General features: G+C 57.2%; 46 protein-coding genes and 1 pseudogene (1 of these 47 running past the window's edge). 30 read left to right on the top strand and 17 right to left on the bottom strand.

Annotation, left to right across the window (positions count from 1 at the left end):
* Positions 1 to 280: the beginning of an ABC transporter substrate-binding protein gene (locus EYC79_RS07975; protein WP_130977603.1), read on the bottom strand. The gene continues 1,268 nt to the left of window position 1, outside the view; only the first 280 of its 1,548 coding nucleotides appear in the window; it begins with the start codon at positions 278 to 280; its stop codon lies beyond the left edge, outside the window.
* Positions 281 to 528: 248 nt separating this feature from the next.
* On the opposite strand from EYC79_RS07975, the gene EYC79_RS07970 reads away from it, so the two are divergent.
* Entirely contained in the window at positions 529 to 1,476 is a 948-nt protein-coding gene (locus tag EYC79_RS07970; RefSeq protein ID WP_130977602.1) for a 2-hydroxyacid dehydrogenase, read from the top strand.
* A gap of 146 nt (positions 1,477 to 1,622) precedes the next feature.
* Here EYC79_RS07970 and EYC79_RS07965 read toward each other — a convergent pair whose 3' ends face one another.
* The 5 genes from EYC79_RS07965 to EYC79_RS07945 form a co-directional block, all read right to left on the bottom strand.
* A complete protein-coding gene (locus EYC79_RS07965; RefSeq protein WP_062424401.1) occupies positions 1,623 to 2,342 on the bottom strand; it encodes an SDR family NAD(P)-dependent oxidoreductase in 720 nt (239 codons plus the stop codon).
* A gap of 185 nt (positions 2,343 to 2,527) precedes the next feature.
* Positions 2,528 to 3,544, bottom strand: coding sequence for a GTP 3',8-cyclase MoaA (gene moaA, locus EYC79_RS07960; protein WP_418122269.1), 1,017 nt, complete (start codon positions 3,542 to 3,544; stop codon positions 2,528 to 2,530).
* Entirely contained in the window at positions 3,544 to 4,884 is a 1,341-nt protein-coding gene (locus tag EYC79_RS07955; protein ID WP_130977600.1) for an FAD-dependent oxidoreductase, read from the bottom strand. Before EYC79_RS07955 ends, moaA begins: the two co-directional genes overlap by 1 nt.
* Positions 4,881 to 5,186: a ferredoxin family protein gene (locus EYC79_RS07950; protein ID WP_062424398.1), complete on the bottom strand. Its 306-nt coding sequence runs from the start codon at positions 5,184 to 5,186 to the stop codon at positions 4,881 to 4,883. Before EYC79_RS07950 ends, EYC79_RS07955 begins: the two co-directional genes overlap by 4 nt.
* 51 nt (positions 5,187 to 5,237) lie before the next feature.
* Positions 5,238 to 7,364, bottom strand: a complete 2,127-nt coding sequence (locus EYC79_RS07945) for a molybdopterin-containing oxidoreductase family protein (protein ID WP_130977599.1) — start codon at positions 7,362 to 7,364, stop codon at positions 5,238 to 5,240.
* A 194-nt stretch (positions 7,365 to 7,558) separates the two neighbouring features.
* On the opposite strand from EYC79_RS07945, the gene EYC79_RS07940 reads away from it, so the two are divergent.
* From EYC79_RS07940 to EYC79_RS07895, 10 genes are all read left to right on the top strand, one after another.
* Positions 7,559 to 8,452: a helix-turn-helix domain-containing protein gene (locus tag EYC79_RS07940; protein WP_130977598.1), complete on the top strand. Its 894-nt coding sequence runs from the start codon at positions 7,559 to 7,561 to the stop codon at positions 8,450 to 8,452.
* A gap of 559 nt (positions 8,453 to 9,011) precedes the next feature.
* The gene (locus EYC79_RS07935; RefSeq protein WP_130977597.1) at positions 9,012 to 9,785 is read left to right on the top strand and encodes an aspartate/glutamate racemase family protein; all 774 of its coding nucleotides are present in this window, start codon (positions 9,012 to 9,014) and stop codon (positions 9,783 to 9,785) included.
* Between the two features lie 22 nt (positions 9,786 to 9,807).
* Positions 9,808 to 10,740: an ABC transporter permease gene (locus tag EYC79_RS07930; RefSeq protein ID WP_130977596.1), complete on the top strand. Its 933-nt coding sequence runs from the start codon at positions 9,808 to 9,810 to the stop codon at positions 10,738 to 10,740.
* Positions 10,740 to 11,543 carry an ABC transporter permease gene (locus EYC79_RS07925; RefSeq protein ID WP_062441270.1) on the top strand — a complete coding sequence of 268 codons (804 nt, stop codon included), beginning with the start codon at positions 10,740 to 10,742 and terminating at the stop codon, positions 11,541 to 11,543. The genes EYC79_RS07930 and EYC79_RS07925 overlap by 1 nt, the downstream gene beginning before the upstream one ends.
* Before the next feature lie 54 nt (positions 11,544 to 11,597).
* Positions 11,598 to 12,701, top strand: a complete 1,104-nt coding sequence (locus tag EYC79_RS07920) for an ABC transporter substrate-binding protein (protein WP_236769456.1) — start codon at positions 11,598 to 11,600, stop codon at positions 12,699 to 12,701.
* Positions 12,702 to 12,794: 93 nt separating this feature from the next.
* Entirely contained in the window at positions 12,795 to 13,853 is a 1,059-nt protein-coding gene (locus EYC79_RS07915) for an ABC transporter ATP-binding protein (RefSeq protein ID WP_112954170.1), read from the top strand.
* 99 nt (positions 13,854 to 13,952) lie between these two features.
* Complete coding sequence (locus tag EYC79_RS07910; RefSeq protein ID WP_112953747.1) at positions 13,953 to 15,494, top strand: hydantoinase/oxoprolinase family protein; 1,542 nt, start codon at positions 13,953 to 13,955, stop codon at positions 15,492 to 15,494.
* A 10-nt stretch (positions 15,495 to 15,504) separates the two neighbouring features.
* Positions 15,505 to 16,593 carry a DUF917 domain-containing protein gene (locus EYC79_RS07905; protein WP_112953749.1) on the top strand — a complete coding sequence of 363 codons (1,089 nt, stop codon included), beginning with the start codon at positions 15,505 to 15,507 and terminating at the stop codon, positions 16,591 to 16,593.
* A gap of 1 nt (position 16,594) precedes the next feature.
* Positions 16,595 to 17,683, top strand: a complete 1,089-nt coding sequence (locus EYC79_RS07900; protein ID WP_112953751.1) for a DUF917 domain-containing protein — start codon at positions 16,595 to 16,597, stop codon at positions 17,681 to 17,683.
* A gap of 90 nt (positions 17,684 to 17,773) precedes the next feature.
* Positions 17,774 to 20,518 carry a LuxR C-terminal-related transcriptional regulator gene (locus EYC79_RS07895; protein WP_280956452.1) on the top strand — a complete coding sequence of 915 codons (2,745 nt, stop codon included), beginning with the start codon at positions 17,774 to 17,776 and terminating at the stop codon, positions 20,516 to 20,518.
* 120 nt (positions 20,519 to 20,638) lie between these two features.
* Here EYC79_RS07895 and EYC79_RS07890 read toward each other — a convergent pair whose 3' ends face one another.
* From EYC79_RS07890 to EYC79_RS07865, 6 genes are all read right to left on the bottom strand, one after another.
* Complete coding sequence (locus EYC79_RS07890; protein ID WP_130977711.1) at positions 20,639 to 22,045, bottom strand: HD-GYP domain-containing protein; 1,407 nt, start codon at positions 22,043 to 22,045, stop codon at positions 20,639 to 20,641.
* 277 nt (positions 22,046 to 22,322) lie between these two features.
* The gene (locus EYC79_RS07885; protein ID WP_245495221.1) at positions 22,323 to 22,595 is read right to left on the bottom strand and encodes a transcriptional regulator; all 273 of its coding nucleotides are present in this window, start codon (positions 22,593 to 22,595) and stop codon (positions 22,323 to 22,325) included.
* Positions 22,596 to 22,657: 62 nt separating this feature from the next.
* Positions 22,658 to 23,557 carry a glycine betaine ABC transporter substrate-binding protein gene (locus tag EYC79_RS07880; RefSeq protein ID WP_236769460.1) on the bottom strand — a complete coding sequence of 300 codons (900 nt, stop codon included), beginning with the start codon at positions 23,555 to 23,557 and terminating at the stop codon, positions 22,658 to 22,660.
* Between the two features lie 66 nt (positions 23,558 to 23,623).
* Complete coding sequence (locus tag EYC79_RS07875) at positions 23,624 to 24,514, bottom strand: ABC transporter permease (RefSeq protein ID WP_062424388.1); 891 nt, start codon at positions 24,512 to 24,514, stop codon at positions 23,624 to 23,626.
* A gap of 36 nt (positions 24,515 to 24,550) precedes the next feature.
* Positions 24,551 to 25,783 (bottom strand): glycine betaine/L-proline ABC transporter ATP-binding protein ProV, encoded by a 1,233-nt coding sequence (gene proV / locus EYC79_RS07870; RefSeq protein ID WP_062424387.1) that lies wholly within the window; start codon positions 25,781 to 25,783, stop codon positions 24,551 to 24,553.
* Between the two features lie 583 nt (positions 25,784 to 26,366).
* Positions 26,367 to 27,179: an ATP-binding cassette domain-containing protein gene (locus EYC79_RS07865; protein ID WP_062441285.1), complete on the bottom strand. Its 813-nt coding sequence runs from the start codon at positions 27,177 to 27,179 to the stop codon at positions 26,367 to 26,369.
* Positions 27,180 to 27,359: 180 nt separating this feature from the next.
* Here EYC79_RS07865 and EYC79_RS07860 point away from each other — a divergent pair, with 180 nt between their 5' ends.
* From EYC79_RS07860 to EYC79_RS07830, 8 genes are all read left to right on the top strand, one after another.
* Positions 27,360 to 28,241, top strand: coding sequence for an AraC family transcriptional regulator (locus EYC79_RS07860; protein ID WP_111846627.1), 882 nt, complete (start codon positions 27,360 to 27,362; stop codon positions 28,239 to 28,241).
* Positions 28,242 to 28,453: 212 nt separating this feature from the next.
* Positions 28,454 to 30,625 (top strand): TonB-dependent siderophore receptor, encoded by a 2,172-nt coding sequence (locus tag EYC79_RS07855; protein WP_113326457.1) that lies wholly within the window; start codon positions 28,454 to 28,456, stop codon positions 30,623 to 30,625.
* 86 nt (positions 30,626 to 30,711) lie between these two features.
* The gene (locus tag EYC79_RS07850; protein WP_130977710.1) at positions 30,712 to 31,578 is read left to right on the top strand and encodes an ABC transporter substrate-binding protein; all 867 of its coding nucleotides are present in this window, start codon (positions 30,712 to 30,714) and stop codon (positions 31,576 to 31,578) included.
* On the top strand, positions 31,505 to 33,562 hold the full coding sequence (gene fhuB, locus EYC79_RS07845; protein WP_130977595.1) for a Fe(3+)-hydroxamate ABC transporter permease FhuB: 2,058 nt from the start codon (positions 31,505 to 31,507) through the stop codon (positions 33,560 to 33,562). The genes EYC79_RS07850 and fhuB overlap by 74 nt, the downstream gene beginning before the upstream one ends.
* 369 nt (positions 33,563 to 33,931) lie before the next feature.
* Complete coding sequence (locus EYC79_RS23905; RefSeq protein WP_280956451.1) at positions 33,932 to 34,063, top strand: hypothetical protein; 132 nt, start codon at positions 33,932 to 33,934, stop codon at positions 34,061 to 34,063.
* Between the two features lie 25 nt (positions 34,064 to 34,088).
* Positions 34,089 to 34,472 carry a hypothetical protein gene (locus EYC79_RS07840; protein ID WP_130977594.1) on the top strand — a complete coding sequence of 128 codons (384 nt, stop codon included), beginning with the start codon at positions 34,089 to 34,091 and terminating at the stop codon, positions 34,470 to 34,472.
* 296 nt (positions 34,473 to 34,768) lie between these two features.
* Entirely contained in the window at positions 34,769 to 35,263 is a 495-nt protein-coding gene (locus tag EYC79_RS07835; protein ID WP_130977593.1) for a putative pterin-binding protein, read from the top strand.
* 56 nt (positions 35,264 to 35,319) lie between these two features.
* Entirely contained in the window at positions 35,320 to 37,161 is a 1,842-nt protein-coding gene (locus EYC79_RS07830) for a putative bifunctional diguanylate cyclase/phosphodiesterase (protein WP_130977592.1), read from the top strand.
* 138 nt (positions 37,162 to 37,299) lie between these two features.
* On the opposite strand, the gene EYC79_RS07825 is transcribed toward EYC79_RS07830, so the two are convergent.
* Entirely contained in the window at positions 37,300 to 37,938 is a 639-nt protein-coding gene (locus EYC79_RS07825) for a TetR/AcrR family transcriptional regulator (protein ID WP_130977591.1), read from the bottom strand.
* Positions 37,939 to 38,080: 142 nt separating this feature from the next.
* Between EYC79_RS07825 and EYC79_RS07820 the strand changes: the two genes are divergently transcribed.
* Both EYC79_RS07820 and EYC79_RS07815 read left to right on the top strand, forming a co-directional pair.
* A complete protein-coding gene (locus EYC79_RS07820) occupies positions 38,081 to 40,117 on the top strand; it encodes an NADH:flavin oxidoreductase (RefSeq protein WP_130977590.1) in 2,037 nt (678 codons plus the stop codon).
* 468 nt (positions 40,118 to 40,585) lie between these two features.
* A complete protein-coding gene (locus EYC79_RS07815; protein WP_245495220.1) occupies positions 40,586 to 43,597 on the top strand; it encodes a DEAD/DEAH box helicase in 3,012 nt (1,003 codons plus the stop codon).
* 72 nt (positions 43,598 to 43,669) lie between these two features.
* On the opposite strand, the gene EYC79_RS07810 is transcribed toward EYC79_RS07815, so the two are convergent.
* Both EYC79_RS07810 and EYC79_RS07805 read right to left on the bottom strand, forming a co-directional pair.
* A complete protein-coding gene (locus EYC79_RS07810) occupies positions 43,670 to 44,695 on the bottom strand; it encodes a hydroxyacid dehydrogenase (RefSeq protein WP_116493367.1) in 1,026 nt (341 codons plus the stop codon).
* Between the two features lie 172 nt (positions 44,696 to 44,867).
* Positions 44,868 to 45,656, bottom strand: a complete 789-nt coding sequence (locus EYC79_RS07805) for a DUF4394 domain-containing protein (protein WP_165456980.1) — start codon at positions 45,654 to 45,656, stop codon at positions 44,868 to 44,870.
* 203 nt (positions 45,657 to 45,859) lie between these two features.
* Between EYC79_RS07805 and EYC79_RS07800 the strand changes: the two genes are divergently transcribed.
* The 6 genes and pseudogenes from EYC79_RS07800 (at position 45,860) to rsgA (ending at position 50,799) form a co-directional block, all read left to right on the top strand.
* Positions 45,860 to 46,405, top strand: coding sequence for a sigma-70 family RNA polymerase sigma factor (locus EYC79_RS07800; RefSeq protein ID WP_062424375.1), 546 nt, complete (start codon positions 45,860 to 45,862; stop codon positions 46,403 to 46,405).
* Positions 46,402 to 47,100, top strand: a complete 699-nt coding sequence (locus tag EYC79_RS07795; protein ID WP_111846638.1) for an anti-sigma factor — start codon at positions 46,402 to 46,404, stop codon at positions 47,098 to 47,100. Before EYC79_RS07800 ends, EYC79_RS07795 begins: the two co-directional genes overlap by 4 nt.
* Before the next feature lie 217 nt (positions 47,101 to 47,317).
* Complete coding sequence (locus EYC79_RS07790) at positions 47,318 to 47,617, top strand: hypothetical protein (RefSeq protein WP_130977588.1); 300 nt, start codon at positions 47,318 to 47,320, stop codon at positions 47,615 to 47,617.
* A 222-nt stretch (positions 47,618 to 47,839) separates the two neighbouring features.
* A pseudogene (locus EYC79_RS07785) lies at positions 47,840 to 49,423 on the top strand (ABC-F family ATP-binding cassette domain-containing protein); the annotation flags it as partial.
* Positions 49,424 to 49,599: 176 nt separating this feature from the next.
* Entirely contained in the window at positions 49,600 to 49,773 is a 174-nt protein-coding gene (locus tag EYC79_RS23415) for a hypothetical protein (protein ID WP_165456979.1), read from the top strand.
* A gap of 15 nt (positions 49,774 to 49,788) precedes the next feature.
* The gene (rsgA, locus tag EYC79_RS07780) at positions 49,789 to 50,799 is read left to right on the top strand and encodes a ribosome small subunit-dependent GTPase A (RefSeq protein WP_116493368.1); all 1,011 of its coding nucleotides are present in this window, start codon (positions 49,789 to 49,791) and stop codon (positions 50,797 to 50,799) included.
* A gap of 163 nt (positions 50,800 to 50,962) precedes the next feature.
* Here rsgA and EYC79_RS07775 read toward each other — a convergent pair whose 3' ends face one another.
* Positions 50,963 to 51,856 carry an NAD-dependent epimerase/dehydratase family protein gene (locus EYC79_RS07775; RefSeq protein ID WP_116493369.1) on the bottom strand — a complete coding sequence of 298 codons (894 nt, stop codon included), beginning with the start codon at positions 51,854 to 51,856 and terminating at the stop codon, positions 50,963 to 50,965.
* A 181-nt stretch (positions 51,857 to 52,037) separates the two neighbouring features.
* Positions 52,038 to 52,949 (bottom strand): LysR family transcriptional regulator, encoded by a 912-nt coding sequence (locus tag EYC79_RS07770; RefSeq protein WP_062424370.1) that lies wholly within the window; start codon positions 52,947 to 52,949, stop codon positions 52,038 to 52,040.
* Positions 52,950 to 53,088: 139 nt separating this feature from the next.
* Here EYC79_RS07770 and EYC79_RS07765 point away from each other — a divergent pair, with 139 nt between their 5' ends.
* The 3 genes from EYC79_RS07765 to EYC79_RS07755 all read left to right on the top strand — a co-directional run.
* Positions 53,089 to 53,886: an alpha/beta hydrolase fold domain-containing protein gene (locus tag EYC79_RS07765; RefSeq protein WP_116493370.1), complete on the top strand. Its 798-nt coding sequence runs from the start codon at positions 53,089 to 53,091 to the stop codon at positions 53,884 to 53,886.
* A 50-nt stretch (positions 53,887 to 53,936) separates the two neighbouring features.
* Positions 53,937 to 55,127 (top strand): efflux RND transporter periplasmic adaptor subunit, encoded by a 1,191-nt coding sequence (locus tag EYC79_RS07760; protein ID WP_062441324.1) that lies wholly within the window; start codon positions 53,937 to 53,939, stop codon positions 55,125 to 55,127.
* A gap of 123 nt (positions 55,128 to 55,250) precedes the next feature.
* Positions 55,251 to 57,671 (top strand): efflux RND transporter permease subunit (locus tag EYC79_RS07755; protein ID WP_130977587.1); only part of this gene is annotated, 2,421 nt, incomplete at its 3' end.

The raw sequence follows: 57,671 nt of genomic DNA, 5'->3' as shown, positions 1-57,671 counted from the left end.
CGCCATCCTGCAACGTAAACGTATAGGTCAGGCCATCATCGGAAATGGTCCAGGATTTGGCGAGCGATGGCTCGGGCTTGAGGTTTTCATCGTAGCGGAGCAAGCTTTCGTAGATATTGCCACCGACCAGTAGGGCCGGCCCATTTGTTGTGGTGCCGATCATAACGCTTGGCGGTTCGGGCTGAACGATCAGGTTCAGTTTACCCCCTGGAACAGCCTGCGCTGATGCAGCGGTTGTCATCATGAAAATGGCTAGGGATGCAGAAATCAGTCGTCGCATGAAGTTCCCCTTATGGATTTTCGTTTCTTGCAGACGTCACTTTGCGATCTCATCGCAGTAACAATATACCAATATATTGGTACATCATCTTGACTCCCTTGAGCGCGAGGTGTCAAGCAAGACCGCGCCATTTTTGCATAAAAGTTGAACTCACTAAAATGTGGATTAAAAATTAAGCGGATGGCACGCATTTGCGGCTGTGTGCAAAAACGCGCTACCCCGGAACGGGCTTGGACAGGATTGAGACGATGAATGAGGCACGAAATCACAAGCCGCACATAGCTCTAATCAGTAGCACTCTCGACCTCAGCTTTCTGAAAGACGCCTTCAAAGCGTCCGGGCTGGGCGCGAGACTCAGCATTTATCCAGAGGCCGGATTTGAGACCGCCGACGTTGCGGTCGCCTGGAATCCGCCGCACGGGCTTCTTTCCACTATGCCCAACCTTAGATTGGTCCATAGCATCGCTGCCGGCCTGGACAACATTTTCGCCGATCCAAGCCTCCCTTCTCTCCCCGTTTGCCGTGTCGTGGACGACCGGCATGCACTTGGCATGGCAGAATATGCCGTTTGGTCGGTCCTGTTGTTTCATCGCGAGATGGACCGACATTTGCAAAATGCCACACTGAAATGCTGGGAACGCCCTTCGCAGATCCCCGCACGCGATTACTCGGTTGGCATACTAGGATTTGGTGCGATCGGGCGGACTGTCGGACGCAGCCTTCTTGCCCTCAACTACGATGTCCGCGCATGGGCACGCTCACCCAAGGAAGAAGCGGGCATCATCACCTATTACGGCGACGAGCAACTGCCGGTGTTTCTCTCCGGTTGCAACGCGGTGATCTGCCTCCTTCCCCTCACCGGCGCCACGCGCGGAATTATGAATGCCAACCTGTTCGCCCATCTCCCGAAAGGTGCTGCAATCATCAACATGGGCCGCGGCGAGCACCTGGTCGAAGCTGATCTGATCGAAGCAATCGATAGCGGCCACCTTCGCGGAGCTGTACTAGACGTTTTCGCGAAAGAACCGCTGCCCGAGGAGAGCCCCCTGTGGGACCATCCAAAGATCTTCACAACGCCTCACATCGCGTCCATGCCAGATCCCAAAGATGTCGTCGCGCAGATCTTCGAGAATGCGACACGCGTGTTGGCGGGAATGCCGCCACTCAATGAAGGTAATCGAGACAGCGGATACTAAAAGGCACGCCTCAGCCGATGCATAGACTCTGAAAAGAGAGAGCGCTTATGCGTGTAGAATGACGCACGGCGCCTCAGTGCTGGCTGTTGCCGAAATTGCCGAGGAGGCGAACAGCGACACTCCCATGGCCAGAACGTTTCGTCACATCAGACATGCTGTCCGCCGTTGATGTGGATTTCTGCGCCATTGATGTAGGATGACTGTTCAGTGCAGAGAAAGTAGATGGTCCTGGCAACTTCGTCCGTCGTCCCGAGCCGCCCCAATGGCACCTCGGCCTCAACGAGCTCATCTGTGCCGGGAGACAGAATTGAGGTGGCAATCTCGCCCGGAGCAATCGCATTGGCTCGAACACCGCGGGGCCCGAATTCGTGCGCAAGTTCACGGGTAAGCGCGGCCAGTCCGGCCTTGGACGCGGCATAGGCAACCCCGGCGAAGGGATGGACGCGAGAGCCCGCAATCGATGTCACATTGACGATGGAACCCCGCGCGGCCTGGAGTTCAGGCAGTAGCGCGCGAGCGAGGAGAGCGGTGGAAACCAGGTTGACATTCAGAATTTTTGTCCAGGTCGCCGCATCGGTTTCGGCCACCCCAAGGCGGCTGCCTTCAGGCCCCTTCGGCGAGATACCTGCATTGTTTACCAGCGCCGCCAGCTTGCCATCAGGAAGACGGCTGCGCACCATTTGGACCAATTCGTCAATACCGGAAAGATCGGCGAGATCGGCCTGAATATGGCTTTCGCGAGCCGATGGCCAGCGGCACTCCTCCGAAAATGGCTGCCGCGACACCGTCAATACGCGCCAGCCGTGCTGCAAGAACAGCTTGACCGTAGCGTGCCCGATCCCACGACTAGCACCCGTCAAAAGCATATAGGGTAAGTCTACCAAGGGCGGAACTCCAATCATTTCGCCGCATATGGCACGCGCGATATATCGCTAGGTTAACGTCTACCAAGAGGTTTGCAAGCGATTTGGGGCCAAGCGACGTTAGCCAGTCGTGGAAGCCTGCGGCCGGCGACAGGCAAGCCGGGCCGTCGAGCCAATCTTGTCAGTCGTCAGCCGCCCGTGTTCGACATATGACGAGCGATTGTGGGCGCCGACATTCGGTCCAGAACGAAGTCATGGCCTCTTGGTTTGCTTTGGATCGCGGCGCGGATGCCATCCACCAACATTCTGTCGTCCTGTGAAGCGCGCATGACGTCTTTCAAGTCGGCGGCATCCTCTTGCCCAAGACAGGTATGCAGCAAGCCTGCGGCAGTGACCCGAACGCGGTTGCAACCTTCACAGAAATTGTGGGTGAGCGGCGTGATGAAGCCAACCAAACCACCGGTTTCTTCGATGCGAGCATAGCGTGCCGGGCCGCCTGTGCGTAGAGCAACGGGATTGAGCGTCCAACGCTCTTCTATCTGGCGGCGCAAGCTGTCTAGCGGTAGATACTGAGCCAGCCGATCCTCGCCGGTTTCCCCCAGAGGCATCGTTTCGATGAGCGTCAAGTCCATACCATCTCCGTGGGCGAAACGGATGAGTTGATCTACCTCTTTTTCCGTTACACCCTTCAACGCAACCGTGTTGATCTTGATGGCGAGTCCCACAAGCCGTGCGGCCTCGATCCCCTTAAGAACTGTTGTCAGTGAACCACCGCGTGTGAGTTCGGTGAAGCGCTGAGGATCGAGCGTGTCGAGGGACACGTTGACACGCCTCACGCCGGCCTCTGCCAGCCCCGCTGCATGATCTGCAAGACGTGTAGCGTTGGTGGTGAGCGTCAGTTCTTTCAAGGAGCCGTCCCGCAGAGACGGCGAGAGGTTGTTAAACAAGGTCATGACATTTTTGCGCACCAATGGTTCTCCGCCGGTGATGCGGATCTTGGTCACGCCAAGTTGGATAAAGGCGCGCGCGACCCGCTCCAGTTCTTCCAAGGACAGAAGGTGTTGCCTTTGCATGAAGATCATTCGCTCCGGCATGCAATAGACGCAGCGCAGATCGCAACGGTCGGTCACAGACAGACGCAAATAGCTGACGCTGCGGCCAAAGGTGTCCACGAGAGGACGAGCAGAGGCCTGAGAGGTTTCCATCAGCATGCGATCCCCCTTTCTCGCGCTGTAGCGACCATGTCGTCCACCGACACAAACTTCTCGCGTGGCTTGCCGTTAACACAGCCGCGCGCTACCTCTGCGCTATCAATAATCCGCCAGGCATCGAAATCGAGGGGCACTCCGTGCCGTCTGCCAATGGAAGAGACGAGCCTGTCAATGGCGCCTGGTTCCGGCGACGGCAGGCTATCGAGATCAACAAGAATCTTCTCCACGGTATCGAGCGCGCACGCGCGGTTGGTGCCAATAGTTCCCTGTGGGCCACGCTTGCTCCAACCACACGTATAGAGCCCGTGATCGATCCGATCGTGGACCATCAGCCGACCGCCTCGGTTAGCGTGAACGCCGCGCGATCCATCGTAGGCGATACCTTCGATCGGTGACGTTCGGCGGCCGACGCTGAGAAACACGAGCTTCGTGTCGATCCTAATGCATTCGTCCGCCGCTCCTTCCACACAGTTGCGCCTGAAGACGGCGCTTTGGACCCCTTCACCGCCTTCAAAGCAGACGGGTTCGAGGTGGAAGCGGAAGAGGCATCGTCGTTCCTTGGTCGCGACACGGCGGGAAAAGCGCTCAAGGAGGTCCAACGAGGCTTTTCGCTCTATGTCGAAGCCATCGCCATGCGAGAAGGCATCCGCCCGCAGATCGGCTGGATCAATTCCCGGATCACAGGCCGTCAAAGTATCGAACTCGCCCAGCTCCTTAGCCGAAAATCGAGTTTCGCTTGGGCCGCGCCGCCCGATGAGATGCACGTCGCGAACCCGGCTTTCGGCAAGTGCCTCCAGCGCATGCGCGGCGATATCCGTCCGGCGCAATTCATCCGGCGTCTTAAGGAGAATGCGCGCCACGTCCAGCGCGACATTGCCATGTCCGATGACCACAGCCCGTTCACCTGAGAAATCGAAAGCAAGGTCACGATGGTCGGGATGGCCGTTGTACCAGCCGACAAAGTCACTTGCCTGTCGGTTACCAGCCAGTTTCTCGCCCGGCAGGCCGATCTCCCGACCGAGCGACGCGCCTGTCGCAAGGACAACGGCATGATAGGCACGCCGCAGAGCCGCGATGCTAATATCCGTCCCCACATCGACACCGCCGACGAAGCGAAAGCCGGGCATGGCAGCGATCCGGTCGAAAACGGCTGTGACTTGCTTGAGCTTCGGATGATCGGGGGCAACGCCGAAGCGCACCAGGCCGTAGGGGACCGGCAGCCGCTCGAACAGATCGACGGCAACATCCTTCTGCGCGCGCAAAAGGGCTTCCGCAGCGTAGAAACCGCTCGGTCCGGCCCCAACAATGGCAACGCGATACTGCGGCGTCGTCATAGGCCGAGCGCCTTTTTTCGCTCGTCGGCACCGGGAAGCGGTGCGAGACGGCTGGTAATCACAGGCGTTTCCGCCGCCCGACGACGATTGATCTCGATCCACTTCTGCTGTTCGGGCGCAAGCAAATAGGACGCCTGGATCGCGCCGACTGGACAGGCTGGCACGCAGCCGCCGCAGTCGATGCAATTTTCGGGATCGATATAGGTCATTTCATCATCGAGATGAAAGCATTCGACGGGACACACGGTCACGCATTCCGTGTAGCGACATCCCGTGCATTGATCAGTCACGACATAGGTCATGTCTATTATGCCCTTTCAAAAATCCAATTGGTGCGAAACCGATAGGGGCTGTCACGTTGGAGCGACCTCGACCAACACATCCGAGAAGGTCGGGGCGCGTCCGAGATCGGCGAATGCCGGCGGCGTCAGCGCGTGGACGGTCGGCCCGCGGCGGTTCGAGCGCTGCCAGTAACCGGCAGGTGCGACCACCACACCGGGCATCACATCTTGCGAAACCGTCGCAAAAGCCTCGAAGACGCCGCGATCATTGAAGACGCGGATAGGCGTACCGGCGGTGATGCCGCGAAGATCGGCGTCGCTCGGATGGAGGATAACGGCTTGTTCTTCACCGGCCTGAGCTAGCTGTGCAGGCAGGTTGCCGTAGTTCGAGTTGAGAAAGGCATGGCTCTTTGGGGAAATGAGACTCAATGGATATTTACCAGCAAGTGCCGGGGCACTGGCAGGGCTCTCGTTCGGCGCGATATAGTGCGGCAGCGGATCGACAGGCTCTCCCGACTGGTCGCCATTATAACCCTGGCGGAAGAGCGGGGCGACGAAGTTGCCGGTCTCGGCAAGCGTCGATTTGAACTCGCATTTTCCTGTCGGCGTCGGAAAGTTGCCGTCTCGGTGTGGCGCCCATTCACCTGCAGCGGGCATGTTCAGCCGGAGGTAGCCCTTGTCTTTCAGCGTCTCCAGGTCGATGCCTTCCATCACAGGGCTCGTCCAGTCCATGGACTGCGCGATCATTTCGTCATCCGAGCGATGGAAGAATGGGTCGTCGATCCCGAGCGCTCCGGCAACACGCCGGAATAGCTCGGTGTTCGGCACGGCTTCACCCAGCGGCTCAATCGCCGGATTGTTGTAAGACAGATAGAGATGGCCCCAGGAAAACATAATGTCCTTCTGCTCGAGTTGGGTCGTAGCCGGCAGAAGAATATCCGCGTAGCGGGCGGTATCGGTCATGAAGTGCTCGCTGACGACAGTGAAGAGATCGTCACGCGCGAGACCAGCTTCGAGCTTGCCCTGCTGGCTCACCATCGACATAGGGTTGGCATTGTATACGAAGAGCGAGCGGATAGGTGGATCGAGCGGGAGCTCGCCAATCAACGCCGGGCCAAGCTGCCAGGAATTGATCACGCGCATTTTTTCCGGCTGAAGGTCTGGGCGCATCAATCCACCCCAGTTGACGGGGAATGCCCAGATCGGCAATTGCAGAAGCCCACCCCCGACATGTTTCCAGGCACCGACCAGAGCTGGCAGACAGGCAATGGAGCGTACCGTTTGGCCGCCGCCGGCATGGCGCTCCACCGCAACGCCAATGCGGATGACGGCAGGCGGGGTCGAGGCATATTCCCGCGTCAGCTGATAAATATCTTCCAGCGGGATGCCGGTTTCGGCAGAGGCGAATTCCGGCGTATATTGCTCCACACGCTCGGCGAGTTCGGCAAAGCCCACCGTGTGCGCATCGATATAGTCGCGGTCGATCAGTCCTTCCTTGATGATGATATGCATCATTGCCATCGCCAGCGCGCCATCCGTTCCCGGCCGGATTGGAATATGCCAATCAGCCAAGCGTGCTGTCCGGGTGCGCACGGGGTCGATCACCACCAGCTTCGCGCCGTTCTTCTTTGCCTGCTCGATGAAGGGCCAGTGATGCGAGTTTGTGCTGAGCGTATTGCAAGCCCAGAGGATGATGTATTTCGAATGGATAAAGGCCTCCGGATCAACCCCGGGCGTGTGGCCGATGGTCATCATATAGGCCGTGCAGGAGCCGGAATCGCAGAAGGTGCGCTCGCTGACCGTTGCGCCGAGCTTGTTGAACAGGGGATCTCCGACATTCAGACCGTTGATGATGCCCTGCGTTCCGAGATAGCTATAAGGAAGTATTGCCTGGGCGCCATCGGTCGCGATGATGTCCTTGAACTTCGCAGCGATCTCCGCCAGCGCCTCATCCCAGGTGATCCGGGTGAACTGGCCGCTGCCTTTCGGGCCGGAGCGCCGCATGGGGTAGAGCACGCGCTTGTCGCTGTAAACGCGATCCTGATAGTTATTGACCTTTACGCAGAGACGCCCGCGCGTGAAGGGATGGTCTGGATTACCGCGAACTGCGATCGCCTTGCCGTCCTCGACAGTGGTCAGGATGGAGCAGGTATCTGGACAGTCATGCGGGCAGGCTCCGACGACAGTGGTGCGTGACATGTTCAACTCCCAGTCATTGCGCCTTCGATAGGCAGCGCTTCAATTCTGGGCAGTCTGGCAGCGTTTCGTCGGCTTGCCTTTATCCGCTTCTGCGATTGGCTATTCAGTTTCTGCGAAAATCACCGTCGTGCTGCAAGTGGCCTCAATCTTGCTTCTATTGATATTGGCAAAACCACAAGGCGCGGAGAAGACACTTGCTGGGTCATTCCGTCGATAAATACGTCACCGGAACCATGGTTCAGACATCGAACGCCAATGGTTGGGAAAACCTGCTTGCGGAACGATGGCGTCATGATGCCGGAGAGCTTCCCTCCCTCGTCCCGCGCGACACCGAGATCGCGGTGCTTCTACGCGGGAGATCCGTGGTGGACCGGCGCGGAGGCGGCATGCGTCAGCACACAGTGGCTAAACGGGGTACAATCTGGCTCTGTCCCGCCGGCGTTGAGGAAGAGTTCATCTCCGTATCCGAGCAAATGGACGACTGTCTTCACATCTTCCTGCCGGGACAGCCTTTCTCCGAGACTATGCTGAGGGAATACGACCTCGATCCGGCGCGCATCGAACTTCGGTACGAAGCGATCGACGAGGATCCGTTCATCGATTTTGCGGCTGTCCAGATTTTACAGGAAATGTCCTGCGAAAGCGCCGGCGGGCGGCTTTTTATCGAAACCCTCGCAATGTCTCTTTCGGCCCATCTCATTAGGTCCTACTCCGGTCGCTCGATAAGCCGCGCGCTGACTGTGAGGGCGGAAAAGCCACTCGATGCGAAGAGGCTTATGCGCGTGGAAGAATATGTCGATTTTCATTTAGACGATGATCTGACGGTCACCGATCTTGCTTCGGTCGCGTGCATGAGTGTCGGGCATTTTACCAGGGCATTCAAGCTGGCAACCGGAAAGAGCCCGCATGCCTTCGTCAACGACAGGCGAATGGCGCTCGCCAAGCAAAGGCTCTCCGACGAGAACTGGACCATTGAAGCCGTCGCGTTGGCCGCTGGATTTTCGTCCCACGCCAACTTTACGCGCGCCTTCAAGAAAACCACTGGGATAACGCCAAATGCGTTTCGCGGCATAGCGCACCTAGAGTGACACAGCTCCCGGAGAATGCGCTGAGGTCGCAAAAGGCGACAATCTGTGTGGTCTCGGCCCCCGTCGAAAACACTTCAAGTATAAAGTGGTCACGCTAGGATTTAACGCCCGCCCAACCTCTTCAAAGCTCCTCCTCTAATCTATCGTGCGCCGCTTTAGCGACTGAAACAAGCGCGCGGCTGTAGCAAAAAGACGACGCCTGTAGACAGCAACCCCCACCTCCCCTGTCCACACGTAACAAGCAACTTTCACACGTTCAGAAAAGTATCAGAGCCCGAACTATTCGCATATTTTTTAAGCAAAAATATAAAATGCATTAATTACACGCAAACTCACCTGTCCAAAAGGATAGGTTTTGTAGATCGTAACCACCCCTCCTACCCATCCGAAAAATCGAGCCTCCTATTCGCCACAGCCCTTTCGTCCAGAGCAAAGCCGATGCACCGTAAGCGTGGAAGCGAGCAAAACGGTTCCCCCGACAGCGGAGGAGACCACAACTGTTGCGACTCAGGGCTTCGACCCAGCTAGCACGTCTTAGTGATCGGATAAGGTATCGAGAATGCGTGACAATGTAGTCCATGTTCGGATCGTATCGCCGCTCGTCACACGCGGCTTTCGCAAGCTTGAAGACCTAAAAGCGATAGAATATCCGGGGATTAGCATTTCTCATGCAGAAATCGCGACAGGGCCGGGTTCGATCGAAAGCGAGTTCGAAGCGGCAATGTCTGTTCCAGGCACTCTCGTCGAAATCTTGCGCGCCGAGCGCGAAGGTGTAGATGCCGTGATCATCGACTGCATGGGTGACCCCGGTCTACGTGCAGCGCGTGAGTTATCGGGCATGCTGGTCGCCGGCCCCTGTCAGACCGGCATGCATGTTGCCTCGATGCTGGGACACAAGTTCTCCGTAATTACCGTCATGCGCCGGCTTATCCCGTCCTTTGAAAACACCGCTGCCCTTTGCGGGCTTTCCAGCAAGCTTGCCTCCGTCCGCAGCGTCGATATTCCGGTCCTCGAGCTAGAGGCAGATCTTGCCGCCACCGCCAAGCGGTTGGTGGAGGAAGGCAGAAGAGCCGTCGAGGAAGACGGTGCAGAAGCCCTGATTTTCGGCTGCACCGGGCTGATGGGCTGTGCGGCAGGCCTGCGCGAAGGATTGCTGGCAGAAGGTATCGACGTGTCCGTCATCGACCCGATCCCGACGGCCATCTCCGTGGCCGCAGGTATCGTTCGGGCCGGATTGACCCAAAGTCGGATGACCTATCCCGCACCGCCTGAAAAACAGTTGCTGGGTTACGACGCACTGCGCGCAGCGATGCTGCCGCAGGCGGCGCAATGAGACATAAGTGGGACCCGGGCAAATGGCATCAACGGCACTCACAGCGGTATCCAGAAAAGACGGCGATGCGTCCGCGCCCCGCATCCGCAAAGGCGGCTTCATCCACGGTCATGGCCTGTGGCTGCTGATCCTGCCCGCCTTACTCTTCTTTATTGTCTTCTTCGTCGTACCGACGGCTTCGCTCTTCGGTCTCGCCTTCAACAAGTCGGTCGCGGGCGTCATCACGCTTTCCAGCGATATCACCTTCGACAACTTTGTGCGTATCTTCACCCGGCCTATCTATTATGAGTCGATCTTGCGCTCCGCCGGCATTTCAGCGGTCGTCGCGCTCGTTTGCCTCGTCTTCGGTTATCCGCTGGCCTATGTGATTGCCAAGACGGTCAACCCCGGCCGCAACACGATGTTGATGATCCTCGTCCTGTCGTCGATGCAGCTCGACATGGTCATACGACTTTACGGCCTCATGGTGCTGCTCGGCGACAATGGTCTCATAAACGGTGCTTTGCTTCGCCTCGGCATCATTTCGGCACCGCTGCCGCTGATGTACAATATCTTCGGCGTCGTCGTTGGATTGGTGCAGATCACCCTGCCCTTCATGGTGCTTTCGCTAATCGGCATCATCAAATCCATCCATCCATCACTGGAGGAAGCAGCCAGGTCACTGGGCGCTTCCCGCAGCAAAGCGTTTTTCTCCGTCGTGCTGCCACTGTCCATGCCCGGCATTCTGGCCGGAACACTGCTCGTCTTTGCGCTCGCCATATCGTCCTATGTCGTCCCAGCATTGATGGGTGGCTGGAAGGTCATGGTCATGCCCATCCACATCTACCAGCAGGTAGCAGAGACCGGCCGCTGGCAATTCGGCGCGGCCATTGCCGTTGTCCTCTTCGTGACAAGCCTGATGGCGATCGCCGTCTACCACCGCGCCGCCATGCGCACCACGGGAGGACGCAGCTGATGCGCGAAGAGACATCCATTCCGCTGGTCTTCAAGTTGCTCTCGGCACTGACGCTGACGATCCTGCTAACACCCGTTGTCATCGTCATCCTTTCCGGCCTCAATTCCGGCGACTATCTGACTTTCCCCCCACAGGGACTGTCGCTGCGGTGGGTCTACGCGTTCCTGACCTCGCCGACCTTCCTCTCTGCCTACGGCGTGTCCTTCATGGTCGCCGGCATTTCGACGGTTATTTCCACCGTGCTCGGCACCATGGCGGCTCTCTTTCTCACCCGCTCGTCAAGCCGTGTGGTCGGCCCGATGCGCGCCTTCTTCATGATGCCGATCGTGCTGCCCGGCGTCGTACTCGGCCTTGCGCTCTACGTCTTCTATGTCACCACCGATATCGGCCTTGCCCGGACCATGGCAGGCCTCGTCATCGGACACGTCATCGTCACCTGCCCGTTCGTCATCGCCACGGTGACAGCGGCCCTCGTCGGCTTCGACCGCAGCTTGGAAGAGGCCGCCCGCTCGCTTGGTGCCTCGCCGTTCACCGCCTTTCGGCTAGTGACGCTAAAAATCATCTCGCCCGCCATTTCGGCAGGCACGATCTTCGCCTTCATCATTTCCTTCGGCCAGTTCGAGGTCACGCTATTTCTCTCGACGCCGAACCTGCAAACGCTGCCGATGGCCATGTACGTGGCACTACGCTACGCCTTCGAGCCCACAGCAGCCGCCGCCGGCATCTTCGCCATCATCCTCGTCGTCGTCTCGATGGTGGCGACCTCGAAACTCGTCAATCTGAAGCGTATTTTCGGCGGCTGAACCGCCGGGGATAGACCCGTATCCATAAGTTCGAACAACAAGGGGAACATGGACATGACCGTAAAGACCTTCGATCCCAACCGCCGCAAGCTTCTGAAACTCGGCGCTGCCGCGGCAACGCTGCCACTTTTCAACATCAACCACGCCTTCTCGCAGGACGTGACGTATGACGGTTCCGTCTTCGATGCTGGCGGCGCAGTGTTACGCGTCGGCGAATGGGGCGGGCCGTGGGGCGAACTCGTCCACAAATATCTGCTGGACGACTTCGCCAAGGATTTCAATTGCAAGATCGAATATGATTCCACCTGGCCGTGGTTTCCGAAGTTCGTGGCCAATGGACCGAAGAAGCCGCCGCTCGACATCACCAACTGGAATCTGCCGGAAATGTTCAAGACGGCGGATGCGGGAGATTTCTTCCACACCATCGACGAAATCCTGCCCAATATTCCGAACGGTAAGAATCTCTGGCCCTTCGCCATATCCAATGGCGTCGGCGTCACCTGGGCCTTCAACCAATATGTCTACGCCTACCGCACCGATCTCGTGAACCCGCCGCCCACAAGCTTCAAGGATATGTGGAAGCCAGAATTTGCGGGCAAGCGAGGCACTTACATCACTTCCAACACGCTGCAGATGGACTTCTTCCTCGTCGCCTGCTCACTCTTCGGCAAGGATCAGTACGACCTGAAAGCCGGCTTCGAGGCGATGAAGGAGTTGATGCCCGCTAAGATCTCCGATTTCACCGGCAACATGCAGACATTGATGGATCGCGGCGAAGTGGTGATTGCGGTGCAGAGCGATGCCGAGCCAATGCAGGCGCGCGATAAGGGTGCGCCCTTCGCCGTCATGTACTGGAAGGAGCTTCAGCCGATCCTGACCCAGACATACACTATCAGCCGCTACTCCGAGCCGACCCAGAAGAAGCTTGCCTACGCGCTGTTAAACCGGGCGCTTGAGCCTTCCTTCATGACCAATATGGGCAAGGAATTCTACTTGCGTCCCACCGTCTCCAATGCCGTGCTACCCGACAATCTGGTCAAGGCCGGTATCGTCAACAGCGCCGATGCCATTAAGAATTTCTGGCTGCCGGACTGGAAGGCCTATCTCAAGAACGAAGACGAAATCGTCGAGACCGTAAACGAGATTTTCGCTGGCTGATTCCAAGCGGAGCGGGCGGTCGCAACGACCGCCCGTCAAAACCACACGTGACGGACAGGCATGAAGCGCGGACCGGAAGGACGATCGGATACGATGTCGGACATTCAACTCAAAAATCTCGTCAAGTCCTATGGCGATAACGTGGCGGTCGCCGGTATCAATCTACATATCGAACAGGGCGAGTTCTTTTCGCTACTTGGCCCATCTGGCTGCGGCAAATCCACAACGCTGCGAATGATCGCAGGCTTCATCAGGCCGACTTCCGGCCAGATCCTGATCGGCTCGGATGACGTGACGTTCCTGCCGCCGGAAAAGCGCGACATCGGTATCGTCTTCCAGAACTACGCGATCTTCCCTCATATGAGTGTCGCGGAAAATATCGCATTCGGTCTGAAGCTCAGGAAAAAGTCGCCCGCCGAAATCGATACGGCCGTTGCCTTCGCCCTGCGACAGGTCGGCCTCATGGGCTACGAGGATCGTTATCAGCGGCAATTGTCGGGCGGGCAACAGCAACGTGTGGCGCTTGCCCGCGTGCTGGTAACGCAACCGCGAATCCTGCTTCTGGACGAGCCGCTATCCGCGCTCGACAAGGCGCTGCGCGAAGAAATGAAATACTGGATCAAGGAACTACAAAAAACGCTCGGTATCACCACGGTCTATGTCACACATGATCAGGATGAGGCACTGACCATGTCTGACCGGATTGGGGTCATGCGGGAGGCGCGTGTCGAGCAAGTCGGTACGCCGCAGGAAATCTATGAGCGGCCGAAAACACTCTTCGTCACCACCTTCATCGGCCAGTCCAATGTCATCGATGTAACGGTGAAGGGCCGCGACGGCGATCGCCTGGCGGTCGGGTTGGGCGCAGAGACGGCGCTGACCCGCCTTCCCGCCGGCGACCTTGCGAGTGGGTCTTCCGTCAAGCTGGTGGTGAGGCCTGAAAACCTCATCATCGGCGAGCCGGGCACTGGCCTACTCGCCACCGTGGTCTCGGAAACATACCAGGGGGCGCTTGTGCGCTACCGTCTTTCGGTTGGCGGACAGGACATGGTCGCCGAAAGACAGAACCAGTCCCATGTCGCGAGACTGTCGCCTGGGCAAATCTGCGGCGTGAGCTGGGATCCCGAACGGTCAGAGGTGCTGGTGGCCTGACGGCCGGCGCATCCAAACAAAACAATCGAGCGAAACGACACGCCCTCGGATGAAGCGTCGCGGGCGAAGGGTTTCCTTTGTCAGTCATAGGAGAAAGACATGCGTATAGGCATTGACGTGGGCGGGACGAATACGGACGCCGCCCTTATGGACGGCGCGGCGGTGCTTGGCGCGTGCAAAAGCCCGACGACCGCCGATGTCGGCTCAGGCATCGTGGCGGTATTGAAGAAGCTGTTGTCCATGACCGGGGTTTCGGTCTCGCAGATCCAGGCGGTGATGATCGGCACCACCCATTTCACCAACGCTGTGGTCGAGCGCAAGCGCTTGCTGGAAGTAGCCGCCATTCGTCTCGGTCTTCCGGCCACGAAGGGCCTGCCGCCACTGACAGACTGGCCGAAAGATCTGGCCGATACGCTCGGCCGACACACCTTCATGCTGCGCGGCGGCCATGAATTCGACGGGCGTACCATCGCTCCGCTGGATGAGAAGGGCCTGATGGAGGTAGCCCGCACCGTACGCGAACGCGGCCTGAAAACGGCTGCCGTTACTTCGGTCTTTTCACCGGTCACGCCGGAAATGGAACTGCGAGCCGCTGAGATCCTCAAGAATGAAGTGCCGGATATTGCCCTTTCGCTCAGCCATGAAATCGGCCGCGTCGGCTTTTTGGAGCGCGAGAATGCCTCGATCATGAATGCGTCGCTGGCGGAACTGTCTAGGAAGGTCGTTTCCTCCTTCCGGGATGCGCTAAAGGAATTAGAGATAAAGGCGCCATTCTTCATCAGCCAGAATGACGGGACACTGATGTCGCCGGATTATGTGGAGCGCTATCCGGTGCTGACCTTCGCCTCCGGCCCCACAAACTCCATGCGCGGCGCCGCTATGCTGGCAGGTGCCAAGGAAGCCATGGTGGTGGATATCGGTGGTACGACCTCGGATGTCGGTATGCTGGTCCATGGCTTTCCGCGCGAATCTGCCGTTGCCGTCGATATTGGCGGCGTGCGCACCAATTTCCGCATGCCGGACGTGCTTGCCATCGGTCTCGGCGGCGGCTCGCTGGTGCGTGACGACGGGGAGCGCATCGGGCCGGATTCGGTCGGCTACGAGATCACCACCAAGGCGCTCGTCTTTGGCGGAGACACGTTGACAACGACAGATATCGTCGTGGCCGCTGGCTTGGAAGATATTGGCGACCGCTCCCGCGTCGCGCACATCCCGGCAAAGACCATCGAAACCGCGCTCGCCACCATGCACCGCATGGTCGATGAGGCAGTAGACCGCATGAAGACCAGCGCCGAGCCACTTCCCGTCATCCTCGTCGGCGGCGGTTCGATTCTGGTCTCACGCGACCTGCCCTCCGCCTCCAAGGTGCTGAGACCTGAAAACGCTTCCGTCGCCAATGCCATCGGCGCGGCCATTGCTCAGGTGGGTGGCGAGGTCGACCGCATCTTCTCGCTGGAGGGAACCTCGCGCGATGCCGTTCTGGCAGGTGCCAAGGCGGAAGCATCCGAACGTGCGATCAAGGCAGGTGCGACACCTTCCTCTGTCAAGATCATGGACATCGAAGAAGTGCCGCTCGCCTATCTGCCGGGCAGCGCCACACGCATCCGCGTCAAGGCGGTCGGCGATCTTGTGATTGGTTGAGGGGACGGTGATGAAACTCACACGAGAACATTTAGCCGATCTTGCCGTGGGTGCTGCATTTCTCGGCACCGGCGGTGGCGGCGATCCCTACGTTGGTCGTCTGATGGTGCAGCAATGCCTGGACGAAGGCTGCGAAGTGGAACTGATCGATCCTAAGGATCTTTCGAACGATTGCCTCGTCATCCCGACGGCGATGATGGGCGCGCCAACCGTGCTTATGGAAAAAATCCCTTCGGGCGACGAAGCGGTTGCCTCGCTTAGACGGTTGGAAAAGCGCCTGGGCCGAAAGGCCGCCTACACCATGCCGATTGAAATCGGCGGCATCAACTCCACAATCCCTCTGGTCGTCGGCGCAAGGCTTGGCCTACCGATCGTCGACGCTGACGGTATGGGGCGCGCCTTTCCGTTTCTGGAAATGGAGACCTTCGGCGTTTACGGCGTCTCCGGCTCGCCCATGGCGGTCAGCAATGAATGGGGAGATTGTGCTTTGATTGAGGCGGTTGACAACAGACAGATGGAGTGGCTGTCGCGCGCCGTGGCCATCCGCATGGGCGGCTGCGCCTATATTGCCGAATATGCCATGAGCGGCGCTGAGGTGAAGCGCACCGCCATCCCCAACACGTTGACCCTCGCGATCCGTATCGGTGAGGTTTTGCGAAAAGCGCGTGAGGAACATCGCAACCCCATCGAGGCGCTGCTGGGTTTCCTGCCCTCGACGCTCTATCGCTATGGCCGCGTCATCTTCAAAGGCAAGATTGTCGATGTCATGCGCGAGACGAAGGCAGGTTTCACCATCGGCCGTGCACTCATCGACGGGATCACACCCTTTTCCTCGCAGATGGAAATCGAAATCCAGAACGAGAACCTCATTGCACGGCAGGACGGCAAGGTCAGGGCCATCGTGCCGGACCTGATTTCGATCATGAATACGGAGACCGCAGAGCCGATCACCAGCGAAAACCTGCGCTATGGCCAGCGCGTGACGGTGGTTGCGGTGTCTGTTCCAGAACTTATGCGCACGCCGGAAGCGCTAGACGTCTTCGGACCTGCCTGCTTCGGTCTGAAAGAACCCTTTACCTCCATCGAGGAGATTGACTGAGATGGCAATCATCACTGATCAGGACATTGACGATCTGGCCGTGGGTGCTGCGGTGCTAGGCACCGGCGGCGGCGGCGATCCTTACATTGGCAAGCTTGTAGCCAAGGCGGCAATCGAAAAATATGGCCCAGTCGATCTGATCGCGCTCGAAGATGTGCCGGATGGCGCAACCGTAGTCGCCTGCGGCGCCATGGGCGCACCCACCATCCTCATTGAGAAAATCCCGTCCGGCGACGAGGGCAATCTGGCGTTGGAGTCCTATGAAGATCATACCGGCCTCAATGTTGATGCGATCATCCCCTTCGAGGCAGGCGGCATCAATTCCATGGTGCCGATCATCCTTGCCGCCAAGAAACGTGTCCCGGTCATTGATGCCGACGGCATGGGCCGAGCCTTTCCGCAGCTCGAAATGGAGACTTTCAACGTCTACGGCGTGCCGGCAAGCCCGGTTGCAGTCGCGGATGAACGCGGCAACCGCGTGCTGATCGAAACGCAGGATGCGGCCAAGGCCGAATGGCTGGCGCGCGGCGTGACGATCCGCATGGGCGGCCAGGCCTATATCGTCAATTACGGCATGGACGGCCGCACAACGAAAAGGGTTTCCGTCCCTGCCACCATGTCTCTTGCCATCGGCATAGGCCGGACATTGCGTGAAGCCGCGGCACAGCACCGCAATTTGGTCGAAGCGCTGATTTCGTATTTCTCCGGCACCCATTATGGCTACGCCAAGGTCATCACCGCGGGCAAGATAGCCGATGTGGCACGCAAGGAACAGAATGGCTGGTCGGTCGGCATTGCAACCATCGAACCATTCGACCCATCCAAGCCGAAAGTCAAAATCCGCATCCAGAATGAAAATCTCGTCGCCGAGGAGGAAGACGGTCGGGTGCTTGCCATCGTCCCCGATCTCATCACCATTCTGGATATCGATACCGCAGAGGCGATCACCACAGAGCGGTTGCGTTACGGTCAACGCGTCAATGTGCTAGCTGTCAGGGTGCCGCCAATCATGCGCACGCCGGAGGCTCTTGCGGTCTTCGGTCCCAGCGCCTTCGGCCTGTCGCAAGCCTATCAGCCACTTGGCTCTTGACGAACGATCGGTGTCGGGCACTGATAACGGCTCTCTCTTCCAGCAATTTGTCCTGGCATGAGAGGGTCGTTCAGGGATGTGAGAGAATTCATGCCGAGCCGTCTTCTGCGAGAAAAGCCGTTGCGTACCGTCAGAACCTTCGCGGCGGCCGGCTTGCGCTTCAGCCCGCCCCGTATGCTCTTTTCCGGCATCGAAAGACCTTACCTTCTGTCGAAACTGGCGGCGGGCCTCGCCCGGCAGATCGTCGTGTTGCGAGCCCCGCCCGGGTTTGGCAAAACCGCCTTGATGAAGGCAGCTTATGAGCGGTTGGTGGATGGAAGATTGACCTTGCCGGGACTGCACGAAACGGCAATCTCTCATTGCTCCTGGCTGAATGCTTCCGGTATTTTGTCACCCGAACGCTTCGTCAGTGAGCTGCTTCAATCGCTTGGGCTTGCGGCCCTAGCGGGCAAGCAGGAAGCGCTGACCGATGCCATGGAAAGCATTGCCAGGCGTGAGGGGGAGACTGTTGTCTTCATCGACAACATCGATGATATCGAAGGCGCCGATAGCCACCGGCTGCTGGAACGGCTGATCCTGTCTGCACCCGACAACCTGCGGATTGCCTTATCCTCCTGCTCGCCCGCGCAATTGCCGCTCGCCCGGCTGAAAGCGCGTGGCGTGTTGGCGGAACTGACCGCGCGGGACATGGAGTTTGGACGATCTGAGTTGCGGCGGCTTCTGTCAGGCAGCGCCATGACGGCGCTTGTCGATCCCATTATGGAGATCACCCGCGGATGGCCGGCACTGGCACAGCTCGCCGCAGGTATCGTGGCGGGCGACCCCACGGAGGAAGAGCGTCGCCTCCTACTTGCGGGCGCCCACCCGGATCTCACGGATTATGCCCGTGAAACCGTCGTCAACCGGCTCTCTTCCGCCGTTCTTTCGATGTTGCGCAGCTTGTCGCCTTTTCAGGAATTTCGTCTGGATCTCGCATCCGACCTCGGCTTCAGCGATCTGTCGGAAGAAGACCTAGCGACGATCGAGACCATGCATCCGGTCATCGAGCACGGGCAGAATGGCTGGCTCTCGCTTCATCCCGTACTTCGCATCTGCCTTGAGCGCGATGCCGCATTTGTCTCGGACGCCGACAAAAAAGCGCTTCATCGCCAAGCCGCGCTTTGGTTTGCCACCCGCACCCATCTGGAGCGTGCCGTGTCCCATGCCGCCCAGAGCGGCGACTTCCATATGGCAGAAGAGATCATAGGTAAGGCCGGCGGCGTCGATATTTTCCTCAGAGCCGGCCATCAAGTGCTGGAGCATCTGATTGATAATTTCCCGCCCGATGTGCTGCATGCTTCGCCCGGATTGATGGTGTCCTATGCGGTAGTGCTGTCGAAACGCGGAAATGCCACCGCCGGACGCGAGCGGCTAGATAGTCTCAAAGAAAACGGCGAATGGTCGGCGGCAGCCCTTGCCGCCGTTGACCGAAGCGTCCTCGATCATATCGACAGCCTGATTGATGTCTATGAAGACCGCCGCATGACGATAGATCAGGCAGGACGGCTTGAGCGCGCTGCAGCCGCCCTGCCGCCACATGCCACTTGGGAGCTGGCATGGCTCTTCAATCATCTATGCATCATCTATACACGCACAGGAGATCTGGAAGAGGCCCGACGCGCCGCGTTGAAGGCGCTCGGTTATTACCGCGAGGAAAAAACACCCTATGCGCAGGTCTTCATGCTCATCCATCTCGGCCTTGTTAGCACGCTGAAAGATGAATTTTCCGCCGCTTTGCAATTCTGCCGTGAGGCGGAAGAACTCGTGGAGCGGGTACACTGGACCGATCGAAATCTTCTAGCAATCGTACGTCTCGCCATAGCCGATGTGCTGTATCAACAGGGTGATGTACTGCAAGTAGAGCAGAGTCTCACCGAGTGCATGGAGCCCTTGATCAGGGGTGAAAGCTGGGTGGACCTGTTCACTCGGCTCTTCTGGCTTCTGGCCCGCAGCCGTCTGCAGGTCAGTGGCTTCGATGCCGCAGCAGCTGCCCTGGACAAAGCAGAGGAAGTGGCAGTAGAGCGCAACCTACCGCGGCTGAAGACGGCGGTCGCCATCATGCGGATCGATCTTCTTGTTCGCGCCGGCATGATCGAGTCCGCAAGCCAGGCTGTGGAGAGGGCAACATCTCTGAAGGAGACAAGCGGCGCCGACAACTGGACCTGGCGAGAAGCCTATGATTTCGACATCGCGACTGCGCGGCTGGCACTTGCCCACGGGCAGGCCCTCCAGGCTCTAGAGCTTCTTGAAGCCCTGATTATCTCCGCCCGAACCTCGGGCCGCGCCTATCATCGCATGCTGGCAGAGATCATGGCCGTCCAGGCGTCCTGGAAGGCGGGCCGACAGCAACAGGCCTTTGCCTATCTGCAATCTGCGATCGCGCTTGCCCGCACACACGAAGCGACGCAACTCTTCACTGACGAGGGCCATGATCTCGCAACGACCATGCGCGCCATCGTCCGTCGGTTCGGGCTCAAGGTCTTCAGCCCAAATGCGGTGGAGTTTATGAGCCGTATTGTCGGCCACGGGCTGGACCGTAAGCCGCGCCGTGTCGCGCCCAATCTGCCGGACGAGGAGGCCGCACCGGCTGCGCCCGGCTTGTTGAGCGCTCGCGAAATCACCGTCCTCCGGCTTCTATCCGAAGGACGAAGCAACAAGGAGATCGCCCGGGAACTGGGACTTTCGGAAGCGACCGTTAAGTTTCATCTGAAAAACATCTTCGCCAAACTCGGCGTCAGCCGCCGCGGTATGGCGGTCTCCGTCAGCAAACACCTTAAGCTGACAGAACCCAAGTGAGTGGTTAGCTACTTTTACCAGCCCGGCGCAACCGATGTTCCAGGGAGGTGTGGCTTCTGGCAACTGCCTAGCCATTTGAACCCTTACTGCCGGATCGCCCATCGCCTGCCGGGGCACGCGTTAGGCCGCTTTCGTTGCCTCATGTGAGGACGAAGTATCCTCCTGCAGCGCCAACTGACGGGCAAATGTCGTAAAAGGGGTTCGTGCTAAGGCACGTTCAAGGGCGCTGATGCAGATAGGATCATGTGATCGGCCCCCGCCTTCCCACAGTATAGAGAATGCCTCCTGCAGCGGCATAGCCTGCCTGTAAGGTCGGTCTGCAGTCAGTGCATCGAAGACATCGGCGGTGGAAACGATCCGAACCTCCATCGGGATTTGCTCTGCGCTTAAACCTCGCGGATATCCTTTTCCGTCCAGACGCTCGTGGTGAGCGCCACCGATCAGGGCCGCGTTGGCAAACGCTCCAATCGCAGAAAGAATCTGCTCTGAAAATTCCGCGTGTCGCTTCATCTGGCTCCACTCTTCATCATCGAGTTTCCCAGCTTTGTCCAACACAGTACTGCTCACACCAAGCTTGCCTATGTCGTGCAGCAAAGCCGCTCTTTTCAAAACCCGCCGGGTTTCGAAATCTATGTCCATTTCTTCCGCTATAAGATCGGTGTATAGCGCAACGCGCTCGCTATGGCCCGACGTGTACGGACTTTTGGCGTCGATCACCTTCGCAAAACCAGCGGCGATATCATCAAGATAATCATCGTCGGCCAAGACTCCGTGCTGCCCGGGTTCGGAATCAAGAACAATTCTCTCCAGGTCGGGCGAGGCCAGTTCCTCCCAGAATTCTCGCTGAGACGCGATCCTTACAAAGACATCAACGAGAGCGGGATCGAACCAATCGCCCTTACGCTTTGCAATCTCGTCGAGAGCGGCTTGGGGGCCGCTGCTGGCCTGGAACACATCGATTACCTGGGACAAGAGCGCTATTCTCGAAAAAAGCGGGATTTCCTCTCCGGCGAGTCCGCTCGGCTTTCCGCGCCCACTCCAATGCTCATCCAGACCAATGATGCCCTCCGCGACGTTTTCCGAAAATCGCATTTGTCGCGCAATGTCTGCGCCGCGCTGACACCGCGTCTGTATAAGATCCGTGGAAATCTCGCCCCCATTTTTAAGAATATTGAGGAGGCTGCGAAAACGTTCAGCAAGACCGGCCTTGGCCCCGGTGTGGCTGATCACGAACTTCAGGACCTGCCCCAAGCTTCCATCGACCAGCTTGAAGTCGTTTTTAAAGCTGATGTCATCCGCCAGATAAAGCTCGCAAATGCGTGAAGCGTTGCTGCTGCAGCCGAGATCCTTCAACAGAAGTGTGTAGTAGAGATCGTGCAGCTCTGGCTCACTGAGGCCGATCTCTCGTCCGATGCTCGTTCCGATGTAACAGCAGCGAATACAATGCCCGTCTGGCTGCCCCTCGGTCATATCGAGCGCCTTGCTGAGGGCTTCGATAATCTCGGCCAAACGTATCTGTACTTGCATCATAACCGAACCCTGGTTGAAGGCTGACGCTATCAAATGAGGGTTTCAGAACAGTTATGAGCCTAAACGTTTTGTGACTGAAATTTCTTCGGAGCGTATGATGAGCGTCATCGATGAAGACAAACATGAGCGCGTGTGCCCATGCGGCCATCAGTCGCCGTCAGCTGACGCACCCCGTACAGGTGCGCCATTTTTAAAATAGGATCGGCTAGACATGCTGCAAGGTCCGCATGCGGGTGATGGATAGAGCGGGTGCTCAGATCTCCCTGGACAAATTTTAGAAAAGCGTCTCATCACCTGGCCATCGCGGCCCGAGACCGAACCCTGTCGAAAGCCATACTCCGCTCACCTGCAGAGACGCGGCGATCGTCTCGAGGTACTCACGACCCGGCTCGCTCCGGTCATTTTCCCACGCGCTCCAAACGTTGCTCTCCACGCCGACCATCTTCGCAGCATTATCGAGTGACAGCGCAGATGCATCACGCGCCAACGAGATGCGTCCTCCGAGCGTGTCGGTATCGGTCAGCGCTTTGTGATTGGTTCCTTGCATCATATCCCCTACCCGGCAATGAACCGGCCTCCTCGACTATCGTCTGAGGAGGCCAAATTTCATCAGCTCTGTTCTCCAACCCAGGCCTTCACCTGATCTGGATGATCTTTGATGTATTTTTCGATCGCAGCCTCGTAAGACGTCTCCTGGGCTGTGAACATCGCCGCTTCCAGGTCGTTGAGCGGCACCTTCATGCGCGAAAGAAACTCGGCAGCCTTGGGGTTTTCTTCCCTGAACTTCTTCGATGCGAGGATGTCGACATGCTCCGCCTGACCCAAGGATTCTTTCGGGTCTGTCAGGTAGCGGAGCTTGTACTTTCCAAACATCCAGTGCGGGCTCCAGGACGTGGCGACGAACCACTTTTCACTTCGCATCGCCCGGTCAACTGTCGTTAGCATGCCTGCTTCGCTGGAAATCTGCAGCTTGTATTCGCCGAGGTCATAGTCCTTGACCGCCTGCTGTGAAAGGCGGGTCAAACCAGCACCCGGATCAATGCCCTGTATCGTGCCGGACAACTTCTTCTGAACGTCGGGTTTCTTCAGGTCCTCGATCGAAGAAATCTCTGCTTCAGGAACATAGGCTGGCACCACCCAACCCAGCTTCGCGCCGTCATAGACTGTGCCGAGCGTTTCGACCTTGTCCTTTACTTTCGCAAAGTAATCCGCATGGGTTGCTGGCAACCACGCCATCATCATTGCATCGATATCGCCACGGCTCACGCCCTGGTAAAGCGGGGCGACATCCGTCTGGACGAGCTCCACATCCTGGCCGAGCTTTTCCTTGATCAGCTTTGCTGCAAGTTTGGTGACGAACTCAGCGTCGGACCACGGGGCAAAGCCGAGCTTGACGGTTTTTGCATCTTGCGCCATCGCCGGCGCTGTCGAGCCAAAAAGCACAGCGGCAGCAAAGCCAATGGCGCCACCAAGTGCGGCCCGGCGGGTCGAGGAAAGTATCTTGAACATATGTTCTCCTTTTGGGAGGTTTGAATTTGCGGATTCAGCATCCGCATCATGGGGCGGCGCAGGGGCTCAGGCGGTTGCCGGAGACAATTCCTTGCGCTCGCTCTTTCTCTTGAAAAGCCCCGACCAAATGGCAGATTGAGGCTTTCCAAGGCTTTGGGTAAGGCGATCGAGGATCACCGCGAGGATGACGACAGCAAGACCGCCTTCGAAACCAGTGCCCACGTCGAGACGCTGTATACCGGTGAGAACCGTGTTCCCAATGCCGCCTGCGCCAATCATGGATGCAATGACAACCATGGAAAGCGACAGCATGATCGTCTGGTTGATGCCCGCCATGATCGAGGGCATGGCGTTCGGCAACTGAACCTTGAAGAGCAACTGCGAAGGAGTGCAGCCAAAGGCGTTTCCAGCTTCGATGAACTCTACATGCACCTGGCGGATGCCAAGGTTGGTGAGCCGCACCACTGGCGGCATGGCGAATATGACGGTCGCGATAGCACCGGGTACCGCACCAAGCCCAAAAAACATTGCCGCAGGAATGAGATAGACGAATGCGGGCATGGTTTGCATGAGGTCGAGGACCGGTCGGACGAGCGCAGCAACGGAATCCTTTCGCGCCATGGCGATCCCGAGCGGAAGACCGATGATCATAGCCATCAATGTTGAAGCTATGACAAGTGACAGCGTTTCCATCATCGCTGTCCAGAGTCCCATGTGGTCAACGAGCCAAAGCGCAAGTCCAGCTAACACACCAAAAGCTGCGCCGACCCGCCAAAACGACAGGATGACAAAGATGAGAATGCCCACAGGCATGGGAATGGCAGTGAGTGTTTCCTGGATGGTATTCGTCACGAACCCGATCACAGTGGCGACGAAGTCCAAGAAGGGTGAAAAATTGTCCAGAACATAATTGACGACGGCATCGACGCCGTCCCCTATATCGAAATTCATAGTCAAACTCCGGTTGTTGGCCGGTTGGGGGAAATGCTGAAATCAGCTCGCGCGGTCGAGCGTTTCAAGCAGTGTCGATTTGCTGATGGAGCCGAGGTAGCGCCTGGAGTTGTCGACAACTGGAACCGGCCATGGGCTCGCAGCGACACGCCCGAGGACGTTCGACAAAGGCTCGTCAGCTGGGATCGGTTCGATCTCGGATAGAAACGCTGCCCTATAGGGGTCCGAATGTCCGGAACGCATATTTTCGACGAGCGTGGTCTGGCTAACAACGCCGTGATAGGTTTTATCGCGCCCCAGGATAATTGCGTATTCGCGGTCGAATGTCTTCATTCGCTCAAGCGCTGCGGCAGCGGTTACACCTTGCCGATCGATGATCGTAACCTGCGTTTTTCGCGCGACGTCGCCGGCCTTGAAGACGTGTGTCACGTCAACGTTTCTAAAGAAGGAGCGCACATAGTCGTTTGCCGGGTTCATCACGATTTCGTCTGGCGTGCCGACCTGAACGACATCGCCGTTTTGCATGATGCAGATCCGGTCGCCGATGCGCATCGCCTCGTCGAGGTCGTGACTGACAAAAACGATGGTTCGGCTGTGCTCTGCCTGAAGGCGGACAAGTTCGTCCTGCATTTCCATGCGGATCAATGGATCGAGAGCGGAAAATGCCTCATCCATGAGCAGGATTGTGGGTTCACTGGCAAGCGCGCGAGCCAAGCCAACGCGTTGTTTCATCCCCCCTGAAAGCTGATCGGGCATGCTGTCTGCGTAACCGGCGAGACCGACAGCTTCCAGCGCCAGGAGCGCCTTAGCATTACGTTCAGCTTCTCCCATACCGGCAACCTCAAGTCCGAAGGCGGCATTGTTGATTACTGTGCGGTTGGGCAGAAGCGCAAAGGATTGGAATACCATGCTGATATCACGCCTGCGCACCTCGATCAGGTCGCGACGGGACATTTTGGTGATATCTTGGCCATCGATCTCGATTGAACCCGCCGTGGGCTCGATCAGCCGGTTGAGCAATCGCAGGAGGGTAGACTTGCCCGAGCCTGAGAGGCCCATGATAACAAAAATTTCGCCGGCTTGAATATCAAAGCTAGCCTTGTTGACGCCAACCGAACATCCAGTTGAGGAGTGGATTTCAGATTTCGTCTTCCCGGCGCGAACCATATCCAGCGCCTTGTCGGTGTCCTCACCGAATATCTTGTAGACGTTATTGAGACTGATTTTGGTCGTAACCGGCGGAGCCAGTGCGTCATTTTCAGTTTGAGAATTCATAAATTTAATTCAGCCCAGCATAGAGCAAGGGCATTCTCCTTCTTTATCGCGGTTGGCCCTGAAAACCTCAGGGTTCTACAGGAGCTGACATCGACAGGATTACAGCTTGTTTGCGACATCACCGCTACTGCAAGCTTTGGAACTAGGGTTCAAATCCGTGATGACGCTTTCGCATACTCACTATCTGACCCGAATGGAAATGCGAGATGGCGAGCGTGAAGCTCACGGAGGCGCGCTATTTACGGCAATTTTTTTCCAATGTCCATAAAAAAACCCTAAATATTTTTCGTGACGAGCGCTGAAATCACTTTTTGAATGCTGCCATTGGCCGAAGAATCAGGACTGCGAGAGCGAAAGAATTTTTTACTAAACAGCGCATAACCATCACATTTCGCTGTAAATGCTATGAACCTTGATCGGCCTATTTACGACATTATGTTCTGTGGATGCGCGCAGAACTTGCCAGCTCCTCCCGAAGTAAGAGATGATGACCGCTCTCGACTCGAAGCTGCGGCGTCGCCATATGACACGGGCCGTCGCGCACCTTCATTGGCCGCCCAGCAAGCACAGCATCCTCTAGAACCTATTGCGCGAAAGCCAACAACCGGCCATTTGATGGCTGCCGCAGAATATCCATGCGGACATCGAAAATGCGCGCAAGCTCCTCCACCGTCATGATCTCCTCGGGTGCACCTTGCGCCATCAGCCTGCCGGAATGCAATGCGACCACCCTATCGCAATAGCGCGCAGCCATGTTGATGTCGTGCAGAACGGTTATGATGGTGATGCCTTTTTTTCGGCAAAGGTCCCGTGTCAGCGACAAGACGTCCAGTTGCTGACCGATATCGAGCGCCGAGATGGGTTCGTCGAGTAGCAGGCAAGTGGCGTCCTGAGCCACGAGCATGGCGAGCCACACACGCTGGCGCTCTCCGCCGGACAGGCTGTCAACCATCCGTTCCGCAAACGGCCGAATGCCCGTAAGAGCGATTGCCTCATCGACCTTGGCCTGATCTGACGTGCCGAAGCGTCCGAGCGCTCCGTGCCAGGGATAGCGGCCAAGCGCGACCAGTTCCTTCACGAGCATACCAGGTGCAACTGGCGTTCGCTGCGGAAGGTAAGCGAGCCGGCGAGCGAATTCTCGGGCACCCCAGCTTTCGAGCGGCTTTCCCTCGAAATGGATTTTACCTCCACTTGCGGGTTGCTGTCGGCCGATCAGCTTTAGGAGCGTGGATTTGCCTGAGCCATTGTGACCTATCAGAGCAACTGAGAGACCCGCAGGAATATCGAGCGTTAGCGGTTGGAGTAGGACCCGGCCGTCGACAGCGAAACTAACATCTTTAAGCGAAACAACAGGCGGAACTGCTTCTAAGGTATGAGGCTCAGCGTTCGTCAGCATTATCGATCACCCGTCTTGCATGTTTCTCGATCAAGCGAGGTCATATTTCACTCATTTGGCAACATGGTAACACGCCTGCCCTATATCGCCAGGAACGCGCGCGGCGCGGTCGAGTCTAGGATTGCAGCTAGTTAGAGAACTTGATAATTATATGCAAGTTTTGCCTTGGGGTGCTTATTCATGAATTTCCAGCCACGGATGGAAAACAGGATCGAAGGTTTCTCTGTCATGGGCGGGCTGCGCCGCCGCTATTGGAATGGGATAACTGCCGATCTCTGGGACGTCGAGTGCGCCTCCTATGCAGGCGGTCACTATACAGCTCGCGACCCCCGCCTTTTTATCCTCTTAGACCAGCGAGGACGTGGTCGGTCGAACGTAAAGCTGTCTCCTAAATCTTCCGGCACGCCGCAGGATGGTCATAGCCCGATTTCCTACATTCCCGCTGACATGGATTTGTGGGTTGATTTCGCCGATGTGCAATATGTCCGGCACCTCGATATCCATTTCGATGCGGATGTCTTGGTCCAGCGGCTTTCAGAAGAAATCGATCCGAAGAAGCTCCAGGATCCACAGTTGCTGTTCTTCGACCAGCGAGTGATGACACTCGCGGAACTGATCGCGACCGAACTTGCCAGTAGCGCGCCGCTGAACGATCTTTACGGAGACAGCCTTGCATTGGCGCTCCTGATTGACGTTCTGAAATTGGAAAAAACATCGCCGCGGCGGCGCAGCACTCTTGCGGGATGGCAATTGCGCCGAGCCACCGATTTCATCAGCGAAAACTGCACCCGCAACATCCGCCTGCAGGAGCTTGCCGAGCTCACCCGAATGTCGCAATCGCATTTCAGCCACTCGTTCAAGGCATCGACTGGTCTGGCGCCGCATGAGTGGCAGATGAGGACCAGGTTGGAGAAGGCGAAGGAACTGCTTTCATTGGATACCCAACCGCTGACCGAGATCGCAGCTGAGACCGGATTCTCCGACCAGGCGCATTTTACCAAAGTATTTCGCAAGCATCTGGGGACGACACCAGCACGTTGGCGTAAAGCTCGCCAGTCGTGACCAATGTCAAGCAAGCGGCAAATCTGTCCCCGTTGCTAGCAGGCAGGCGGTGCAATTTCGCAAATTTCCCCTGGCTGTCATGAGAGATCGCCCAAAAACATCCAATTGCTGCAGATCAAACCAATCCACCGAGGTAAATATGAGTTAGTTGCTCACCTATTGCAGGGCCGCATCGAGCTTAGAGGCGGTGAGTTTGTGTAGTGGGGCACATAATGGACAAGACTGAAAGAGGATTTGGGGCGAGGTTTGAGCTGTGCGGAGTGGCGGTCATCGCCATTTGCTCTACCTGGCCGGCGCATGCACAAGAGGCCGCGACCACGCTTGCTCCGATCGTCATCCGCGGAGACCAAGATGGTCAAGGCTCCGTCAAAGGTTACGTCGCGAAGAAATCCTCTACCGGTTCGAAGAGCGATACACCAGTTCAGGAAATCCCCCAGGCGGTCTCCGTCATCGGCCGTGAGGAATTGGATGATCGGGGCGTGGTCAACAAGGTGGATGAGGCTTTACGCTATACCCCGGGCGTCACGACCCAGCCCTTCGGCAATGATCCGGATACGGATTGGTACTACATTCGCGGTTTTGACGCGAGCCAGACCGGTGTCTACCTCGATGGGCTAAGCCTCTTTTCCTACGGTTTCGGCAATTTCCAGATCGATCCATTCGCTCTTGAGCGTGTGGAGGTACTAAAGGGGCCAGCATCGGTTCTCTATGGCGGCGCGAATGCGGGCGGTATCGTCAACATGACGAGCAAGCGACCGACGGATGCCCCCTATTACTACACAGAAGCAGGCATCAACAGCAACGGAAACGGGTATGGCGCCTTCGACCTTTCCGACAAGGTCAATGAAGATGGGACGATGAAGTATCGTCTGACGGGCAAGATTGGCGGCGGTGACGGCTATACGGATTACACGCACGATTTCCGCGGCTTCATCATGCCGCAGCTGACGATCTCGCCTGACGAAGACACGAAACTCACTCTTTGGGCTTCCTATGCCGGATTGGACCAACTGCACACCGGCAATGGCTTCTTACCCTATGAGGGCACTGTCATCGACCGCCCCGGTGTCGGCAAGATTCCACGCCGCTTCTTCCCTGGCGAACCTGATATCGATACCGGCCGCTACAGTCAGACAATGGCGGGTTATGAACTGGAGCACACCTTCGATAGCGGCTGGGAGTTAACCTCCAATCTCCGTTATGGGCACCTGAACAAGTACGAGCACTTCGTCTACCCGTACCTCTGGACGGCGTCTCCTCCACCGCCCGCTCCACAGTCGACATCGCTAAATCGGCTTAACTTCGAGGGCGACACCGCCGCCGACACGGTCGGATGGGATAACCGGATCGAAAATTCCTTCGATCTGGGCGGCATCGAACATAAGGTCATGCTGGGCGTGGATTACCGCCTTTATCGCATCGACAATGTCCAGAACTCGGTATTCGGATCCGGTCCGATCGACGTCAACAATCCAGTCTATGGGCAACCCCAATTGGCCCCCGCGCCGCTCTATAATGAGACGGTGACGATGAACCAACTCGGCCTCTATGCCCAGGACCAAATCCGCTTCGGTGGTGGCTGGCTGGTGACGCTGAACGGCCGTTACGACGTCGTTCATACGGATTTCGACAACAAGCTGACGCCGGCGGGCAGCTTCAAAGATACCGATGGTGCGTGGAGCGGTCGTGCCGGTCTCGCCTACGAGTTCGACAACGGCGTCACGCCCTACATAAGCGCCTCAACCTTCTTCAATCCGCTTGTCGGACGCGGTCTGCAAGGCCCGCTGAAGCCGGAGGAAGGGGAGCAATATGAAGCAGGCATCAAGTATGTGCCTGAGTTTATGGATGCCTCAATCACGGCCTCTGTGTTCCAGATCAACAAGCGCAATGCCACCGTGTCGATCGCGACTGCACCATTTACAGATCAGTTGGGTGGCGCGCAGTCGAGGGGCTTTGAAATCGAAGGCAAGGTCAATGTCGACGAAAATTGGAAGCTGCTTGCGTCCTACGCCTATACCGACACCGAAGTGACCAAAAACGATCCCAACCCAGCTCTTGTCGGCAAGTCGCTTTATGTCGTCCCCGAGCATTCAGCGTCTCTCTGGGCGGACTATACCGTGACATCTGGACTGCTGGAGGGCGTCAGCATCGGTGCTGGCCTCCGTTACAAGGGCAAGTCCTGGGCGGACGAAGCGAATACGAAGAGCGTACCTGAATCAACAGTTGTCGATGCGGCGATCCGCTACAAGAAGGATGACTGGACGGCGTCGCTCAACGTTACCAACCTCTTCGACAAGACCTACGTGGAAGCCTGCCGCGGTGAAGGTGCCTGCGGATACGGTGACGCGCGCACGCTAATATTCAAAATCAGCAAAGCCTGGTAAGTTGACAAACTAACACATGTTTCGAAGAAGGCTCTCGGCTTTGTAAGTCGAGGGCCTTTGTGACAGGAGCCACATTGAACGTGCATATGACCCGAAGAACTCTGCTTTCGGGCGCGGCGGCACTTGCGGCGGCGAGCGGCGTACAAGCGACACCAGTGGCGCCTCGGGTTGCTACACTCGATTGGGCCCTTCTTGAAACGCTCCTGACTGTAGGCGCGAATGTTGTCGCGGCGGCGGAACTCCGCCAGTTCAAAGATGTCGTGGTCAAGCCGGACCTCTCGGACGGTATCGCCGATATAGGCCTACGCGGCACACCTAATTTCGAAGCGCTCCGATTTGCGCGTCCGGACCTCATCTTTAACTCGAATTTCTACGCCTGGGCCGATCCGCTCATGAGCCGTATCGCGCCTGTCGAAAGCCATTCGATCTACGTGGCCAGCGAAAACCCTTATACTCTCGCCGAACAAGCAACGATCGCCATCGGTGAGCGCTTGGAGCTTCCTCAGGCCCGCATAATGGTCGACGCGGTCGCAACACGGCTCGATAATCTGAAACGTATGATCACCAAAGATTATGGAAGGCCTGTCCTTCCTATCAATCTCGGCGACGCGCGACATTATCGGGTCTTCGGGTCAGACAGCATGTTCGGGGAGGTGTTGAAAAGATTAGGACTGATGAGCGCATGGCATGGCGCTACAAGCTATTCTGCCACTGCGCCTATGGGCATTGAGACGCTCGCGTCCATGCCCGACGCGGCTATCGTCCTCATACCGCCTCATCCCCAAGACGCATTTGAGGGACTGACCGGGAGCGCATTTTGGAACGCCCTTCCCGCCGTTCGTGAGAACCGCGTGCTGACGCTGAAGTCAATCAATCCTTATGGAGCGCTACCGGCAGCGAGTCGCTTCGCCGAACTTCTTGCTGAAGGAATTTCAGGTGTCCGAAGCCGCTGAAGATTCCTTGACGATAAGGCCCGCAAGACGTTCCATCCTTCCTGCTCTCGCCCTAGGCTTGGCTTGCATCCTCTCATTCGGCGCGCTACTGTCACTTCGCCCTCATGTCCCGGGCGACGCGCCAATCGCGCGGTCGCTGGATGAGGTCCTGTTGTGGAACAGCCTCCTCCCCCGCGCGGCAGTCGCTGTCATAGCAGGTGCGGCGCTCGGCCTTGCCGGTGCTCTTCTTCAACGCGTGTTACGCAACCCGATCGCGGATGCTTCTACGCTCGGTATCGCGTCCGGCGCTCAACTTGCACTGACTTTGGCTTTAAGTTTTTCACCGGTGGTGGCAGGTGTGTCGCGTGAATTGACCGCCTTTTCGGGCGGCCTCTTGGCGGTAACAATTGTGTTGGCCCTAAGTTGGAGGCGCGGGCTCGATCCGGTCACGGTTGCCGTTTCAGGAATGATTGTCGGCCTTATCACCGCCTCGCTCAGCGTGACGCTGATCCTGGCACGTGGTGAATACGCCTTGTCGATCAATATATGGGGCGCAGGCGCGCTCAATCAGCAGGATTGGAGCGTTGCTCTTTCGCTGGCACCTCGGCTTCTGGTGGGAATCCTCCTGGCCGCGCTTCTGACGAAACCGCTGGCCGTCCTTGCATTGGACGACGCGAGCGCTCGGAGCCTCGGTCTCGTCTTGTTATGGGTCCGGCTCGCCATCCTCGTACTCAGCGTCTGGCTCTCCGCCTCCGTCACGGCCGCAGTCGGAGTTATCGGCTTTTTGGGACTTGCAGCCCCGGCTACCGCCAGGATCTGCGGTGCGCGTACCACGGGTCAGTTCATGATGGCAGCCCCTTTGACGGGAGCCGCCATCCTCTTTATCGGCGACTGCCTGACGCAAATCCTGGGAGCGGGCTTTTCCGATCTCGCGCCGACGGGTGCCGCTATTGCTCTACTTGGAGGACCATTACTGCTGGTTCTTCTGCCACGGGTTCACGGTGTCTCCAACGCGACCCAGGCAGGAAGTGCTGTCGCTAGACATCTTCGGAGACCCGCCACCACGCTATGTATTATGGCGGCAGGTGTAATACTCGTCCTCGCTCTCGCGCTTACCGTCAGTCCGACTTTGGATGGATGGAGTGTGGCGACAGGTTCACTGCTTTTCGAGCTTCTACCGTTTCGCCTGCCACGCATTCTTGCCGCGGGTGGTGCAGGCGCCATGCTTGGCGCAGCTGGCTTCGTCATTCAGCGGGTGACCGGAAACCCGATCGCAAGCCCGGAGGTCCTTGGGGTTTCAAGCGGGGGCGGAGCTGGATTGACGCTCGCCCTGCTTTTGACCGGTATGCCATCGGGCTTCATTATGCTTGTCAGCACCGCCTCCGGCTCACTCCTCGCCTTTTTGTTGATGATGGCGATTGCAGGCAAGTCGGGCTTTTCGTCAGAAAGACTGCTGCTCGCAGGCATCGCGGTCAGCGCCTTTTGCATGGCGATCGTCACCATTATGTTGGCGCAAGGAGATATGCGCAGCTACGTCTTGCTCAACTGGATGGCAGGATCAACCAGCGGCGCCGGTTCTTTCGAAGCGTGGTCATCCATTCTTTCACTGGTCGTACTCACGGCGCCGCTGTTTTTTATGACGCGTTGGCTAACCATCCTGCCACTTGGCGTCGGATTGTCGCGAGGTCTCGGCGTCGGTGTCGTCCGCCCGCGGTTTATATTGGCCGTCTTCGCTGCATTGATGACTGCAGTCGCCTCACTGCTTGTCGGCCCTTTGAGCCTGACGGGACTGATAGCACCGCACCTTGCTAGGCTCCTCGGATTCCGCACACCTCAACACCAACTGGTCGCAACGATCATGCTCGGAGCTGGCATCCTCGTATGTGCCGACTGGCTGGCACGGATCGTCATCTACCCGTACCAAGTACCAGTCGGCCTCTTCGCCGCGCTGATTGGAGGACCCTATCTCCTCTGGCTGCTGGGGAGAAAAGAGACCGTTGCATGAGCACAGGACGCTTTACTTCAGAGAAAGGCCGTTTGGGTCATGACCGTGACAAGACGCCTCGCCTCAATCTCGGATCGACCTTTGTTCACGTCTTTGCCTCGAAATCTTCGCTAGCTCTGTCCATCGTCAGGTTCAAACGATGTCTATAGCCAAAAACACATCTCTGCCGCGCAAAGCGCTCGTCCTGTAAGCATTTGAGACGCAGGCCGCTTATCTGCCAGACATGCGTGCGGAGCTGGAACCAGTTGGCACCGAGTGGATCAATGTTCAGACGTTCTTCTCAGATGACACGGCTATGGACGAATTCCTCGCCTTCGAGCAGTCGCGTTATATGCAAGGACGGATATCAAAACCGCCGGCGCGTTTTTGATGAACGACTACGCTTACATCTTTGCCGCTACAACTGTTCCGCTGTTTTTCGGTTTTGGTCTTGTTCCTGAACTCGCTCCGGCTTCAGTGGCGCTTTCCTTCGACAGCAAGAAGCAAGTGCACGACGGGTAAGATTTATCCATCGCGGCGCGCCCATATGGGTTTCGACGAGGCCGGTATCCTGTATGGCCGACTAGACGAAGACCTCTTTAGGATCGGGATCGAGAAGCATTTCCACCTCGTCATCGATCGGGTTCATGCAAAAACAAAGCTTTCACGCGCTGCTCTTTGGAGACTGTTCGGCGACGCGATTGCTCAACGCTTTCTGGATGCCGGCCTGCGGTTCGACGCAATCGAAGCTGCAGCGATGAGCATCCTAAAAACGCCTGCTTCGCCACTTGCAAATCGCGAGCTTCATTACTTCAACTTGACGCAGTATGATCGGCACGGAAAGGCGGTCAGAGAAACCTTCCGCCAACGCGGTGGTTGCTGCCGTTTTTATCTGGTCAAGGCGGAACCTATTGTTCCACCTGCATGTTGAAATCGCCTCAAAGCCGAGACGAAGAACTTAAGCTCGCCATGAGATAAAATCTGAGCTTCGGCTAATCGATCATTCGGTTCAACTGCCTGCAGCTGTGACTTAATGAGGCATGATTGTGTTTCAGCACGAAGTATTTCGAGTTTCAAATGTAAGGACTTCGATAACAATCGTTAAAAGTCGAACGTTTGCCAACGCGCCGTTAAATAATTATTACACATAACATAATATCATAATGAAATAAGATTGAACACAACGATGCTTGAGGTATGGCTTGAAAATCAAATTGGGGATGATCCATGCCAACTCGCCGAGTATTTGTTAGTTTCTTGACCGGGCTGGCGCTTGCTGGTGTTGTAGGCAGTAATCCTGCATATTCTTCCGAACCAATTTTGAAGGTTCAGGGACTGTCTTCTGGACAGCAAACTTCTATCGCTCTTGATCTCTCTGCAATGGACAAGATGCCCCAGACCACCTTTTCGACGACCACGCCCTGGCATTCTGGCGTGACCGAATTCAGTGGCGTGTCGCTGAAAGATTTCCTTTCCTCTACGCAGTTCAGCGGCACGAAGTTACAGATCATCGCTTTGAATGACTACGAAGTGGAAGCGGATATATCCGAGCTGCAAGAGGCCGGTGCGCTCCTAGCGACCCGCCAAAACGGCACGATCATGCCGGTCAGTGACAAGGGGCCGGTGTTTCTGGTTTTCCCATTCGATAGCCGCCCCGAATTGCAGCATCAGACCTATTACAGTCGTGCTGTGTGGCAAATTGCGGAAATCAACGTCCAGTGAGAGCGATCGGGGACGCAATTGACCTTCCAGTCCGCTACCGGCGTACCAAGATAACGTTGACACTTGTCACGGCGGCACTTGCCTTGATCGCTGTTGCGAGTTCTTTCCTGGCTTTCAGTTACCAACGCCATATCGTCGAAGCATCCCGCTATAATCGCACCTTCGATCTAGGCCAAACCGCGGTCGAGTTGCTGCGCCTCCAATTTGCTCTTCAACAAAGTCAGACATCGGGCGACATCAGCGATGTCGTGTTTCGGCTCAGCATCATCAACAACCGGTTGACGATCCTGTCATCCAGTTCGTCTAGCAGCGACCCCAAGCAGAAGGCGATGCTCGAAGACCTGAAGAAGGTTGTATCGACGCTGGCGCCGCTGGTCGCAGAACCACATTCTCCGACGGCGATGCGCGAAGGTGTATCAAAACTCCAGCCTTTCATCGGACCCGTGCTGCGACTTGGCTCGCTTTCGCATGCGAATGTCGGCGACGAGATTCAGCAGAACCAGAGCCAGCTCAGCATCATCTTTGCCACGATCTGTTTTGTCACGATGACATTCGTTGCCTTCGGCGCTGTTCTGCTGGTTTTTGTTTTCCGCCAGAATGCCAAGTTGGACCGCGTCGTACGAATTGATTCTTTGACGGGTATCGCAAACCGGATTGGCTTCCACGCTTCGATTTCGGGTAAACAGAATGTTGAGCAGTCACTGATCATCCTCGACGTCGATCACTTCAAGATGATCAACGACACGCTGGGGCACGCCTCTGGCGATCGATTGCTTGTCGAATTGTCTAAGCGACTGAGCACATCGTGCATCGGCGCCAGCGTCATTGCACGCATTGGCGGTGACGAATTCGGCATTCTATACACTGGCTCGAACGCAGCAAATGAGGCCGTCGAATGCAGCAAGCGGATTTTGCAGGAAGTCCGTGCGCCTTTCGACATCGATGGCAGGCTCGTGACCTCAAGCGTCAGCCTCGGTGTCAGCTCGAGCGACGTCAATTCCGATCGCGGCTCAACCCTGTTCAGACACGCGGATATCGCACTTTACGAAGCAAAGAAGGCTGGACGCAACCAGTTCATGATCTTTCACCCGGAAATGAACCAACACCTGACACGTTGGCAATGTCTGCAAAACGATCTCGCGACTGCTACGGAAACAGGACAGCTATTTCTGCTTTTTCAGCCGATCGTCGATCTTGCCACCGACACGACACGAGGCTTCGAGGCATTGTTACGCTGGCAACATCCTGAACTCGGTCTCATCTCCCCTGTGGAGTTCATTCCGATCGCTGAAGAGAGCGGCCAGATCGGCCCTATCGGATCTTGGGTTATCGAAGCCGCTTGCCAGCAGGCAGCCCTTCTTCCGACCAACACCTTTATTGCTGTCAACGTGTCCGCAGCTCAGCTGACGAATCCATCCCTTGTGCTCCATACGCGCGCATCTCTGACAAAAAATGGCGTTTCACCCGAGCGCCTCGAGATCGAGATCACGGAGAGCACGTTGATCGAGAATGACGAACGCGCGCTCTCCGTTCTTCATGAACTCCGGCTCATGGGTTGCCGAATTTCCCTTGATGACTTTGGCACCGGCTACGCTTCTCTCAGCTATTTACGTCGCTTCCCCTTCGATAAAATAAAGATCGACCAGTCATTCCTGCGCGGCGCATCACATTCCGAGGAAGCCGCCGCAATCATTGCCGGGACATGCGATCTTGCCCACCGGCTGAAGTTGACGATCGTCGCCGAAGGCATCGAAACTGAAGAACATCGTGAAATTGTGCGTTCCGCAGGATGCCACTTGGGTCAGGGCTATTTGTTCGACAAGCCGTTGACCGCCGAAGCATCCCTATCGAGGCTCACCTTCGAGGCAGGACCGGACGCTTTCAAGAAGCGCGGATAGAGGGGCGATCCTAGGCGGACTTACGCTGCCTGATAAAACTGCTTAAGCGTCGACCTAGCTTCTGACACCGTAGGCACAACATTTGTCGGCAATTTTCGCAGGCAACTCAAATCGAGTTGCCATGAACGCTCGTAAAAATCAGCCAAGATCCGCAGCTCTGAAGCTATGGCGGGAAAAAAAACGATCGAGATCGCGCTGCTGGGGCGCGATACCGGTGTACACCTCGACGTAGTGAGGAATGCGTTTCATGCGCAAAGAAATGTCCTCTTTTGTGCGCATCGAAACGTAGCCGATTTGAACGAGATAGGTCGTGCGGGCCCGAACATCCGCGTCCAGCTCGGCGTGGCCAAACCGCATGAACATCTGCTGTAGCGCGGAGAGCCTTGCGCGGTCGGCATTTTCTATCTCTGTCGATATGTCCTCAGACTGTAGGGCCCAACTCCGAACCGCAAATTCAAAGCGTGGATCGAACAGTTTGGGGTCTATCCAACAATCAAAGACATTGAACATCGCCTCGACGATACTCTCAGCATAAGCCTCGCACTGCTTGACCAAATTGCCGGTGTTCTTCTCCCGCCAGCGGGTGAGAAGCGCCGCCAGAAGCTCTTCCCGATCCTTGAAGAACCAGTAGAAGCTCGTGCGGGACAAGTTCAACTTTTTTCCAAGCGGCAGGATTTTCACCGACTCGACGCCAGTTTCCAGCAAAGCTTCATAGGCAGCCTGCAGCCACACCTCTTGCGATCCGCGCCAACCGCTGTCGTGAGAAATCTCTGTCATGGTCGGTTCCTATCAAACCGGTGGATCGCAAACAATTGCCTGATCACACGTGCGTCGATCCAGTGTACTGTCATGTTCTTAATATTGACACCCATGTACATTTTTTTTACGCTCGACGACAACCCTATTGCGGAGAAAGCCGATGTCGAACGATCCCCTCCTCCAGCCTTTTCAACTCAAGCACCTGACGCTCCGAAACCGCATCATCGTCACAGCGCACGAACCGGCCTATCCGGAAGACGGGATGCCAAAGGAGCGATATCGCGCATACACGGTCGAGCGGGCGAAAGGCGGAGTTGCACTGACGATGACGGCCGGATCAGCAGCCGTATCGAAAGACAGCCCTCCGGTTTTCAACAACCTGCTCGCCTATAAGGACGAGATTGTTCCCTGGATCCGCGAAATGACCGACGCCGTGCATGAGCATGGTTCGGCGATCATGGTTCAACTCACCCATCTTGGCCGTCGCACCCGATGGGACAAGGGCGACTGGCTTCCGGTCGTCGCCCCATCTCATCATCGCGAGGTCGCGCACCGCGCTTTTCCCAAGAAGATAGAAGACTGGGATATCGAGCGGATCATCAAGGACTTTGCCGACGCCGCAGAGCGCATGCAGGCAGGCGGCATGGATGGCGTGGAACTGGAGGCATACGGCCACCTCCTCGAGCAGTTCACCTCGCCTCGCACGAATGAGCTGGATGGTCCCTATGGCGGCTCGCTCGACAACCGCATGCGGTTCTGTCTCGACGTGCTTGGCGCGATCAGAAAGCGCGTTGGCAACGAATTCATTCTCGGCATTCGGTACACGGCAGATGAGCGGGTAGCGAATGGCACGGGCTCGGAGGAAGGTCTTGAAATATCGCGACGCCTCAAGGATAGCGGCCTGATCGACTACCTCAATGTCATCCGCGGCCATATCGATACAGACCCGGGACTGACGGATGTCATTCCGATTCAGGGGATGGCCAATTCGCCGCATCTCGATTTCGCCGGTCAGATCCGGTCGGCAACTAATTTCCCGACGTTCCACGCCGCAAAAATTCCCGATGTTGCAACGGCTCGGCACGCCATCGCTTCCGGCAAGGTCGATATGGTTGGCATGACGCGCGCCCATATGACAGACCCCCACATAGTCCGTAAGATCATGGAAAAGCGGGAGGACGACATAAGACCTTGCGTCGGGGCGAACTACTGTCTCGATCGCATCTATCAGGGCGGCATGGCCTTCTGCATCCACAACGCGGCGACGGGACGAGAGGTCGACATCCCTCACACCATCCCAAAAGCCATACGACGTAGAAAAGTGGTCATCGTTGGGGCGGGACCCGCGGGGCTTGAGGCGGCCCGGGTGTCTGCCGAACGCGGCCATTCGGTTATCGTCTTCGAGGCCGCCAACAATGCCGGTGGGCAAATCCGTTTGACGGTTCAAAGCGAGCGCCGCCGGGAGATGATTAGTATTATCGACTGGCGGATGAGCCAGTGCGAAAAGCTCGGCGTTCAGTTTCACTTCAACACCTGGGCGGATGTGGAGACCGTAGAGGCTGAAATGCCCGACGTGGTGATCATCGCCACGGGCGGACTTCCCCATACCGATGTACTGGCGGCCGGCAACGAACTCGTGGTGTCGTCATGGGACATCATCTCGGGCGACGTCAAACCCGGCACAAACGTCCTGATCTACGACGATGCCGGCGACCACGCAGCTCTTCAGGCTGCCGAGATTGCCGCGAAGTCCGGAGCGAAGGTCGAGATCATGACACGCGACCGCGCCTTTGCGCCTGAGGTCATGGGCATGAATCTCGTTCCCTACATCAGAGCATTGCAGAAGCTCGAAACCACGTTCACGGTGACCTATACGTTGACGGCAGTAGAGCGAAGCGGAAACCAGTTGCTGGCCCACATCGGCAGCGATTATGGTGGTGTCGACAAGCGCAAGCCCTTCGACCAAGTGGTGGTCAACCACGGAACACGGCCGCTGGATGAACTCTACTTCGAGCTCAAGCCGCAATCGATCAACGGCGGTGAAGTCTCCCACGATCAGCTTATTGCAGGTGAAGCCCAATCTGTGACGCGAAACGAGACCGGCACGTTTCAGCTTTTCAGGATTGGCGATGCGGTAGCGGCGCGTAACACCCATGCCGCAATCTACGACGGTCTGCGTATTGCAAAGGATCTCTGATCTTTCAAATCCAATCGAAGCGAAAATGGACCCATCCTCGACGGCTCGCTAAAGGGCGGTCACGATCGTGCATCCGCACGGGCTCACGCGCTGCAAAGATGACGTTGGCAAGGAACAAGCCGTTGGGAACTTTGTTCTCGATGGCTGGTGAAATTGCTTATGAAAGAAATGCGAATGGATGTGAGCGCGTCTAGACCCAAAGAGAAAAGAGCCGCCGCATCTACCAGCGCCCCTCAGCCGATCGAAACACCAAAGCTACCGCCGGGATTCGTTGCAACGAGGCTTGCTGCTTTGCTTGCCCAATCCGAAACGTCACTCTGCTATGTTGCGGCGAGCGAGGGAGAGGCTGACCGGATAGCGGAGGCCATCACTGCTCTTTTCCCAGAGATAAACCATATTGTGTTTCCTCCATGGGATTGCCTTCCATACGACCGCGTTCTCCCGTCTCGTCACTGCATGGGCCGAAGAATGGACGCGCTGCGACTATGGATTGGTGGGCCGTCCAGCCGTCGCCTGATGCTGACGTCCTTGGAAGCAATCCTTCAACGCGTCCCGCCAGCAGACGCGATCTCCGAGAACGTTTTCCAACTTGCGGTAGGCACATCGTTCAACCGCGATGCGTTCATGGATTTCATCGCACGCACAGGATATACGGAAGAAGGCGTTGCCGACGATCCGGGGGAATTGGCTGTCCGTGACTGCGTCATCGACATCTACCCCGCCGGTGCTCCGGGGCCCATGCGGATTGTGCTTGATGAGAATGACAATATTCTGGAGTTGCATGGCTTCGACCGCCTATCGCAGCGCACAGAAAGTTCTTTGGAGCACGTATCGATTGGCCCCGCTTCGGAAGTTATTAAGGGTGGTGACGCTTCTCAAGACGCCGGTCCATCTGCAAGTACCATCGAGAACTTGCTCATTCGCCAGTACGATCTCATGCCGAGCGTGTTTGATCTCCTCGGTGATACGACCCTGATCCTGGGACAGGGCATCAATCAGCGGCTCGAACACTATCTGGACATCATCGACGACGCGCAGCAGGCCCATATTGATTTCGGCGTAGCGGATGCAGCGTCGCGTCAGTCGCTGTATCTCGACCGCGGCGAATGGGACGAGCAGACCGGTCATATGCGGTTAGGGACCCTAAAAGTCGACGATGGTGAGGAGCTGCCGACGAAGCCCTATGACGCCGATTACCGGAAGTCGATCACCAGATTCGCGCAGGACGCCCTCCAAGAGCATAAGAAGGTTCTGATCGCGGGTAACGGCAAGCGCGCCGAGGCCCTTTATCGGCGACTGGAGAAGGGAGCGGACGCTCCCAACGGTACGGTCGGCCGATGGGATGATGTTTTGAGAGCGACGCCTGGCAGTCTCATGAAGATTGCCAGCAATCTCCAGGAAGGTTTTCTCGATACGAGTGAGGGTATCGTCGTCGTTGCTGCACCCGATGCACCCATGGCCGACACCAACTCTCATCAATTGCTAACCGAGCCCGAGCTTCGGATCGGTGATGTGGTTGTGCACGAAGATCATGGCATTGGCGTTCTTAAGGATCTCGAGACGATCCTTGTCGAAAACGTAGCGCGCGACGCAGCCCGATTGCAGTATCGCGATGGAGATTCCATCCTCGTTACCATGCGAGAATTCGACAAGCTCTGGCGTTATGGATCCGAGCCTGATGCTGTTTCGCTCGATCGTCTCCACACCGAGGCATGGAGCAAAAAGAGCCAGAAGATTGCGCAGGACATCGTTTCAACCGCCCGTCACCTTTCGAAGATTGCCAAGCAGAGGCAATCCTCACAGGCGCAGACATTCATCCCTCCTCGCACTCAATTTGCAGCCTTTACGCGCCGTTTTCCTTTTGCCGAGACCCGCGATCAATCAAAAGCGATCAACGATGTTTTGTCTGATCTCGCATCGGGAAAGGAAATGAACCGCCTCGTGTGCGGAGACGTCGGCTTCGGCAAGACGGAGGTCGCGCTGCGCGCCGCGGCGGCGGTGGCCCTCTCTGGCGGACAGGTTGCCGTCATCGCGCCCACCACCGTTTTAGCGCGTCAGCACTTCCAGACCTTCCAGCAACGCTTCGAAGGGACAGACGTCTCTGTCGGGATGATGTCGCGGCTGGTTAAGCCAGCCGAAAGCAAACAAACCAAAGCGGCTCTGGCTGAGGGCAAAATCGGGGTTATCGTGGCGACCCAAGCGATCTTCGCAAAAGATGTGCGTTTTGCGCGGCTGGGGCTGTTGATCGTGGATGAGGAGCATCGTTTTGGGTTAAAAGAGAAGAGTGCGATGAACAGGCTCGCGCCTTCCCTTCACACGCTTATGATGTCGGCGACGCCAATTCCGCGAACACTGCAATCGGCTATGGTTGGCGTTCAGGAGGTTAGCCTTCTCACCACGCCGCCATCGCGAAGGCGTCCGGTGCGTACCTCACTCGCTGCTTTCGACCGCGCATCGATGCGAACGGGTTTGATGCGGGAGCATCGCCGAGGCGGACAGAGCTTCGTCGTCGTTCCTCGTATTGAAGACATCGAAGGTGTCGAAACCATACTGAAGAACATCGCTCCAGAACTGTCGGTCAAGGTGGCGCATGGCAGGATGCCGGCAGCAAAAATCGACGAGACGATTGTCGGTTTCGCGGGAGGCGACGGAGATGTCCTGCTCGCCACCAATATCATCGAGAATGGGCTGGACGTGCCGCGGGCTAATACCATGTTCATATGGCACCCGGAGCGCTTCGGGCTTGCTCAACTTCATCAACTGCGCGGGCGCGTCGGCCGTTCTGGCGCGCAGGGCAGAGCGACCCTATTGTTGGAAGAGGGAGCAGATCTGGGCGAAGACGCTTTGTCGCGGCTTTCCACGCTTGTAGAGAGTGACCGGTTGGGGTCCGGTTTGGCGATCAGTGTGCGAGATCTCGATCTGCGTGGCGGTGGCGACATCGCCGGTGATGATCAGGCTGGGCATATGAGGGTGATCGGCGTCGGACTGTACCAGAAGCTTTTGGCTGGGGCTGTCGCGGAACTGGGCAAGAAGTCATCACCTTTCCCGCAACAGACGATCCTTCAGCTCGACACAGCGGCGACGATACCGGCGAACTATGTGTCGGATCCCGCCACCAGACTCAATCTCTATGCCAAGCTCTCCCGTGCCTCCAGTCTCCTCGAGATAGATGATCTGAAAGAAGAGTTTGAGGACAGGTTCGGTGAGTTGCCTTCGGAGGTACTCACTCTGCTGCGAACAAGCCGCGTTCAACTGAGCGCGGCGCGATTGGGCATCTCAAAGCTCGAGGCGGGACCGAAGGCGCTCGCCTTGACCTTCACACCAAAGACCCCTGCCAAGGTGCTCGCACAGCTCACGAAAAAGGCAGGGGCAGTGCGACGGGACGACAGGCTGATCTTCCAGGTTTCAAGCGGTACAGGCGAAAAGCAACTGGAACAGTTCGAACAGATTCTGGCGAAAGCCAACACGAGCACGAGGTAGCAGCGAAACGCTCTATGACCGACCTAGAGTCGAGCAGCCATATCGGGTTAGGTTACGCGGAGAACCTCATGATTATGAAACGGAAACCGGCTTCGACCTCATCATGCTGGCCGTCGCAGGATCAGCACGACGGCAAAGCCTCGGTGGAAGCCCTTTCATGATGAGTTCAGCATCAGCGACGGCCATCGAACCCAAAGCATAGAAGGCATCGCGTGTACCGCCAGTCCTGTGAGCAGAGAGAAGGATGCCAGGCGTGCTCCTGACCGGATCGTCTGCCTTGACTGGTTCCTCCGGAAACACGTCGGTTGCCACCCTAATATGGCCTGATGCAGCAGCCTCAAGCATCGCCGAAAAGTCTACGACGGCGGCACGGCTCATCAACAGGAAAGCCGCACCCGGTTTCATCAAGGCGAATTCCTTCTTGCCGAGAAAACCTTCGTTCTCGCTTGTGACACTGGCGAAGACGAAGACCACCTGGCTTTCTCGCAGGAGCTCATCAAGCGTCGATGGCAGGCAATCGAGCCGCTCGACAATCTCCTTCGGTAGCCAGGGATCGAACACGCGGACCGTGTTTCGGAACGGTCGAATGAGCTCACGCAGTTCACGACCAAGATCGCCGAAACCGATGATGCCGACCGGGGCTCCGGCAAAGCGGAATGTCTCCGAATTCCCCTCCAGTCCATAACGCTCGGTGCCGTGCCTGAACTCACGATCCGCTGCGGTAATGCCGCGTGCCAGGTCCAGCGCCATGGCAAGCGACGCTTCCGCAACCGGTGACGCGAAAGCCGACGCCGGTGTGATTACCCATATGCCTCGCTCGACGCAGGCCTGATAATCGACATTGGGCAGAAAATTCGATTCAACATTGATGATCGCCTTCAATCGCGGAGCGCGATCCAAACGCTCTCTTGGCATGTCAGTCTGGCCGAAAATCAAAACCGTGTCTGGGAGGTATCGCTCCACCTCTTCGGCGGGCATCTGGCGGTCTTCGGATACGATCACCTCGCCGAGCGCCTCCAGACGGGCTCGAACGGAAGGCTCCATGATCAGGTCCAGCGTTCTCGGCAGTGGATCGACCAGAATGATGTTGCGGCTCATCGTTTCCTCCCTCGAGAATCGCGTGAGCGGTAGATTAGCGTGAATACCCCCTCACCGGGCAAGCTCAATTCGGCGATGATGACAGTCGACAGGCGCAAGTACCCGGCGTCACGCCCCACAGTCTATGAGATGGATGGAGGCAGTCGGCTTAGGCCGCCTGCCCCCTCGTTCCTTACATCGCCGGCAGAACGGCAATGTCTCTCAGTTCATTCTCCACGCCGGTGATCGCGCCGACTTCGGTCACCTTGCCGGTTTCGAGATTGACGGTATAGAGCATCTTGTTTGCAGCAAGGTAGGCCGTGTTCTTGCCACCTTCCATGCCCTGAATATCGAAGGCGTAGGTCGCCGGCTTATCCTTGAGGCCAAGCTTACCGATCGCCTTCAGCGTCCCATCATTCGGCTTCGTTTGCTGGATCAACGCGCCAATGGTGGCGTCGATATTGTACATCGCCGTCTTTTCCGGCTTTCCGATGGAGTTCGTATAGGCGGCCGCGACGATATTCGGCGTTTCGCCCTTGTGCATATCGCCCTCTTCGAAGGCGAGCGTACCGTCAACCGTTACCGCACCCGTGTCAGGGTGAACCCGGTGGTTGGTGGTTCCGCTCATGAAACGCAGACGATCCGCCATCGGGTTGAAGTCGACCACCACCGGAGCATCGGTGATCGTCAGCATCTTGTCCATTTTCGCTATATCGCTTGCAGCGCCCGTTTCCAGATTAATGCTGACGATGCGATGATCAGGCGTAACGCCAATGACGGTCTTGTTGCCGGGGCGATAATCGATGCCGACAAGCTTATCGACGCCTGTCACCTCCATCGTCTTCGACACTGCGGGCTTTTCCGTGTCGAACATGACGAGTGTCTTGTCGCCGCTCAATCCCAATACCGGCGCTGCCAGCGCGGATGTCGCCGTAGCGATGACGGATATGGAGGCTGCCAAAGCAAAACGAATGGTCTGCATATTCTTCTCCCGTGCGTTTAAAATCAAAGAAGGTTTCGCCACATGGCTCTCAACCCTCCATCTTGAAGACACCGCGGGTGATGCGATTGGATGCAGCAGGTGAAAATTTTTTTGAGAGCTGCATCTAAGCAGCCGCAACCCGGGTATAGATGGCAAAGACAGCGGATTTACCTTTCCGATCCGAGGAGATGAGTTTGACAGCGATGGGCTCTTTGCCGGTTGATCTAGAAAAAGCGCTCAATGGCTGCGCCAACGGCGACCGGCTGGCTTTGCGTCAGATATTCGATCAAGAGGCAGGCAAGCTTATCGCCGTGGCCCAACGTATCGTTCGGCGTCGTGAGCTAGCAGAAGAGGTGGTGCAGGACGCCTTCATCCGCATCTGGACGCACGCCCATCAGTACCGCTCCGATAGCGGTTCGGCACGCGGCTGGATTTATGCCATTGTCCGCAACAGAGCGCTCAATCTGCTTCGTGACGGCAGACGAGAGCATGTGGTCGAAGACGTTGAGACGCTCCGCGACGATCAGCAGGCAGATGAGATCATGGCGGCCTGGCATCGATTGGACCGCAATTCCCGCCTCTATGAATGCCTCGGCTCGCTTGAGGACACGAAGCGGCAAGGCATTCTGATGGCCTATGTCGGCGGTTACTCACACGGCGAAATAGCCGGTCGCCTGAGAATTCCGCTCGGTACTGCCAAATCATGGATCCGGCGTGGACTGTCGGCACTGCGGGAGTGCCTGGCATGAACTATGACCGCAAGGACGTGCCTCATCTTGCCGACGAGTATGTACTGGGATTGCTCGACGCGGTTGAAGCCAGAGAGATCGAGGATGCCATGAAACGTGATCCTGAACTCAAAGCCGCGATCGCGGCAAGCAGGGATCGGTTCCTGCCACTCGACACGAGCCTGGCTCCTCAATCGGTCAGCGAAGACCTCTGGCGGCGCATCGAGTCTGCTCTGCCCCGTCAAGACCATCGTGCCCCTGACCGGCCAGTCGCAAACGACAACGGCCTAAGGCGCTGGAAGTTCGCAGCGCTCACCTCTCTCGCCGCGTCACTGCTTCTGGCCGTTGGGCTCGTCTACAGCCTGACCAGAACGGTAGAACCGCTGGTCATCGCGGTGCTGGTCAATGATGCCGGCGAAGTCCAGGCGGTCGTGGAGGATTTCGGCAATGACGAAGCCTCTGTCCGGCTGCTGGCCGATTTCACCGTTCCGCGCGACAAGACGATCCAGGTCTGGACCCTGCCATCGCGCGATGTGGGGCCGGTCTCCCTTGGTCTACTTGACGGCGTGCATTCGGCTCGCCTTCAAGGACCAGCCCTTCCCAAACCACGCGCCGATCAACTCTATGAGCTGACGCTTGAGCAAGCAGGCGGTTCGCCCACAGGGCGTCCAACAGGACCGATCCTGGCGAAGGGATTTGCACGCATGCCGCGCTAGCTTTCACTCTTTGAAGGCACGCTCAACAACTGTCATCTGTATGACCTCGTGCGCCTGCGTCACAACGGTTCAGGTTGAACACCTCGTACCGCGCAGGATCATAAGAACGAAACCCCATCATTGGGAAGGCCATGACAAGCAACACATTTCCTTCTAAAGCAGATTGCTGCGTCGAACCGCCAAGCCGCTGCAGTCGATTTAGGCTGATGGAGTGACAATGCGCAGATGGTCTTTCTGGCTCTGGCTCGCGGCGCTTGCCGTTCCGGTTTCCGTACTGATCTCGCTTCAGATTGATCTGTCTGCTGGGCCTTCCATCGGCGGGGGCGGATACGATCTCGGACCCTTCATCTACTCATGGCTGTTGATGCTGACGACGGGTACCTGGACAGTGTGCACGTTCATTGCGGCGCTGGCATATCGAGACAAGGAGGCTAGGAAGAAAGCACTGATCTTGACGGCAATTGGCTGTCTGACGTTTCTGATAGCGTTGCAGGTCTACGGCAGAAAACTCTCCTAAGGGCAGGTGTACCACCATGCATCTAGGCCGCAGGTGCCGCCCACCAGCTTGTCTTGTCCAAGCCTGATTTCCGCGCAGATGCCTTTTCGGTCTGTGAAAGCCCGCGTTCTTCACGCGTGACGTGTTGCAGCGCAGCATCCACAAACAATTCTATTTTCCCTAATCAAAGGCGCAGAACCTCCAGCGCTTGCTATCACCCGCAAGTTTGACCAAGACGTCTTCATGATTTCCATTTCCGATCTTTCCACCCGCATCGCCGGACGTCTCCTCCTTGATAAAGCCAGCGTTACGCTTCCGAGCGGCACCAAGGCCGGCCTCGTTGGCCGCAATGGTGCCGGCAAGTCCACGTTGTTCAAAGTCATCACAGGCGATCACGGCGCCGAAACCGGGTCGGTCTCGATCCCAAAGAATGCCAGGATTGGTCAGGTGGCTCAGGAAGCTCCAGGCACTGAAGATAGTCTCATCGAGATTGTCATTGCTGCCGACAAGGAGCGTGCTGCGCTCATGCTGGAATCGGAAACAGCGACCGATCCGGAACGCATCTCTGACATCCAGATGCGTCTCGTTGATATCGACGCGCATTCGGCCGAAGCGCGCGCATCCAGCATCTTGGCAGGCCTTGGTTTCGATCAGGAGGCCCAGCTTCGCCCTGCCTCATCCTTTTCCGGTGGATGGCGTATGCGCGTGGCGCTGGCATCGGTACTGTTTGCCGAACCTGACCTGCTACTGCTCGACGAGCCGACAAACTATCTCGATCTGGAAGGCTCGCTTTGGCTTGAGGATTACATTCGCCGCTATCCTTACACAGTCATCATCATTAGCCATGACCGCGACCTTTTGAACAACGCCGTCAATGCCATTGTCCACCTCGACCAGAAGAAGTTGACGTTCTATCGCGGTGGATACGACCAGTTCGAACGCCAGAAGGCCGAAAACGACGAACTGCAAAACAAGGCCAAGGTCAAAAATGAGGCAGCGCGCAAGCACCTGCAGAGCTTCATCGACCGCTTCAAGGCCAAGGCATCGAAGGCCAAGCAGGCACAATCGCGCGTCAAGGCGCTGGAGCGGATGGGCACCGTGTCTTCTGTGATCGAAGATCACGTTCAACCCATGACATTTCCTACCCCGGAAAAGCAGCCTGCCTCGCCGATCATCGCCATCGATGGTGGTTCTGTTGGCTATGAGCCTGGAAATCCAATCCTCAAGGGTATCGATCTGCGCATCGACAATGATGACCGCATCGCGCTCCTAGGATCGAATGGCAACGGCAAATCGACGTTCGCCAAATTCATCTCCGGCCGTCTCGCGCCGGAGACTGGAGATCTGCGCACAGCGCCTTCGCTGAAGGTTGGTTTTTTTGCTCAGCACCAGATGGATGACCTGGTGCCTGAGGACTCCGCAGTCGATCATGTGCGCAAGCTGATGCCGCAGGCGCCTGAGTCCAAGGTGCGTGCACGCGTCGCGCAAATGGGTCTTGCCACCGAAAAGATGGCAACGGCGGCCAAGGATCTATCCGGTGGAGAAAAGGCGCGTCTGCTAATGGGGCTCGCAGCATTCCATGCACCCAATCTGCTGATCCTCGACGAACCGACAAACCATCTGGACATCGATAGCCGTCGAGCTCTGATCGAGGCTCTCAACGACTATGATGGTGCGGTCATCCTGATTTCGCATGATCGTCATCTTATCGAGGCGACTGCAGACCGCTTGTGGCTTGTCAACAATGGCACTGTCACGACCTTCGAGGGGGATATGGACGAGTACCGGGATATCGTCGTCTCGTCCGGTAAAAAGAAAAAGAAGAAGAAAAACTAAGGTCCAATCGCCTTCAGATCCGAGCGACCCCAGCTTGTGCGATCGGACAAGATATCGACGCGCTATCGAGTATCGAGTGACGCGGCGGTTTTGCACGTCGTATTTTAGGGTGCTGCCTGATAGACAGGTAGTTCCAAGAGCAATTTTGCCTGAGCGAAGGAACACCGATGGGTTTTAGAACGCCGAAATTCGAGTACGTGAATGGCTACAAGATCGCTGAGGTCGATGGTCCGACGTTCAAGGTGCTCGATGGCGATCGTCAATTGGGCGAAGACTTCCCTTACTCCGGAGAAGCGGCTGCTTATGCGAGATCTCTGCCGAGCCGCGATCCCCAGAAATAGGCGGGACAACAGTTCATGACGACTGCGATAACCCCGTCTCTTGAGCAACTCGGTTGGTCTCCTTTCTTTGCCGATCAAGTGAGCGAGAAAGACTCCGGCTTGGTGCCAAGACGCATATCATCGGTTCACCGCTCACGCGTGGAGGCAATCGATGTAGTGGGCTCTGCTGCGTTGGAACTACCAGCCAACAGCAACACGGCAGACTTTGCAGTCGGCGACTGGATCCTCGCCGATCCGCTGACCGGAATGTTTGTCGTCAGACTTGCCAGAAAAAGCCTTTTTCAAAGACGCCAGGAGGGCGGACGTGGCCAGCAACTGGTTGCCGCCAACATCGATACATTATTGATTGTGACCTCATGCAATGCGGACTTCCATCCCGCCCGGCTGGAACGTTATCTGATCATGGCAGACCAGGCCGGAAGCAAGCCCGTGATCGTGCTAACCAAAGCGGACACAACGGCAGACGTTGGGGATTTTCAGTCAAAAGCAGAGGCATTGCAGCGCGATCTCCCCGTGATTGCGCTGAATGGGCACTCTGCCGATGCTGTCGTCTCACTGATGCCGTGGTTGGGCATTGGTCAAACTGTTGCGCTGGTGGGATCATCCGGTGTTGGAAAGTCAACCCTGGTGAACACGCTGACCGCCTCCGATTCTATGCAGAAAACCGGAACCATCCGTGAGTATGATGCACAGGGCCGGCACACCACGACGGCGCGGTCCCTGCATGCTGTTCAAGGCGGTGGCTGGGTCATCGATACGCCGGGAATAAGGACGCTCTACGTCAGCGACATTACCGACGGAATAGATACGCTCTTCGCCGAGATCACAGAGTTAGCGCCTCTGTGTCGGTTTCGCGATTGTACCCATGCGCATGAGCCTGGATGCGCGGTACGAGACGCGATAGCAAAAGGCGAGGTCGTTGCCGATCGCCTCGAACGTTGGAGAAGCCTGTCTGCCGAAAACAGCAGCCGTACTCCAGTGCTGAGCGGACCGCGCGGCAACAAGACGATCAAGAAAAAGCGTTAAAGCATGGTCCACACAAAAGTGTGCAGCGGTTTGCGATAACGACATACGAAACAAGAACGGCCTGAAGCGGAGGAAGGCTCACGCATCAACGGGAGAAGAGGCCAATGGCGGATCCGCATTTGGACCCGCCATCATTTTTACATCTTGGTCAAACAGGCCGAGCCTACCTTGTCACATAGCGCTTCCAGGGATGCTCTTCCTTGAATCCCAAAACTTCTCGCGCCTTACGATTGGACAGCGGTGCTTCGTCCCTTCCCATTTCGCGCGTCACAGGCGTATTGGGTGCATACTTGGCGAGGAATTCGGCGGTCGGAAGATCGGCCGTGATCGTGTCGTTGACCGCGTTGAACACCTGAAAGCCCAAGCCGTCCTTCTCGATACACAGATGAACAATCTCCCCGAGATCGCGCGCGTCGATATAGCTCCAGGCATTGCGTTTGCGAGACATGGGGTCATCAATGAAGGCCGGGAAGTTGCCGTATTCGTGCGGTTCGATCACGTTGCCGATGCGCAGGGCGTATATATCGGCTTTGTATCGCATGGAGAAGGCACGTGCCGTCTTCTCATTTACGAGCTTGGAAAGACCATAGCTATCCATTGGGTCGATATCGTAATCCTCTTCGAGAGGAAACGAGTGGAAGTCCTTGTCTCCTTCCGCAAAGCACACACCATAGGTGGTCTCGCTTGAGGCGATGATGACTTTCCGGACGCCGAGCTTCATTGCAGCTTCAATGACATTGTATGTGCCGACGACATTCGCCTGGAATGTTTCATTGTCCGGCTCGATCAGCACCCGAGGGATCGCCGCGAAGTGCACGACGGCATCGGGCGCAGAAGGCGGAGCGCCGTTTTCGAAACCATCGAAACCGAAATGGGTCGTCAGGGCATTGAAGACCTGACCACTGTCGGTGATGTCCGCGATCAGCGTATTCACTCCGGGCAAGTCCAAGGGCTTCAAATCGACATTCAGGACGGAGTATCCCTTGTCCAGAAGCTTGGGAACGGCATGGCGCCCAGCCTTGCCTGTGCCCCCGGTGAAAACGATACGTTTGGTCATTTCTTGCCTCCTCTTGAAACGCGCGCGCTTGGTGATCGTCGATCGTTCTGAATTGATCGCTCACATCACTTGCGCCTCCTTATCCATACGACAGCAAATCCATGATTGACGCAACGAAGGAAATGATGACGAGACTGTATCTTCTGTTTTTCAGTCGTTTAAAAAACTTTATGAAAGTAAATTATAAAGTTCCCAGTGCGCTTCTGTTCAGCAGCTTTGCCACCCAATCTACAAAAACGCGAACCTTGTTCGTCACGTGTCTGGTCTGTGGGTAGACGATGTAGATCGGCATGGGCTCGCTTTTCCATTCGGGAAGAACACGCACCAGCTTTCCCTCCCTGATCTCGTCCCTTATCGAGAACGGTACCAATTGTCCGACACCCATTCCGGCAACAACGGCATGCTGATAGGTCCTCGCATCGTTCGCCGATACGATGTATCGCGGGCTAATTTCAACGGAACGGGTACCGTCGTCGAAGGCCATGCTCATCACTTGTCCTGCATTGGCATTCAGGTAACCGACACAGTGATGATCGACTTCCAGATCTTCCGGCGTCTTTGGCATGCCGAAGCGCTCGATGTAATCGGGTGAGGCAACCGTAAGAAAGTCGAGTTCCGAGACTTTTCGCGCAATAAGCGACTGGTCACGCAGTGTGCCCACGCGCAAGGCACAATCCACGTTTTCGGCGATGTAATCGACAAGACGGTCTCCGACACCGATGTCGAGCCGGATTTGCGGAAAGCGCTGGTAAAAATCACAAAGATTCGGAATGATGATCTTATCGGCGAACATCCCGGCCATCTCTACACGCAAACGACCGGAGGGCTGGACGTTGGCGCTTGAAACGCTACCATCCAACTCGTCGATTTCCGCCAGGATTTGCGTTGCGCGCTCATAGTAAAGTGCACCGTCTGTGGTCACCATGACGCGGCGCGTCGTTCGGTTCAGCAGCGTCGTACGCAGATGCGCTTCCAAACCCTGCACCATGTTGGTCACGGTCGTCTTGGGGATATTCAGGGCATTGGCAGCCTTGGTGAAGTTTCCTGTCTCAACGACCCGTGCGAATACACGCATCGCCGCTAGCTGGTCCATCCTGTCAACCTCGCTCGATTGTCCGTGAATTTGGAATAGTGTTTTCGAATTTGGATGCTTGCGCAACTTATCCCGAACAATATATCCATATTAGAAAGCACTACAAGAGATGTAGATAGAGTCTCTCGAGGAAATGATGATGGACAACCGGTGGCACGAGATCGAGACGAGCGGCACAACGTGCACGCCCCTGTCCGTGCGTGTCTACAGCAACGAAGGCAAAGTGCGGACGCCTCCGCTGGTCCTTTATCTTAGAGGTGGCTCTTTTCTGGCAGAAGGGGCTCAGTGCGAGGAGCTACCGGTCGCGAAAGCGCTTGCCGAAAGTGGAGCGGTGGTCATCGAGGCGGATTACAGCACCGGCTCCTGCAATGAGTTTCCGGCTGTGATCGATCGGGCTTTCGATGCGCTCGATTGTCTGAGCAATAGCCGCAAGCAGTATGGTAGCGCCAAATCCTTGCTGTTCGTGGCGGGAGAAGAGGCTGGCGGGAATGTTGCCGCGGGCCTGGCGTTGAAAGCGCGCGATCGGATGCCGGGAAAACTGGCAGGACAGATCTTGCTGTCGCCGATGATCGATCCGCTGATGGCATCGACCTCCTTTCGGGATGCCGACAAGATCGGTATGCGGCAGCGTTGGGCCGAAGGCTGGAGCCGGTACCTGGCAAAGGCCTGTGGGGTAGCGCACCCTTACGCGGCACCGTGCCAGTGTACACGGCTCGACCGTGTGGCCCCAGCTTTGATTTTTACCGCCGAGGACGACCCTCTGCGTGACGAGACAGTGAATTATGCCGCGCGCCTGCGTGATGCAGGAATACAGGTTCGGCTGCATGTTTTCCCTGCCGGCTCCGGCTGGACAGGGCTTTATCGAGGTGAAGGTGGCAAGTGGCTTTCGGCTGTTTGCGACGAATTTTCGGGTTTTGTTCAAGACCTCAAGAATTAGCATTTTAGACAATCACTGATCGGCTTCCTTACGAAGCCAAGGAGTATCCCATGACGCTCAAGAACAAGCGCCGTGCCCTTGCGGGTGCCGGCATAGGACTTGCCATGTCCGTAGCAGCCGCAGCGCTGCTATTCGATCTTCCCATGACGACGGGCGCCGTTGCTGCGGCTCCGCAGGCGGAGGCGCCTGCGGTTCCAGTGACGGTCGCAGTTGTGCAAAGCAAAGACATCACCCACTGGGAGCAATTTTCCGGCAGGCTCGAAGCTGTCGAGCGTGTTCAGGTCCGCTCCCGCGTTGCTGGCCAGATTCAAGCGGTTCACTTCCGTGAAGGCGCACTGGTAAAGGCTGGTGATCTGCTGTTCACCATCGATCCAGCTCCCTATCAGGCAGCGGTTGCGGGTGCGGAGGCACAGGTTGCCTCGGCGGACGCAAAGATCGGCCTTGCCAAAACCGAACTGGAGCGCGGTCGGCGACTTTCCGACAACCGCACCATTTCGCAAAGCGATCTTGATCAACGCCAAAGCAATGTGGCGGAGGCCGAAGCGCAACTGCGGGCCGCCCGCGCAGCACTGACGACGGCACAGCTCGATCTCAGCTACACGGAGTTGCGCGCACCGATTTCAGGACGCGTCGGCAAGCTTGATGTGACGGTCGGCAATCTGGTTGCCGCCGGCTCCGCATCCCCTGCTCTCACCACGCTTGTGTCTGTCGATCCGATCTATGCAAGCTTCAATGCCAGCGAGGAGATCGTCGCCAAGGCGCTGTCGCAACTGCCCACCTCAAACGGGGCACTTCAGGCGCTGGAGCAGATCCCCGTTGAAGTCGGCACGCTCGCCGATGAGGGCACGCCCATCAAGGGTACCCTGCATCTGATCGACAATCAGGTAGACGGTGCGAGCGGCACCATCGGCGTCCGCGCGGTTTTCGCCAACACCAATGGGCATCTCATTCCCGGTCAGTTCGTTCGCGTCCGACTAGGCGAGCCAAAGTCGGAAAAGCGCATCGTGATCACCGACCGCGCGATCGGCACCGATCAGGACAAGAAGTTCGTTTTTGTCGTCGATAAGGACAACAAGGTGAACTACCGCCAGATCAAACCCGGCCCATCGGCCGAGGGAATGCGCGTCGTCGAAAGCGGCCTTGAGGTCGGAGACAAGATCGTCGTCAGCGGCTTGCAGCGCATCCGCCCCGGTGCGGTCGTGGCTCCGCAGACCGACGACAAGCTCGCCGCAGCCCAATAATTGATCCGACGGGCCTTCCTCGGCCCGTCCTATTCCCAATCGATGCAGAAAGATCCCTGCCGGTGGCGACACGCCACCGGGGTGGTCTCCCGCGTTCAGAATTCACCCGGAGAGGGCTAACCCATGAACATCTCCAGATTTTTCGTAGACCGGCCAGTTTTTGCTGGCGTCCTATCGGTTCTTATCGTCGTGGCAGGCCTGATTGGCATGCGCGCCTTGCCGATTTCCGAGTATCCGGAAGTCGTGCCACCTTCCATCGTCGTTCGTGCCACCTATCCCGGTGCCAACCCGAAGGTCATTGCCGAGACGGTGGCGACACCGCTCGAGGAACAGATCAACGGCGTCGAGAACATGCTCTACATGTCCAGCCAGGCGACTTCCGACGGTGTCATGACGCTGACTGTCACCTTCAAGCTGGGGACCGATCCGGACAAAGCGCAGCAGCTGGTGCAGAACCGCGTTTCGCAAGCCGAGCCGCGTCTTCCCGCTGAAGTCAGAAGCCTCGGCGTTTCCACCGTCAAGAGTTCTCCCGACCTGATGATGGTCGTGCATCTCGTCTCTCCCGGCAATCGGTACGACCTCACCTACCTGCGCAACTACGCTGTCCTCAACATCAAGGACCGGCTGGCGCGCATCGAGGGTGTGGGCCAGGTACAGATCTTCGGTGCCGGCGATTACTCCATGCGTATCTGGATCGATCCGCAGAAGGCCGCCGAGCACGACCTTGCCGCCAGCGATATCAGCAACGCCATTCGCGAACAGAACGTACAGGCGGCAGCCGGCACAATCGGCGCTTCGCCAAGCCCGAACGGTGTCGATCTGCAGCTCAACGTCAACGCACAAGGTCGGCTTTCAACTCCGGAGGAATTCGGCAACATCATCGTCAAAAGCGGCTCGAATGGCGAGATCACCCGCCTGCGTGACGTGGCGCGTGTCGAACTCGGCGCAGCCGATTACGCCTTGCGCTCGCTGCTTGACGGCGAATCCGCTGTGGCTATCCCGGTCTTCCAGGCTCCCGGTTCAAACGCCATCACCATTTCAGACCAGGTCGCTGCGACCATGCAGGACCTGCAGAAAGCGATGCCCGATGGCGTGAAATACGAAATCGTCTACGACACCACCGAGTTTGTCCGCGCCTCGATCGACAAGGTCATTGACACACTGCTGGAAGCCATCGCTCTCGTCGTTATCGTCGTCATCCTGTTCCTCCAGACATGGCGCGCCTCGATCATTCCGCTGATTGCCGTTCCGGTGTCGATCATCGGCACATTCGCCGTCATGTATGTTTTCGGCTTTTCCATCAATGCGCTCAGCCTGTTCGGGCTTGTGCTGGCAATCGGCATCGTCGTGGATGACGCAATCGTCGTTGTCGAAAATGTCGAGCGCAACATCGAGAACGGTCTTTCTCCGCGCGAGGCGACCTATCGCGCCATGAAGGAAGTCTCGGGGCCGATCATTGCGATCGCCCTGGTGCTCGTGGCCGTCTTTGTGCCGCTTGCTTTCATCTCCGGCCTCTCGGGACAGTTCTACCGTCAGTTTGCATTGACGATCGCAATTTCGACGGTCATCTCGGCCATCAACTCGCTGACATTGTCTCCTGCACTTGCAGCCCTGCTTCTCAAGGATCACCACGCGCCGAAGGATTGGCTGACCCGCGGCATGGACAAGGTGCTGGGTGGCTTCTTCCGGGGTTTCAACCGCGCGTTCGGGGCAGCCTCGAACGGGTATGGCAAGGGCGTCGGCGGATTGCTCAATCGTAAGAGCATCGTCATGGTCGTCTATATGCTGCTCGCAGGCGCAACCTATGCCATGTTTAATGCGGTGCCCGGCGGCTTCGTGCCTGCGCAGGACAAGCAGTATCTGATCGGCTTTGCCCAGTTGCCGGATGCTGCGAGTCTCGACCGGACGGAAGACGTCATCAAGCGCATGAGTGATATTGCCATGCAGCAGCCAGGCGTCGAACATGCAATCGCGTTCCCCGGCCTCTCCATCAACGGCTTCACCAACAGCTCGAACGCGGGCGTTGTTTTCGTCGCCTTGAGCCCATTTGAAGAGCGCACAACACCGGAGCTTTCTGGCGGCGCTATTGCCATGGCGCTCAACCAGAAATTCGGCGCGGTGCAAGATGCCTTCATCGCTATGTTCCCGCCGCCGCCCGTCAACGGTCTTGGCACCACAGGCGGCTTCAAGATGCAGATCGAAGACCGCGCGGGCTTCGGTTACCAGACGCTTGACGAGGTCACCAAGGCCTTCCTCGGCAAAGCCTATCAGACGCCCGAACTGGCTGGCCTGTTCTCAAGCTTCCAGATCAATGTGCCGCAGCTCTACGCCGATCTCGATCGTGCCAAGGCAGAGCAACTGGGTGTCTCGGTCACGGACGTGTTCGAGACGCTGCAGATCTATCTTGGCTCTCTTTACGTGAACGACTTCAACGCCTTCGGTCGCACCTACAGCGTGCGTGTGCAGGCCGATGCCAAGTTCCGCTCCCAGGCGGAAGATATCGGTCAGTTGAAAGTTCGCTCATCGAATGGACAGATGATACCC

It is taken from the genome of Agrobacterium cavarae, assembly GCF_004310285.1.
GTDB lineage: Bacteria > Pseudomonadota > Alphaproteobacteria > Rhizobiales > Rhizobiaceae > Agrobacterium > Agrobacterium cavarae.
The sequence above is the reverse complement of the archived record's forward strand: the minus strand, read 5'-3'. Positions and strand labels throughout refer to the sequence as shown.

Bases quoted from the DNA above. Each gene is read 5' to 3' on its own strand.
- EYC79_RS07765 (WP_116493370.1), top strand. From the start codon at position 53,089: ATGGACAACCGGTGGCACGAGATCGAGACGAGCGGCACAACGTGCACG.
- fhuB (WP_130977595.1), top strand. From the start codon at position 31,505: ATGGAGCGCTACCGGCAGCGAGTCGCTTCGCCGAACTTCTTGCTGAAG.
- EYC79_RS07950 (WP_062424398.1), bottom strand. From the start codon at position 5,186: ATGACCTATGTCGTGACTGATCAATGCACGGGATGTCGCTACACGGAA.
- EYC79_RS07925 (WP_062441270.1), top strand. From the start codon at position 10,740: ATGCGCGAAGAGACATCCATTCCGCTGGTCTTCAAGTTGCTCTCGGCA.
- EYC79_RS07880 (WP_236769460.1), bottom strand. From the start codon at position 23,557: ATGTTCAAGATACTTTCCTCGACCCGCCGGGCCGCACTTGGTGGCGCC.
- EYC79_RS07855 (WP_113326457.1), top strand. From the start codon at position 28,454: ATGGACAAGACTGAAAGAGGATTTGGGGCGAGGTTTGAGCTGTGCGGA.
- EYC79_RS23415 (WP_165456979.1), top strand. From the start codon at position 49,600: ATGGGTTTTAGAACGCCGAAATTCGAGTACGTGAATGGCTACAAGATC.
- EYC79_RS07915 (WP_112954170.1), top strand. From the start codon at position 12,795: ATGTCGGACATTCAACTCAAAAATCTCGTCAAGTCCTATGGCGATAAC.
- EYC79_RS07775 (WP_116493369.1), bottom strand. From the start codon at position 51,856: ATGACCAAACGTATCGTTTTCACCGGGGGCACAGGCAAGGCTGGGCGC.
- EYC79_RS07840 (WP_130977594.1), top strand. From the start codon at position 34,089: ATGGGTTTCGACGAGGCCGGTATCCTGTATGGCCGACTAGACGAAGAC.
- EYC79_RS07885 (WP_245495221.1), bottom strand. From the start codon at position 22,595: ATGCAAGGAACCAATCACAAAGCGCTGACCGATACCGACACGCTCGGA.
- EYC79_RS07930 (WP_130977596.1), top strand. From the start codon at position 9,808: ATGGCATCAACGGCACTCACAGCGGTATCCAGAAAAGACGGCGATGCG.
- EYC79_RS07835 (WP_130977593.1), top strand. From the start codon at position 34,769: ATGCCAACTCGCCGAGTATTTGTTAGTTTCTTGACCGGGCTGGCGCTT.
- EYC79_RS07955 (WP_130977600.1), bottom strand. From the start codon at position 4,884: ATGACGACGCCGCAGTATCGCGTTGCCATTGTTGGGGCCGGACCGAGC.
- EYC79_RS07760 (WP_062441324.1), top strand. From the start codon at position 53,937: ATGACGCTCAAGAACAAGCGCCGTGCCCTTGCGGGTGCCGGCATAGGA.
- EYC79_RS07895 (WP_280956452.1), top strand. From the start codon at position 17,774: ATGCCGAGCCGTCTTCTGCGAGAAAAGCCGTTGCGTACCGTCAGAACC.
- EYC79_RS07910 (WP_112953747.1), top strand. From the start codon at position 13,953: ATGCGTATAGGCATTGACGTGGGCGGGACGAATACGGACGCCGCCCTT.
- proV (WP_062424387.1), bottom strand. From the start codon at position 25,783: ATGAATTCTCAAACTGAAAATGACGCACTGGCTCCGCCGGTTACGACC.
- EYC79_RS07905 (WP_112953749.1), top strand. From the start codon at position 15,505: ATGAAACTCACACGAGAACATTTAGCCGATCTTGCCGTGGGTGCTGCA.
- EYC79_RS07970 (WP_130977602.1), top strand. From the start codon at position 529: ATGAATGAGGCACGAAATCACAAGCCGCACATAGCTCTAATCAGTAGC.
- EYC79_RS07770 (WP_062424370.1), bottom strand. From the start codon at position 52,949: ATGGACCAGCTAGCGGCGATGCGTGTATTCGCACGGGTCGTTGAGACA.
- EYC79_RS07945 (WP_130977599.1), bottom strand. From the start codon at position 7,364: ATGTCACGCACCACTGTCGTCGGAGCCTGCCCGCATGACTGTCCAGAT.
- EYC79_RS07920 (WP_236769456.1), top strand. From the start codon at position 11,598: ATGACCGTAAAGACCTTCGATCCCAACCGCCGCAAGCTTCTGAAACTC.
- EYC79_RS07810 (WP_116493367.1), bottom strand. From the start codon at position 44,695: ATGAGCCGCAACATCATTCTGGTCGATCCACTGCCGAGAACGCTGGAC.
- EYC79_RS07900 (WP_112953751.1), top strand. From the start codon at position 16,595: ATGGCAATCATCACTGATCAGGACATTGACGATCTGGCCGTGGGTGCT.
- EYC79_RS07890 (WP_130977711.1), bottom strand. From the start codon at position 22,045: ATGCAAGTACAGATACGTTTGGCCGAGATTATCGAAGCCCTCAGCAAG.
- EYC79_RS07795 (WP_111846638.1), top strand. From the start codon at position 46,402: ATGAACTATGACCGCAAGGACGTGCCTCATCTTGCCGACGAGTATGTA.
- EYC79_RS07850 (WP_130977710.1), top strand. From the start codon at position 30,712: ATGACCCGAAGAACTCTGCTTTCGGGCGCGGCGGCACTTGCGGCGGCG.
- EYC79_RS07815 (WP_245495220.1), top strand. From the start codon at position 40,586: ATGGACGCGCTGCGACTATGGATTGGTGGGCCGTCCAGCCGTCGCCTG.
- EYC79_RS07935 (WP_130977597.1), top strand. From the start codon at position 9,012: ATGCGTGACAATGTAGTCCATGTTCGGATCGTATCGCCGCTCGTCACA.
- EYC79_RS07800 (WP_062424375.1), top strand. From the start codon at position 45,860: ATGGGCTCTTTGCCGGTTGATCTAGAAAAAGCGCTCAATGGCTGCGCC.
- rsgA (WP_116493368.1), top strand. From the start codon at position 49,789: ATGACGACTGCGATAACCCCGTCTCTTGAGCAACTCGGTTGGTCTCCT.
- EYC79_RS23905 (WP_280956451.1), top strand. From the start codon at position 33,932: ATGAACGACTACGCTTACATCTTTGCCGCTACAACTGTTCCGCTGTTT.
- moaA (WP_418122269.1), bottom strand. From the start codon at position 3,544: ATGGAAACCTCTCAGGCCTCTGCTCGTCCTCTCGTGGACACCTTTGGC.
- EYC79_RS07790 (WP_130977588.1), top strand. From the start codon at position 47,318: ATGCGCAGATGGTCTTTCTGGCTCTGGCTCGCGGCGCTTGCCGTTCCG.
- EYC79_RS07820 (WP_130977590.1), top strand. From the start codon at position 38,081: ATGTCGAACGATCCCCTCCTCCAGCCTTTTCAACTCAAGCACCTGACG.
- EYC79_RS07965 (WP_062424401.1), bottom strand. From the start codon at position 2,342: ATGCTTTTGACGGGTGCTAGTCGTGGGATCGGGCACGCTACGGTCAAG.
- EYC79_RS07860 (WP_111846627.1), top strand. From the start codon at position 27,360: ATGAATTTCCAGCCACGGATGGAAAACAGGATCGAAGGTTTCTCTGTC.
- EYC79_RS07865 (WP_062441285.1), bottom strand. From the start codon at position 27,179: ATGCTGACGAACGCTGAGCCTCATACCTTAGAAGCAGTTCCGCCTGTT.
- EYC79_RS07805 (WP_165456980.1), bottom strand. From the start codon at position 45,656: ATGCAGACCATTCGTTTTGCTTTGGCAGCCTCCATATCCGTCATCGCT.
- EYC79_RS07825 (WP_130977591.1), bottom strand. From the start codon at position 37,938: ATGACAGAGATTTCTCACGACAGCGGTTGGCGCGGATCGCAAGAGGTG.